This is a genomic window from Saccharothrix stipae, assembly GCF_054781895.1.
Map to the genome: position 1 here is coordinate 401,821 of NZ_BAAGTN010000007.1, position 57,671 is coordinate 459,491.

49 protein-coding genes and 1 pseudogene (2 of these 50 only partly in view) are annotated in these 57,671 nt (G+C 72.2%); 34 read left to right on the forward strand and 16 right to left on the reverse strand.

The genetic code is table 11. The features are described from left to right. Together ACYVLT_RS14590 and ACYVLT_RS14595 are read left to right on the forward strand one after the other, a co-directional pair. Positions 1 to 102, forward strand: the 3' portion of a protein-coding gene (locus ACYVLT_RS14590) for a DUF397 domain-containing protein (RefSeq protein ID WP_461120708.1). It extends 81 nt beyond the left edge of the window; only the last 102 of its 183 coding nucleotides appear in the window; its start codon lies off the left edge, out of view; its stop codon occupies positions 100 to 102. A gap of 144 nt (positions 103 to 246) precedes the next feature. Further along, on the forward strand, positions 247 to 2,547 hold the full coding sequence (locus ACYVLT_RS14595; protein WP_461120709.1) for a RelA/SpoT family protein: 2,301 nt from the start codon (positions 247 to 249) through the stop codon (positions 2,545 to 2,547). Positions 2,548 to 2,838: 291 nt separating this feature from the next. Here the strand turns inward: ACYVLT_RS14595 and ACYVLT_RS14600 are convergent, their stop codons facing one another. Continuing rightward, complete coding sequence (locus tag ACYVLT_RS14600; protein WP_461120710.1) at positions 2,839 to 3,702, reverse strand: peptidylprolyl isomerase; 864 nt, start codon at positions 3,700 to 3,702, stop codon at positions 2,839 to 2,841. Positions 3,703 to 3,847: 145 nt separating this feature from the next. Here ACYVLT_RS14600 and ACYVLT_RS14605 point away from each other — a divergent pair, with 145 nt between their 5' ends. Genes ACYVLT_RS14605 through ACYVLT_RS14615 form a run of 3 tightly spaced genes read left to right on the forward strand, consistent with a single transcriptional unit; the run spans position 3,848 to position 6,448 of the window. Then, entirely contained in the window at positions 3,848 to 4,552 is a 705-nt protein-coding gene (locus ACYVLT_RS14605) for an MBL fold metallo-hydrolase (protein WP_461120711.1), read from the forward strand. A 4-nt stretch (positions 4,553 to 4,556) separates the two neighbouring features. Further along, positions 4,557 to 5,822: a histidine--tRNA ligase gene (hisS, locus tag ACYVLT_RS14610; RefSeq protein ID WP_461120712.1), complete on the forward strand. Its 1,266-nt coding sequence runs from the start codon at positions 4,557 to 4,559 to the stop codon at positions 5,820 to 5,822. Next, complete coding sequence (locus tag ACYVLT_RS14615; protein WP_461120713.1) at positions 5,819 to 6,448, forward strand: hypothetical protein; 630 nt, start codon at positions 5,819 to 5,821, stop codon at positions 6,446 to 6,448. The genes hisS and ACYVLT_RS14615 overlap by 4 nt, the downstream gene beginning before the upstream one ends. 427 nt (positions 6,449 to 6,875) lie before the next feature. Here the strand turns inward: ACYVLT_RS14615 and ACYVLT_RS14620 are convergent, their stop codons facing one another. Continuing rightward, a complete protein-coding gene (locus ACYVLT_RS14620) occupies positions 6,876 to 7,739 on the reverse strand; it encodes a spermidine synthase (RefSeq protein WP_461120714.1) in 864 nt (287 codons plus the stop codon). An 80-nt stretch (positions 7,740 to 7,819) separates the two neighbouring features. Here ACYVLT_RS14620 and ACYVLT_RS14625 point away from each other — a divergent pair, with 80 nt between their 5' ends. Further along, the gene (locus tag ACYVLT_RS14625; protein ID WP_053717467.1) at positions 7,820 to 8,182 is read left to right on the forward strand and encodes a DUF1304 domain-containing protein; all 363 of its coding nucleotides are present in this window, start codon (positions 7,820 to 7,822) and stop codon (positions 8,180 to 8,182) included. Here the strand turns inward: ACYVLT_RS14625 and ACYVLT_RS14630 are convergent. Then, positions 8,109 to 9,536, reverse strand: coding sequence for a YibE/F family protein (locus ACYVLT_RS14630; RefSeq protein WP_461120715.1), 1,428 nt, complete (start codon positions 9,534 to 9,536; stop codon positions 8,109 to 8,111). The genes ACYVLT_RS14625 and ACYVLT_RS14630 overlap by 74 nt on opposite strands. A gap of 136 nt (positions 9,537 to 9,672) precedes the next feature. Here ACYVLT_RS14630 and ACYVLT_RS14635 point away from each other — a divergent pair, with 136 nt between their 5' ends. Further along, positions 9,673 to 10,299 (forward strand): nitroreductase family protein, encoded by a 627-nt coding sequence (locus tag ACYVLT_RS14635; RefSeq protein ID WP_461121122.1) that lies wholly within the window; start codon positions 9,673 to 9,675, stop codon positions 10,297 to 10,299. Here the strand turns inward: ACYVLT_RS14635 and ACYVLT_RS14640 are convergent. Both ACYVLT_RS14640 and pnuC read right to left on the reverse strand, forming a co-directional pair. Then, on the reverse strand, positions 10,278 to 11,363 hold the full coding sequence (locus ACYVLT_RS14640; RefSeq protein WP_461120716.1) for an AAA family ATPase: 1,086 nt from the start codon (positions 11,361 to 11,363) through the stop codon (positions 10,278 to 10,280). The two genes, ACYVLT_RS14635 and ACYVLT_RS14640, sit on opposite strands and share 22 nt — an antisense overlap. Further along, positions 11,360 to 12,001 carry a nicotinamide riboside transporter PnuC gene (gene pnuC / locus ACYVLT_RS14645; protein ID WP_461120717.1) on the reverse strand — a complete coding sequence of 214 codons (642 nt, stop codon included), beginning with the start codon at positions 11,999 to 12,001 and terminating at the stop codon, positions 11,360 to 11,362. The genes ACYVLT_RS14640 and pnuC overlap by 4 nt, the downstream gene beginning before the upstream one ends. A gap of 46 nt (positions 12,002 to 12,047) precedes the next feature. Between pnuC and ACYVLT_RS14650 the strand changes: the two genes are divergently transcribed. Further along, entirely contained in the window at positions 12,048 to 13,952 is a 1,905-nt protein-coding gene (locus ACYVLT_RS14650) for an intein-containing Rv2578c family radical SAM protein (RefSeq protein WP_461120718.1), read from the forward strand. A gap of 4 nt (positions 13,953 to 13,956) precedes the next feature. On the opposite strand, the gene ACYVLT_RS14655 is transcribed toward ACYVLT_RS14650, so the two are convergent. After that, positions 13,957 to 15,363, reverse strand: a complete 1,407-nt coding sequence (locus ACYVLT_RS14655) for an FAD-dependent oxidoreductase (protein ID WP_461120719.1) — start codon at positions 15,361 to 15,363, stop codon at positions 13,957 to 13,959. 84 nt (positions 15,364 to 15,447) lie between these two features. On the opposite strand from ACYVLT_RS14655, the gene ACYVLT_RS14660 reads away from it, so the two are divergent. The 8 genes and pseudogenes from ACYVLT_RS14660 (at position 15,448) to ACYVLT_RS14695 (ending at position 24,693) form a co-directional block, all read left to right on the forward strand. Then, the gene (locus ACYVLT_RS14660; RefSeq protein ID WP_461120720.1) at positions 15,448 to 15,849 is read left to right on the forward strand and encodes a nuclear transport factor 2 family protein; all 402 of its coding nucleotides are present in this window, start codon (positions 15,448 to 15,450) and stop codon (positions 15,847 to 15,849) included. A 71-nt stretch (positions 15,850 to 15,920) separates the two neighbouring features. Next, the gene (locus ACYVLT_RS14665) at positions 15,921 to 16,550 is read left to right on the forward strand and encodes a TetR/AcrR family transcriptional regulator (protein ID WP_461120721.1); all 630 of its coding nucleotides are present in this window, start codon (positions 15,921 to 15,923) and stop codon (positions 16,548 to 16,550) included. Then, positions 16,547 to 17,296: a TIGR03084 family metal-binding protein gene (locus ACYVLT_RS14670; protein ID WP_461120722.1), complete on the forward strand. Its 750-nt coding sequence runs from the start codon at positions 16,547 to 16,549 to the stop codon at positions 17,294 to 17,296. Before ACYVLT_RS14665 ends, ACYVLT_RS14670 begins: the two co-directional genes overlap by 4 nt. A 56-nt stretch (positions 17,297 to 17,352) precedes the next feature. Next, a pseudogene (locus tag ACYVLT_RS14675) lies at positions 17,353 to 18,866 on the forward strand (acyclic terpene utilization AtuA family protein). Continuing rightward, positions 18,863 to 20,017 carry an acyl-CoA dehydrogenase family protein gene (locus ACYVLT_RS14680; RefSeq protein ID WP_461120723.1) on the forward strand — a complete coding sequence of 385 codons (1,155 nt, stop codon included), beginning with the start codon at positions 18,863 to 18,865 and terminating at the stop codon, positions 20,015 to 20,017. The pseudogene ACYVLT_RS14675 and the gene ACYVLT_RS14680 overlap by 4 nt, the downstream one beginning before the upstream one ends. Further along, entirely contained in the window at positions 20,014 to 21,609 is a 1,596-nt protein-coding gene (locus ACYVLT_RS14685; protein ID WP_461120724.1) for an acyl-CoA carboxylase subunit beta, read from the forward strand. The genes ACYVLT_RS14680 and ACYVLT_RS14685 overlap by 4 nt, the downstream gene beginning before the upstream one ends. Before the next feature lie 7 nt (positions 21,610 to 21,616). Further along, positions 21,617 to 23,533: an acetyl/propionyl/methylcrotonyl-CoA carboxylase subunit alpha gene (locus ACYVLT_RS14690; protein ID WP_461120725.1), complete on the forward strand. Its 1,917-nt coding sequence runs from the start codon at positions 21,617 to 21,619 to the stop codon at positions 23,531 to 23,533. Positions 23,534 to 23,535: 2 nt separating this feature from the next. Beyond that, entirely contained in the window at positions 23,536 to 24,693 is a 1,158-nt protein-coding gene (locus ACYVLT_RS14695; protein ID WP_461121123.1) for an acyl-CoA dehydrogenase family protein, read from the forward strand. 1 nt (position 24,694) lies between these two features. Here the strand turns inward: ACYVLT_RS14695 and ACYVLT_RS14700 are convergent, their stop codons facing one another. Next, complete coding sequence (locus tag ACYVLT_RS14700) at positions 24,695 to 25,657, reverse strand: hypothetical protein (RefSeq protein WP_461120726.1); 963 nt, start codon at positions 25,655 to 25,657, stop codon at positions 24,695 to 24,697. Positions 25,658 to 26,425: 768 nt separating this feature from the next. On the opposite strand from ACYVLT_RS14700, the gene ACYVLT_RS14705 reads away from it, so the two are divergent. Continuing rightward, positions 26,426 to 27,553, forward strand: a complete 1,128-nt coding sequence (locus tag ACYVLT_RS14705; protein ID WP_461120727.1) for a S8 family peptidase — start codon at positions 26,426 to 26,428, stop codon at positions 27,551 to 27,553. 78 nt (positions 27,554 to 27,631) lie between these two features. Continuing rightward, entirely contained in the window at positions 27,632 to 28,756 is a 1,125-nt protein-coding gene (locus ACYVLT_RS14710; RefSeq protein WP_461120728.1) for a S8 family peptidase, read from the forward strand. 1 nt (position 28,757) lies between these two features. Here ACYVLT_RS14710 and ACYVLT_RS14715 read toward each other — a convergent pair whose 3' ends face one another. After that, positions 28,758 to 29,213, reverse strand: a complete 456-nt coding sequence (locus ACYVLT_RS14715; RefSeq protein WP_461120729.1) for a GNAT family N-acetyltransferase — start codon at positions 29,211 to 29,213, stop codon at positions 28,758 to 28,760. A gap of 233 nt (positions 29,214 to 29,446) precedes the next feature. Between ACYVLT_RS14715 and ACYVLT_RS14720 the strand changes: the two genes are divergently transcribed. From ACYVLT_RS14720 to ACYVLT_RS14740, 5 genes are all read left to right on the forward strand, one after another. Further along, positions 29,447 to 30,634: a S8 family peptidase gene (locus ACYVLT_RS14720; protein WP_461120730.1), complete on the forward strand. Its 1,188-nt coding sequence runs from the start codon at positions 29,447 to 29,449 to the stop codon at positions 30,632 to 30,634. Positions 30,635 to 30,839: 205 nt separating this feature from the next. After that, positions 30,840 to 32,705 carry an aspartate--tRNA ligase gene (gene aspS, locus ACYVLT_RS14725; RefSeq protein ID WP_461120731.1) on the forward strand — a complete coding sequence of 622 codons (1,866 nt, stop codon included), beginning with the start codon at positions 30,840 to 30,842 and terminating at the stop codon, positions 32,703 to 32,705. Positions 32,706 to 32,709: 4 nt separating this feature from the next. Next, positions 32,710 to 33,651, forward strand: coding sequence for a DUF389 domain-containing protein (locus ACYVLT_RS14730; protein WP_461120732.1), 942 nt, complete (start codon positions 32,710 to 32,712; stop codon positions 33,649 to 33,651). Between the two features lie 112 nt (positions 33,652 to 33,763). Then, positions 33,764 to 34,963, forward strand: coding sequence for a hypothetical protein (locus tag ACYVLT_RS14735; protein ID WP_461120733.1), 1,200 nt, complete (start codon positions 33,764 to 33,766; stop codon positions 34,961 to 34,963). A gap of 52 nt (positions 34,964 to 35,015) precedes the next feature. Continuing rightward, positions 35,016 to 35,846, forward strand: a complete 831-nt coding sequence (locus ACYVLT_RS14740; RefSeq protein WP_461120734.1) for an SGNH/GDSL hydrolase family protein — start codon at positions 35,016 to 35,018, stop codon at positions 35,844 to 35,846. Positions 35,847 to 35,848: 2 nt separating this feature from the next. Here ACYVLT_RS14740 and ACYVLT_RS14745 read toward each other — a convergent pair whose 3' ends face one another. The 5 genes from ACYVLT_RS14745 to ACYVLT_RS14765 all read right to left on the reverse strand — a co-directional run bounded on the left by ACYVLT_RS14745 (position 35,849) and on the right by ACYVLT_RS14765 (position 42,997). After that, on the reverse strand, positions 35,849 to 37,645 hold the full coding sequence (locus ACYVLT_RS14745) for an ArnT family glycosyltransferase (RefSeq protein WP_461120735.1): 1,797 nt from the start codon (positions 37,643 to 37,645) through the stop codon (positions 35,849 to 35,851). Positions 37,646 to 37,680: 35 nt separating this feature from the next. Further along, on the reverse strand, positions 37,681 to 38,934 hold the full coding sequence (locus ACYVLT_RS14750) for a bifunctional glycosyltransferase family 2/GtrA family protein (protein ID WP_461120736.1): 1,254 nt from the start codon (positions 38,932 to 38,934) through the stop codon (positions 37,681 to 37,683). Further along, entirely contained in the window at positions 38,931 to 40,718 is a 1,788-nt protein-coding gene (locus tag ACYVLT_RS14755; protein ID WP_461120737.1) for an ArnT family glycosyltransferase, read from the reverse strand. The genes ACYVLT_RS14750 and ACYVLT_RS14755 overlap by 4 nt, the downstream gene beginning before the upstream one ends. 100 nt (positions 40,719 to 40,818) lie before the next feature. Continuing rightward, on the reverse strand, positions 40,819 to 42,279 hold the full coding sequence (locus tag ACYVLT_RS14760; protein WP_461120738.1) for a sensor histidine kinase: 1,461 nt from the start codon (positions 42,277 to 42,279) through the stop codon (positions 40,819 to 40,821). Further along, a complete protein-coding gene (locus ACYVLT_RS14765; RefSeq protein WP_461120739.1) occupies positions 42,257 to 42,997 on the reverse strand; it encodes a response regulator transcription factor in 741 nt (246 codons plus the stop codon). Before ACYVLT_RS14765 ends, ACYVLT_RS14760 begins: the two co-directional genes overlap by 23 nt. A 148-nt stretch (positions 42,998 to 43,145) precedes the next feature. On the opposite strand from ACYVLT_RS14765, the gene ACYVLT_RS14770 reads away from it, so the two are divergent. Further along, the gene (locus tag ACYVLT_RS14770) at positions 43,146 to 43,715 is read left to right on the forward strand and encodes a hypothetical protein (protein ID WP_461120740.1); all 570 of its coding nucleotides are present in this window, start codon (positions 43,146 to 43,148) and stop codon (positions 43,713 to 43,715) included. A gap of 11 nt (positions 43,716 to 43,726) precedes the next feature. After that, complete coding sequence (locus ACYVLT_RS14775; protein WP_461120741.1) at positions 43,727 to 44,395, forward strand: copper resistance CopC family protein; 669 nt, start codon at positions 43,727 to 43,729, stop codon at positions 44,393 to 44,395. A 49-nt stretch (positions 44,396 to 44,444) separates the two neighbouring features. On the opposite strand, the gene ACYVLT_RS14780 is transcribed toward ACYVLT_RS14775, so the two are convergent. Then, the gene (locus ACYVLT_RS14780; protein WP_461120742.1) at positions 44,445 to 45,188 is read right to left on the reverse strand and encodes a carbonic anhydrase family protein; all 744 of its coding nucleotides are present in this window, start codon (positions 45,186 to 45,188) and stop codon (positions 44,445 to 44,447) included. A 307-nt stretch (positions 45,189 to 45,495) separates the two neighbouring features. Here ACYVLT_RS14780 and ACYVLT_RS14785 point away from each other — a divergent pair, with 307 nt between their 5' ends. After that, positions 45,496 to 47,292, forward strand: a complete 1,797-nt coding sequence (locus ACYVLT_RS14785; protein WP_461120743.1) for a bifunctional metallophosphatase/5'-nucleotidase — start codon at positions 45,496 to 45,498, stop codon at positions 47,290 to 47,292. Continuing rightward, positions 47,289 to 47,798 (forward strand): G/U mismatch-specific DNA glycosylase, encoded by a 510-nt coding sequence (gene mug, locus ACYVLT_RS14790; protein WP_461120744.1) that lies wholly within the window; start codon positions 47,289 to 47,291, stop codon positions 47,796 to 47,798. Before ACYVLT_RS14785 ends, mug begins: the two co-directional genes overlap by 4 nt. A 23-nt stretch (positions 47,799 to 47,821) precedes the next feature. Here mug and ACYVLT_RS14795 read toward each other — a convergent pair whose 3' ends face one another. After that, positions 47,822 to 48,535 carry a DUF742 domain-containing protein gene (locus ACYVLT_RS14795; RefSeq protein WP_461120745.1) on the reverse strand — a complete coding sequence of 238 codons (714 nt, stop codon included), beginning with the start codon at positions 48,533 to 48,535 and terminating at the stop codon, positions 47,822 to 47,824. 120 nt (positions 48,536 to 48,655) lie between these two features. On the opposite strand from ACYVLT_RS14795, the gene ACYVLT_RS14800 reads away from it, so the two are divergent. Next, entirely contained in the window at positions 48,656 to 48,877 is a 222-nt protein-coding gene (locus ACYVLT_RS14800) for an RNA-binding S4 domain-containing protein (RefSeq protein ID WP_461120746.1), read from the forward strand. Between the two features lie 78 nt (positions 48,878 to 48,955). Continuing rightward, positions 48,956 to 50,767: a tetratricopeptide repeat protein gene (locus tag ACYVLT_RS14805; protein WP_461121124.1), complete on the forward strand. Its 1,812-nt coding sequence runs from the start codon at positions 48,956 to 48,958 to the stop codon at positions 50,765 to 50,767. Between the two features lie 21 nt (positions 50,768 to 50,788). On the opposite strand, the gene ACYVLT_RS14810 is transcribed toward ACYVLT_RS14805, so the two are convergent. Continuing rightward, a complete protein-coding gene (locus ACYVLT_RS14810; protein ID WP_461120747.1) occupies positions 50,789 to 51,316 on the reverse strand; it encodes a hypothetical protein in 528 nt (175 codons plus the stop codon). Between the two features lie 571 nt (positions 51,317 to 51,887). On the opposite strand from ACYVLT_RS14810, the gene ACYVLT_RS14815 reads away from it, so the two are divergent. The 5 genes from ACYVLT_RS14815 to ACYVLT_RS14835 form a co-directional block, all read left to right on the forward strand. Beyond that, positions 51,888 to 53,369, forward strand: a complete 1,482-nt coding sequence (locus ACYVLT_RS14815; protein ID WP_461120748.1) for a sugar transferase — start codon at positions 51,888 to 51,890, stop codon at positions 53,367 to 53,369. A 52-nt stretch (positions 53,370 to 53,421) separates the two neighbouring features. Next, positions 53,422 to 54,489, forward strand: a complete 1,068-nt coding sequence (locus ACYVLT_RS14820) for a Gfo/Idh/MocA family protein (protein ID WP_461120749.1) — start codon at positions 53,422 to 53,424, stop codon at positions 54,487 to 54,489. A gap of 50 nt (positions 54,490 to 54,539) precedes the next feature. Continuing rightward, positions 54,540 to 55,544 (forward strand): NAD-dependent epimerase/dehydratase family protein, encoded by a 1,005-nt coding sequence (locus ACYVLT_RS14825; protein ID WP_461120750.1) that lies wholly within the window; start codon positions 54,540 to 54,542, stop codon positions 55,542 to 55,544. Beyond that, positions 55,541 to 56,692: a DegT/DnrJ/EryC1/StrS family aminotransferase gene (locus ACYVLT_RS14830; RefSeq protein ID WP_461120751.1), complete on the forward strand. Its 1,152-nt coding sequence runs from the start codon at positions 55,541 to 55,543 to the stop codon at positions 56,690 to 56,692. The genes ACYVLT_RS14825 and ACYVLT_RS14830 overlap by 4 nt, the downstream gene beginning before the upstream one ends. A 177-nt stretch (positions 56,693 to 56,869) precedes the next feature. Then, positions 56,870 to 57,671, forward strand: partial view of a DUF4082 domain-containing protein gene (locus ACYVLT_RS14835; protein WP_461120752.1) — the beginning only. The gene runs 4,040 nt beyond the window's last position; the window shows 802 of its 4,842 coding nt (coding positions 1-802); its start codon is at positions 56,870 to 56,872; its stop codon lies off the right edge, out of view.

Consider the following 57,671-nt stretch of genomic DNA (forward strand, 5'->3'; position numbering starts at 1 on the left):
GAGGCGACCGCCGTGCGGGACAGCAAGCAGCCGGAGGCGGGCGAGTTGAGCTTCCCGAGGAAGAGTTTCACCGCGTTCCTGGCGGCCCTCAAGAGCCACTAGACGCACGTTCAGCCTGGTGAAAGCCGATTGGTCGGGCTGAACCACAGGTGCTGCTCGTCGTGTGAACCGCACCGCTCATCGGCACGGCGCCGAGGTCGGCACCGCAACGGAGTTATCCTCGGTTCCTAGACCCGAGGAGCGTGGTTGAGCCAGGACACCGAACCCGCGCAGACGACGCAGCCCGTGCCCGCACGGCCGCCGTCCGCGACGAGGCGCGTGCGCGCACGGCTGGCACGCCGCATCACCGCCCAGCGCGCCGCGCCGGTCAAGCAGGTGCTCGAACCGCTGGCCGCCGTCCACCGCGACCTGCACCCCAAGGCGGACCTGGCGCTGCTCCAGCACGCCTACGACGTGGCGGAGGAGAAGCACCGGCCGCAGCGGCGCAAGTCCGGCGACCCGTACATCACGCACCCGCTCGCGGTGGCGACGATCCTCGCCGAGCTGGGCATGGACACGACCACGCTGGTCGCCGCCCTGCTGCACGACACGGTGGAGGACACCGACTACTCGCTGGACCAGCTGCGCGTCGACTTCGGCAACGAGGTCGCGCTCCTGGTCGACGGCGTGACCAAGCTCGACAAGGTCAAGCTGGGCGCGGCGGCGGAGGCCGAGACCATCCGCAAGATGGTCATCGCCATGGCCAAGGACCCCCGGGTGCTGGTCATCAAGCTCGCCGACCGGCTGCACAACATGCGCACCATGCGGTTCCTGCCGCCGGAGAAGCAGGCCCGCAAGGCCCGCGAGACGCTGGAGGTGCTGGCCCCGCTGGCGCACCGGCTGGGCATGGCGACGGTGAAGTGGGAGCTGGAGGACCTGGCGTTCGCGATCCTCCAGCCCAAGAAGTACGACGAGATCGTGCGCCTGGTCGCCAACCGCGCGCCGTCCCGCGACACCTACCTCGGCGGCGTCATCACGGAGCTGTCCCAGCAGATGTCGGGCGCCCAGATCACGGCCAAGGTCGAGGGCAGGCCCAAGCACTACTACTCGATCCACCAGAAGATGATCGTGCGCGGCCGGGACTTCGACGACATCCACGACCTGGTCGGCGTGCGCATCCAGGTGGACGAGGTCCGCGACTGCTACGCCGCCATGGGCGTGGTGCACGCGCTGTGGCAGCCCATGCCCGGCCGGTTCAAGGACTACATCGCCCAGCCCCGGTTCGGCGTCTACCAGTCGTTGCACACGACGGTCATCGGACCGGACGGCAAGCCGTTGGAAGTGCAGATCCGCACCTACGACATGCACCGGACCGCCGAGTACGGCATCGCGGCGCACTGGCGGTACAAGGAGACGCGCGGCACGCACAGCGGCAAGGGCGTCGACGTCGACGAGATGGCCTGGATGCGGCAGCTGCTGGACTGGCAGAAGGAGGCCGCCGACCCGGGGGAGTTCCTGGAGTCGCTCCGGTTCGACCTGGCCGCGCGGGAGATCTTCGTCTTCACCCCCAAGGGCGAGGTGATCACGCTGCCCACGGGCTCCACGCCGGTGGACTTCGCCTACGCCGTGCACACCGAGGTGGGGCACCGGTGCATCGGCGCCAGGGTGAACGGTCGGCTCGTCGCGCTGGAGCGCAAGCTCGAGAACGGCGAAGTGATCGAGATCTTCACGTCCAAGGCCGAGGGCGCGGGCCCGTCCCGCGACTGGCTGAGCTTCGCGGCCTCGCCGCGCGCCAAGGCGAAGATCAAGCAGTGGTTCGCCAAGGAGCGCAAGGAAGAGGCCATCGAGGTCGGCAAGGACGCCATCACCAAGGAGGTCCGCCGCGTCGGGCTGCCGTTGCAGCGGTTGGTCTCCGCCGACTCGATGGGCGCGCTGTCGAAGGAACTGCACTACCCGGACGTGTCGGCGCTGTACGCGGCCGTGGGGGAGGGGCACACCTCCGCCCGGCACGTGGTGCAGCGGTTGGTCGCGCAGCTCGGCGGCGTGGAGCACGCCGAGGAGGAGCTGGCGGAGCGGTCCACGCCGTCCACCGTGGCACGGCGACGGGTCACCGGTGACGCCGGTGTCGTCGTCAAGGACGCGGCCGACGTGTGGGTCAAGCTGGCGCGCTGCTGCACGCCCGTGCCCGGCGACGACATCCTCGGCTTCGTGACCCGCGGTGGTGGGGTGTCGGTGCACCGGACCGACTGCACCAACGCGGACGAGCTGCTCAGGACGCCCGAGCGGTTGCTGGACGTCGAGTGGGCGCCGTCGTCGTCATCGGTGTTCCTGGTGGCGATCCAGGTGGAGGCGCTCGACCGGCACCGGTTGCTGTCCGACGTCACGAAGGTGCTGGCCGACGAGAAGGTCAACATCCTGTCGGCGTCGGTGACCACGTCGCGCGACCGGGTGGCGGTGAGCCGGTTCTCGTTCGAGATGGGCGACCCGAAGCACCTGGGTCACGTGCTGAAGGCCGTTCGCAGCGTGGAGGGCGTGTACGACGTGTACCGGGTGACCTCGGCGTCGTGATCGGCCGGCTGTGATCGGCTGACCGGTGCTGCTTGGGCCCGCTCTGCCGGGCGGCCCTCACCGAACGCACGGCGTGCACGATCGTCGACCAGCTATCTTGTGTATCGACTGCCGGTTGGCATCTATCGAATTTCAACAAGTGCGAGCACGTTGCCGGCGTGTACGCGTCAGCGAAACGTCATCGCGTGATGCGACCATCCGACATGTCGGCCCTCGTCGGTCGACGGGGAAGACGCAGGGGCCCGGCACTCCTCTCCCGAGTGCCGGGCCCCTGCGTGTTGTCCGATCGGGTCAGGCGACGCTGACCGACTCGAACTTCACTTCCTTGTTCGGCTTGCCGCCACCGGGCGACGGGTCGAACGAGCCGTCGTGGCCTGCCCGCGCCACCTCGTCGATCAGCTTCAGCCCGGCCTCGTCGAGGCTGCCGAAGACCGTGTAGTCGGGCGACAGCTGGGCCTCGCCGTAGACGATGAAGAACTGGCTGCCGTTGGTGCCCTTCTGGGTCTCCTGGTCCGCACCGGCGTTCGCCATCGCCAGGTAGCCGCGACCGTAGGTCAGTTCGGGCCAGGTCTCGTTGTCGAACGTGTAGCCGGGGCCGCCGGTGCCGGTGCCGGTCGGGTCACCGCACTGGAGCATCTGCAGGCCTTCGGTGCCGATGCGGTGGCACGTGCTGCCGTCGTAGTAGCCCTGCTTGACCAGGCTGACGAAGCTGTTCACCGCGCACGGCGCCAGCGCGCGGTCCAGGGTCAGCTTCAGCTCGCCGACGTTGGACTTGATGGTGGCGGTCGCGGTGCCGGTCGCCGGGGCGCTGCCCTCGGGGGCCTTCGTGCCCTCCTTGGACGCGGGCTCCTTCGACGGCCGGTATTCGCACGCGGCCGGGTCCGCGATCGGGGTCGGCCGCGTCGGCAGCGGCTTGACCTCGGTGGGGATCTCGATCGGGGCGGGCGCGCTCGAACTGGCGGCTGCGGCGTCGTCCCCGGTGTTGCTGAAGTCGGTCGTGGCGAGGAAGTACACACCGCCCGCGACCACGACGACGGTGACCGCGGTCGCGACCACGGCGATCACCCGGCGCCGCTTCGCGCGCTCCGCCCTGCGGACGAGCTGGCGTTCCAGCTTCCGCTTGGCCTGCTCGCGGCGCTGCACGTTGGTCGGCACCTGCAACCTCCCTGATCTCTGCGTCGACGGCGACGATCGGTCAGCAGTCTAGGGGGCAGGTATATGGCTGGTGTATGCCGGATAGGCTGGTTGCCGGGGTCCACAGCGATCCGTTGTCGATCCGTTGCCGTCGAGAGGTGATCCCGTGCTGGTGATCGGCTTCCCGTCCGGCGCCCTCCAGGCCAACTGCTTCGTGCTGGCCACCGGCGCCGGCGAGCCCTGCGTGGTGGTCGACCCCGGCCAGGACGCGGCCGAACCGATCGCCGAGGTGCTGCGCGAGCACCGGCTCTCCCCGGTCGCCGTGCTGCTGACGCACGGGCACTTCGACCACACCTTCTCCGTCGCGCCCGTCTGCGACGGCAACGACATCCCGGCGTGGATCCACCCGGCCGACCGCGAGCTGCTGTCCGACCCGCTCAAGGGCATCAGCACCGAGTCGCGGGCCTTCTTCGGCGGTGACCTCGAACTGCGGGAACCGCGCGAGGTGCGCGAACTCGCCGACGGCGCCGAGCTCGACCTGGCCGGCCTCCGGCTGACCGTCGACCACACACCGGGCCATACCGGCGGGTCGGTGATGTTCCGCGCCGGCACCGAGGAGGGCGGTCGGCTCGTGCTGGCCGGGGACACCCTCTTCGCCGGCTCCATCGGACGCACCGACCTGCCGGGCGGCAACCACCGCGAGATGCTGACGTCGCTGCGCACCAAGGTGCTGACGTTGGCCGACGACACGGTGGTGCTGCCCGGCCACGGGCCGACGACGACCATCGGCCGCGAGCGCGTGAGCAACCCGTTCCTGCTGGACCTGGGCTCACCCGACGACGTGCCGGCCGCACCGCACCGAGGACTGTAGAACAGTGACGACCCCTTTCACCGCCCCCAAGGGCGTACCCGACTACTTCCCGCCCACCTCGTCTTCGTTCGTGGCGGTGCGCGACACCCTCGTGGAGTCCGCGCGCCGCGCCGGCTACGGCTACATCGAGCTGCCGGTCTTCGAGGACACCGCGTTGTTCGCGCGCGGCGTCGGCGAGTCGACCGACGTGGTCAGCAAGGAGATGTACTCGTTCACCGATCGCGGTGGGCGGTCCATCACGTTGCGGCCGGAGGGCACGGCCGGCGTGATGCGCGCGGTCATCGAGCACGGCCTGGACCGCGGCCAACTGCCGGTGAAGCTCGCGTACGCCGGGCAGTTCTTCCGCGCCGAGCAGCCCCAGGCGGGCCGCTACCGGCAGTTCCACCAGGTCGGCATCGAGGCGATCGGGGTGGACGACCCCGCGTTGGACGCGGAGGTCATCGCGGTCGCCGACGCCGGATTCCGCGCGCTCGGCCTGACCGGCTTCCGGTTGGAGCTGACGTCGTTGGGCGACCACACGTGCCGCCCGCAGTACCGGGAGAAGCTCCAGGCGTTCCTGGCGGAGCTGCCGCTGGACGAGGAGACGCGACGGCGGGCTGAGCTCAACCCGTTGCGGGTGCTGGACGACAAGCGGCCCGAGGTGCGCGAGCTGGTCGCCGACGCGCCGCTGATGGTGGACAACCTGTCGGCCGAGTCGCTGGCGCACTACGAGCAGGTCAAGGGTTACCTGAACGAGCTGGGCGTGAAGTTCGTGGAGAACCCGCGGATGGTTCGCGGCCTGGACTACTACACGAAGACGACGTTCGAGTTCGTGCACGACGGGCTGGGCGCGCAGTCCGGCATCGGCGGCGGCGGGCGTTACGACGGGTTGATGGAGCAGCTGGGCGGGCAGCCGTTGTCCGGCGTCGGGTTCGGCCTCGGCGTGGACCGGGCGTTGCTGGCGTGCCAGGTCGAGGGCGTGTCGCCGGGTGACGTGACGCGGTGCGACGTGTACGGCGTGCCGTTGGGCGAGGCGGCGAAGTCGAGGCTGGTCGCGTTGTCCGCGCCGCTGCGGGCGGCCGGTGTGCGGTTCGACCTGTCCTATGGTGGTAGGGGTTTGAAGGGTGCGATGAAGGGCGCCGACCGGTCGGGTGCGCGGTTCGCGATCGTGCTGGGCGAGCGCGACATCGAGGCCGGTGTGGTGCAGCTGAAGGAGTTGGCGTCGGGCGACCAGCGCGAGGTGCCGCTGGCGGACGTGGTGATCTCGGTGCTGGAGGCGTTGGGCCGGTGAGCGAGCGGATTGCCCTTGACCTGCTTGACCCGAAGGCCGTGCGCAAGCGCGCCCGGACGGTCGCCATCGGCGCGTTGATCGTCGCCGCCGCGTTCGGCGGGTTGCTGGGGCTGCTCGCGGGGCGGACGGCGGGTCTGGTGACGGCGGCGGTGTTCGCCGTGCCGTTGTTGCTGTTGGCGTGGTCGGAGGCGCGGCGGCGGGTGTGGCTGGAGGGCCACGTGCTGTCCGTGCGCGCCTTCGGCACGCGTTCGGTGGACCTGCGGGCTGCCGACCAGTTGGACCTGCTGGTGACGGACATGCGCGGCACGCGGACGGTGGGGCTGTTCGTGCGCGGGGGCGGCAAGGCGATCAACCTGGCGTTGGCGATCTACGCGGGTACCGGTGGTCGGGAGCAGGGGGTGCTGCCGTTGCGCAAGCTGGCCGATGTGCTGGCGGGTCGGGGTGATGCGCCCGGGTTGGTGTTCTCCGAGCTGTTGGTCGCGCAGCTGCGTGCGGAGGCTCGCGGCCTGGCGGCCGCGGACCGTCCGCTCTACCAGCTCGGCTCGATGGCACCGGTGGGCCGCCTGGCCCAGAAACTGACCCCGGAAGCCATCTCCCGCTTCGTCTCCACCCTCGACCAATCCTGACCACCGCGCGTGTCCTACCTCCAGAACGCGCGTGTCCTACGTTCGGAACGCGCGTGTCCTACGTTCGGAACGCGTGAGTCCTACGTTCAGAACGCGTGAGTCCTACGTTCGCGTTGTGAGAGTCCTACGTTCAGGGCCCGTGAGTTCAACGTTCAGGGCAAGATCAAAAGATTAAGAGCGTCCTCGCCGGACGGGCAGATCAGCAGGATGACGGGGATGGCACCGTCGGTGCGGCTGCGTCGTGGGTCGGGTTCCGTGTCATCCCGCCGACCTCCACAAGGGCAACCACACGTGTCAAGGGGGCCGTACCAGCCTCAAGTGCGGTAGGGCCGGAAGCGCCCCCTTGACACGTGCGGTAGGGCTGCGCCAGGTCGGCGGGATGACACGAAACCCTTGTTTTTGGGGAAGCGGGTGAAGTGGCGGGTGGTCAGTCGTCCGGGAGGCCCCACGTGCCCTTTGGTGGTGGGGGTGACTGGGTGGCGGTGGCGTCCGTGGTGGGAGGGGTGCCGCCGATGAAGCGGGTCAGGGAGTCGTCGTGTTCGACGCGGCCGGGGAAGGGGTCGCCGGCGGTCAGTCTGGTCAAGGTGGCCACGGGTAGTTCGACGTGGGAGCCGACGAGTACGAAGTTGCCGAAGCGCCTGCCTCGGAAGACCCCGGGCTCGGCCAGTACGCAGACGTGCGGGAACACGGCGCGGACGGTGGCGGCTTGGGCCTTGGCGAACGACAGCTTGCCGCCGTCGCCGATGTTGGCCGCGTAGACCCCGCCGGGGCGCAGGGTGCGGGACGCCAGCGCCACGAACTCGACCGACGTCAGGTGCGCGGGCGTCCGGGCACCGGCGAACACGTCGGTCACGACCAGGTCGAACGAATCTTCCGGTGCCTTCGCCAGGACGGCCCGCGCGTCACCGTTGCGGATCCGCAGCCGCCAGTTCCGGTCCAGTGGCAGGACACCGCGCACCAGGTCGATCAACGCCGCGTCGATCTCCACCACCTGCTGGCTGGAACGCGGGCGCGTGGTGGCGATGTAGCGCGGCAGGGTGAACGCGCCGCCGCCCAGGTGCAGCGCCCGGATCGGCTCACTGCCCGGTGCGACCAGGTCGGCCACGTGACCCAGCCTGCGCAGGTACTCGAACTCCAGGTGGGTCGGGTCGTCCAGGTCGACGTGCGACTGCGGCGTGCCGTTCAGGCGCAGCGTCCACGCCCGCGACACGTCCGGGTCGGGGGTAAGTTCCGCGATGCCCGAGTCGACCTCACGGCTGATGGTCTCGTCGGCTCTCCGGATCCGTCCCACCCGACGATTATCCCGGTAGCGCTCGCCCGCACCGCAACGGCACGAGCGGGGTCCGCAGTGTGCCGGTACGGTACCCATCCGTGCAGCTCGCCGCAGACGTACTCACCGCGCTCGTCGCGGCCATCCACCTCTACATCGTCGTGCTGGAGATGTTCCTCTGGAACACGCCGCGCGGCCGCGCAACGTTCGGCACCACGCCGGAGTTCGCCGCCGAGTCGAAGGTGCTGGCCGCCAACCAGGGCCTCTACAACGGCTTCCTGGCCGCCGGTCTGATCTTCGCCCTGATCGCACGTGGCACGACGGGGTTCGCGTTCGCCGTGTTCTTCCTGATCTGCGTGATCGTGGCCGGCCTGTACGGCGCGGCGACGGTCAGTCGTCGGATCCTGGTCGTGCAGTCCGTGCCCGCCGCGATCGCGTTGTTGCTGGTCCTGCTGGCGCGGTAGCCGGGCGGCGCCACGGACCCTTGGTGGGGTCGTAGCCGGTGCGCAGGTCGCCGGTGACGCGGGTGCGCCGCCGCGGGTCACCGGTGGCCGGCTCGGGTGAGGGCTCAAGAGGCGTGGGAACGGGCTCGCGGCCGGCGACGAAGGCCGCCAGCGCGGTGGTGATCGGCACGGCGGCGACCAGGCCGATGCTGCCCACCAGGGTCCGCACGACCTCCTGAGCCACCTCCTGCGCGGTGAGGATCTCGCCCAGGGTTCGCCCGGACAGGGAGAACGCCAGCAGCAACGGCAGCGCGGCGCCCGCGTAGGCCATGACCAGCGTGTTCACCACGGACGACAGGTGGTCGCGGCCGATCCGCGACCCCGCCGCGTACAGCTCGCGGAACCCCAGCGCGGGATTGGCCCGGCGCAGTTCCCACACCGCGCTGGTCTGCGTCACGGTCACGTCGTCGAGCACGCCGAGCGCGCCGATGAGCGTGCCTGCCAGGAGCAGCCCCCTGGTGTCGATGCCGTGCCCGAGCAGCGACACCAGGTTCGCCGTGTCCTGGTCCAGTCCGGTCAGCTTGCCGAACGCGGAGAACACCGCGCCGAGCAGCCCGATCAGCGCCAGGCTCACCAACGTGCCCAGCACCGCCGTGGACGTCCGCGCGGACAGCCCGTGCGTCACGTACAGCACGACGAACATGATCAGCCCCGCCCCGACCACGGCCACGACCAGCGGGTTCTCCCCGGCCAGGATCGCGGGCAGCACGAACAGCGCCAGCACCACGAAGCTCAACGCCAGCGCACCCAGCGCCGCCAACCCCTGCCAACGGCCCAACAGCAGCACGGCCGCCGCGAACAGCACCGCGAGCAGCAGCAGCGGCACGCCGCGCTGGAAGTCGGCCAGCTGGTAGGACGTGCTGTCGTTCGGGTCGCCCCCGCCGTAGGACAGCACGACGGCGTCGCCCACGGTGAACGTCGGCGTGCCCGGCTGGTCCGGCACGGGGACCTGGATGTCCCGACCGGCCGCCGCGCCGTCGCTCATCCGCACGGTCACCAGCACGCACCCCGTGGCGCCGGGCTCGGCCGACTCCGGACCGCACCCGCCCCGGGCCACGGCCGTGACGTCGCCGCGCACGGGCACCTGCGCCAACCCCGCCTCGGCGCCGGTGCGCTGCTCGTGCCCGAACGGGTACAGCAGCAGCGTGCCGACCACGGTCGCCAGCACGAACGGCAGCAGCAGGACCAGCAGCAGCCGCCGAACCGGTGTGGACGAGGGTTCGGCGGGGCCGTGCCCGTGGCCGTGTCCATGGGCGGCGATCAGGTCCTTGGCGCGCACGCGCACATACTGCCCGCCCACCCCGAACGTCCGCATGTCGGACGGTTCGGTGCGAAGTTCGGGGTGACCCCTTAACGCCGGCACCGGGCGGTGCCAGGCTCGCCGCGTGACCACGAACTGGACACCCATCCACGGCCGGGACTTCGCGCCCGTGCCCTACCGACCGGCCCGGATGCCGGTCGACGAATCCCTGCGCACGGCCGCCGAGCTGCGCGCCCGCATGCAGGAGCGCCGCACGGTGCGCATGTTCTCCGGCGAGCCCGTGCCCGAACAGGTGGTGCTCGACGCCATCGCGGTCGCGTCCACCGCGCCCAGTGGCGCCCACCAGCAGCCCTGGACGTTCGTGCTCGTGCAGGACCCCGCGGTGCGCCGCCGCATCCGGGAGGCCGCCGAGCAGGAGGAACGGGTCTCGTACGCGGGCCGGTTGGGCGACGAGTGGCTGGCCGCCCTGCGCCCGCTCGGCACCGACGACGTCAAGCCGCACCTGACCGACGCGCCCGAGCTGCTGGTCGTGTTCCAGCAGCGGTACTACGTGGAGCCCGACGGCACCCGCCGCAAGCACTACTACGTGGACGAGTCGGTGGGCATCGCGGTCGGCATGCTGCTGACCGCGCTGCACCTGGCCGGGCTCGCCGCCCTGACCCACACGCCGTCGCCGATGAGGTTCCTCGGCGAGGTGCTGGGCCGCCCGCGCAACGAGAAGGCGTTCGCGGTGATCCCGATCGGCTACCCGGCCGACCGCTGCGTGGTGCCCGACCTGGTCCGCAAGTCACTGGATCAGGTGCTGGTGACGGTCTGAGCCCCGAACCGGAAGTGCGCGGCCACCGCCTCGTCGCAGGCCGCCAAGGCCTGTCGCAGCCGTTGGTCCGGCGATCCCGTGACCAGCCGCCACGGCACGCCCCGCGTGGCCAGACCCGCCTGGAACGCCTCGGTCATCCACGCGCGCAGGTGCTCGCCGTCCCGCCACCCGTCCTGCTCGAACGGCACGCCGACGTGATCGGTCAGCAGGTACAGGGCGGGGCGGTGGGCGTCCGGCGCGATGTCCGGGTGCGGCGCGCCGAGGTAGCGGTGGCCCCACACGGTCGCCGCCCACGAGTCGTTGTCGCACACCAGGACGGGGCCTTTGACCGCGGCGTCGGCCAGCTGCTGTTGCCTGCGGGCCACGTCCTGGAAGTCGCCGACCGTCCACACGAGATCGTCGACGGTCGCGCCGGGGTCGAACGCGCGGGCGGCGGCCAGCTTCAGCTCGGTGTGCTCCCGGCCGTACTCGGGCACCCAGGGTGCGTCCAGCGCCTGCGCGAGGGCACGCGACAACGTCGTGGTGCCGGTGCTCTCCGCCCCGAGCACCACGATCCGCGCGCACAGCCCGATGCGGGTCGCGGGCGCGAGGTCCGCCCACCGGCCGCGTGGATCGGCCCGGACCGCCGTGCCAGACACCGGGAAGGCGGCGCGGTCCAGGTCGACCAGCACGTGCCGGGCACCGAGCCGCTTGGCCATCTCGTCGCCGTAGTGCTCGCTGGAGAACACCGCGTCGACCGCCGCCGACGCCGGATCGCCGTCCAGGATGGCCCGTCGCGCGAGCACCGCCCGGGCCACGCCCATGTGCAGTTCCCACACGGCGTCGCTGTCGAAGTCCATCTCGTGGTCGTCCACGTCGCCGAGCACGACCAGCCCGGGTGTGCCGGCGTGCTCGGCGCGCAGCCACGACACCCGGTCGGCGACCGGGATGGACTCCGCGCTGGACGCCAGCACGGTCACGGTGGTGCGCCTGCTGCGCGCGGCGGCGGTGCGGATGAGGTGGTGGTGACCGGCGTGCGGGGGGTAGAACTTGCCGAGCACCAACGCGTGGTCGAAGTCGGTCACGCGGCTACCAACTCGTCCTCGCGCAACGCCTTGGTCCAGTTGCGCAGACCGAGCACGCACAGAGCCATGAACCCGATGTACAGGATCGCGGTCAGCCACAGGCCCTTGTAGGCGTACAACGGGACGTAGATCACGTCCGCGGCGATCCACAGCCACCAGCACTCGACCTTCTTGCGGGTCTGGCCCCACGTGGCCAGCAGCGAGAGGACGGTGGTCACGGAATCCGCCCAAAGCACGGTCGAGTTGCTGAACGTGGTCAGCACCCACACCAGCAGCAGGGTGCCCGCCACACCGGCCGCGAGCAGCCACCACCACTGCGCGCGGGTGGTGCGGCTGACGGGCAGCGGGGTGTGCTCGGCGCCGCCACGCAGCCACGCCCACCAGCCGTACAGCGCGAGTGCCACGTAGACGACCTGGAGGCCCGAGTCCGCGTACAGGCCGCTGGTCGCGAACAGGACGAGGAAGGCGAGGTTGTTGAGGATGCCGATCGGCCAGGTCCACGGGTTCTGCCGGGCCACCAGCCACACGCACAGCGCGCCGGTGACGAAACCGATCACCTCGCCCCAACTCGTGGCGACGCCGGCGAACGTGAACGCGGTGGTGTTGAAGGGCCAGAGGATGACGTCCAGCACTGACACAGGTACTCCGTTTGACCGTGGTTCGAACACGTGTTCGAATGTGGACATGCGATGGGACGGGCAGAAGGACGGGGCGGACCGGCAGCAGGCCCTGCCGGGTTTGCCGGGGCTGCTGCGCAGCGTACGAACTCCCGACTTCGCCGACGTCGTGTTCCACGAGGTGAACGCCAAGTCGGTGCTGAACAAGGTGCCCGGCGGCGGTCTCCCGTTCGGCTGGACCGTCAACCCCTACCGCGGCTGCACGCACGGCTGCACGTACTGCCTGACCGGGGACACGCCCGTGCTGCTGGCCGACGGCCGCACCAAGCCCATCGCCGAGCTGTCGGTGGGCGAGGAGGTGTTCGGCACCGCCCACGGCCGGTTCGTGGTCACCCGCGTGCGGGCGCACTGGAAGACCTCCAAGCCCGCCTACCGGCTGACGTTGAGCGACGGCACGCAGGTCGTGGCGGGCGGCGACCACCGGTTCCTCACCGACGAGGGCTGGAAGCACGTCACCCCCGGCCGGTGCGACGACTTCGAGGAGCGGCCGTTCCTGGTCAAGGGCGCGCAGCTGGTCGGCACGGGCCGGTTCGCCACGCCGCCCGCGCAGGTCGAGGAGTACCGCGCGGGCTACCTGTGGGGCGCGGTGCGCGGCGGCCTGCCCAGCCTGCCCGACGTGCTGGCGCGGGTGCGCGCGTTCGCGGGCGGGCGGGTGCCGCGGGAGGACGAGCTGGTCGAGTGGCCGACCACGCCGGGGGAGGAGTGGTCGAAGGGGTTCCTGGCCGGGTTGTTCGACGCGCGCGGCAGCTCCACCGGCGGTGAGCTGGTGATGTCCAGTTCGGACAGCGCGGTGTTCGAGGCGGCGGTGCTGGCGTTGACGCGGCTGCGCGTGTCGCACGTGGTCGAGGTGCGCGGGGTGCGCATCGTCGGCGGCCTGGCCGAGCGGCTGCGGTTCCTGCACCTGGTGGCTCCGGCGACACCGCGCGGCAACGCGATCGAGGGCATGGCGGTGCCCGTCACGTCCCGGCTGGCGGTGGTGTCGGTGGAGTCGCTCGGTGTGACGCGGACGTTGTACGACATCACCACCGGCACGGGCGACTTCGTGGCCAACGGTCTGGTCAGCCACAACTGCTTCGCCCGCAACACGCACACCTACCTCGACCTGGACGCCGGGCGCGACTTCGACACCCAGGTGGTGGTGAAGGTCAACGCGGTGGAGGTGTTGCGGGCCCAGCTGCGGTCCAAGCGCTGGCGGCGCGAGCACGTGGCGATGGGCACCAACACCGACCCGTACCAGCGGGCCGAGGGCCGGTACGCGTTGATGCCCGGCATCATCGGGGCGCTGGCCGACTCGGGCACGCCGTTCTCGATCCTCACCAAGGGCACCGTGCTGTCGCGGGACGTCCCGCTGCTGGCGCGGGCCGCGTCGTCGGTGCCGGTGGGCATCGGCGTGTCGCTGGCGTTGCTGGACCGGGAGTTGCAGGCCGGTCTGGAACCGGGCACGCCGAGTCCGCGGGCGAGGTTGGAGCTGGTGCGCCGGGTGCGTGACGCGGGGTTGCCGTGCGGGGTGTTCGTCGCGCCGGTGCTGCCGAAGCTGACCGACTCGGAGGAGCAGCTGGACGCGCTGCTGGCCTCGATCGCGTCGGCCGGGGCGACGGGCGTGACGGTCCTGCCGCTGCACCTCAGACCGGGCGCGCGGGAGTGGTTCGGCCGGTGGTTGGTGCGGACCCGGCCGGACCTGGTCGACGACTACCGGAGGCTGTACGCACGAGGGTCCTATGTGGACGCGCGGTACCGCCGGTGGCTCGACGCGCGCATCCGACCGCTGTTGCGGCGGCACGGCCTGGACGCGCGCGGCAAGCCGGACGCGGTCGGCGTGCCCGGCGACGACGAGGGCCTGTGGCCGGAGGGCAGCCTGCCCGCCTCGGTCCCGGCGGCGCCGGTCGTCCAGGAGCAGTTGACCCTGCTCTGACCCGTCAACGCACCGCCTGCGGGAACCTCAGCACGCGGTCCGGGTCGTAGCGGCGGGCCACGGCGCGCAGCCGGCGCAGGTTGTGCCGGTACGACGTGGCCGCCCAGTCCTCCTGCTCGGGGTCCAGGTAGTTGATGTAGGTGCCGGTGCCGATCAGGCCCGCCAACGCCGACTGCGCGTCGTCCACCTCGCGCGTCACCCGCTCGGGCGGCAGGTCGCCGACGGTGCCGAAGACCTCGACGGACGTCGGCGCGCCGCGGTGCGGGTAGGCCGTGCCGGTCGGGCTCGGCCGGTCGATCGCACCGCCGAGCGCGCCGACGATGAGCAGCGCGCTGCCCTTGTCCCGCACCGTGTCCGCCACCGCCGCCGGGTCGCCCCACAGGCCGTCGGACACGCGTGACGACGCGCGGAAGGCGTTGCGGGACGGGTGGCCGGCGGTCATGATCGCCGTCGCGGTCGGGTAGTCGACCTCGGCGTGCTCCAGCGGGGCGTCGAGGCCCAGGCGGGCCAACTCGGCGAGCAGCGGGGCTTGCGGGCCGATCGAGCAGCCGACGAGGTCGGTCGAACCGTCGGGCAACACCACGCAGGTGCTGGACAGGTGCTCGGGCGCCGAGGCGCTCCAGGGCTGCCAGGCGCCGAGCACGTCCGCCGCCGACCCGGCCGGGAACCGCAGCCGGAACACCGTCAGCACCTCCGGCCGGGGCGCGGTGGCGAACTCGAACGACGTGACCACGCCGAAGTTGCCGCCGCCACCGCCGCGCAGCGCCCAGAACAGGTCGGGTTCGCGGTCCTCCGACGCGGTGACGACGCGGCTGTCCACGGTGACCACGCGAGCGGCGCGCAACCAGTCGCACGTGAGGCCGTAGGTGCGTTGCACCCAGCCCAGGCCGCCGCCCATGGTCAGGCCGGCGATGCCGACGGACGGGCAGTTGCCCAGCGGCAGGCACCGGCCGGCGGCGGCGAGTGCCGCGTACACGTCACCGAGGCGGGCGCCCGCGCCGATCACGGCGGTGCCGTCCGGCCGCACCTCGACGCCGTTCATCGGCCCCAGGTCGACCACCAGGCCGTCGTGCGGGGTGGAGTAGGCGGCGTAGCTGTGCCCGCCGCCGCGCGCGGCCACCCGGATGCCGGACCGGCGGGCCTCCTCCAGGCACCGCTGCACGTCCTCGGCGCGCACGCAGCGGGCGATCGCGGCCGGCCGGTGGTGGTCGAACAGCGAGTTGAACGGCAGCCGCGCGGCGTCGTAGCCGTCGTCGCCGGGCAGCAGCAGGTCACCGGACAGGTGCGCGCGCAACCGCGCCCAGCGCACCGGCCGCGTCTGCGCCGCCATCCCGCCGGCGGCCACCGCCACGCCCGCCCACCGCATCAAGTCACGCCGCGAAACCGCCACACCGACCTCCCGGCCTCTCATCCAACAAGGCTCCGGATCGGGGGAGAACCGCTGTTCGGACGCGCTCCGCCTCGGTGTCGTACGGCGTACGGTACGCTGTACGACATGAGTGCCGTGGCGGGTAGTGGAGCGGGGTTCGTGCCGACCGACGACGACGTGGCGGGCGTGCTCGCGTGGTTCGAGCAGTGGGACGCCTTGGCGACGGCCAAGGACGTCGAGGCGATGGCCGACATGGCGTTGTTCCCGGTCAACGCGGTGACCGACGGGTCGGCGCAGTCGTGGGACCGGGCGCGGTTCCTCGACGACATGGCGGCGTCCCTGGGTGAGGGTGACGTGCGGATGGAGTCGGTGCGCACGCCCGTCTTCGTCAACGCGAACCTGGTCTTCGTGATCACCGACGCGACCATCACCGCCGGTGACTTCTCGCAGGTCGTGCGGTACGGCGACCTGCTGGTCAAGACCGACGGCAGGTGGCTGTTCCAGACGATGGTCCAGGGCGGGTGGTAGCCGGGTGGCGGTCCGCGCTGATTAACAATCAGTCTTGACTGTTTGTTGGTCGGCGCGGAACACTCGGCGGCATGTCCACCGACACCGGCCAACGGGAGACCAGGCGCCAGGCCGACCGCAGTCGCGAGACCAGGCGCAAGCTCATGGAGGCGACCGTCGAGTGCCTGGTCGAGCGGGGCTGGTCGGGCACGACGACAACGGTGGTGGCCGAGCGCGCGGGTGTGTCCCGCGGCGCTCAGCTGCACCACTTCCGCACTCGCGGCGAGCTGGTCGCGGCGGCGGTCGAACACCTGGGCGCGGAGAGCGTCCTCGACCTGAAAGAGCGCGCTCGGCAGGTCGACGCCGGCTCACCGGAAGATCGGATCGCCGCGGTGGTCGAGCTGATCGCCGACTTCTACGCCAGCGACCTGTTCACCGCCGCGCTCGAACTGTGGGTCGCCGCACGCACCGACCCCGAGCTCAAGACCGTGGTGGTGCCGCTGGAGGTCCGCCTGGGCCGGGAGACGCACCGCCTCGCCGTCGAGCTGCTCGACGCCGACGAGAGCAAGCCGGGCGTCCGCGAGAGCGTGCAGCTCACCCTGGACCTGGTGCGCGGCCTCGCGCTGGCCAACCAGCTCACCGACGACGGCAAGCGGCGGCGTCGGGTCATCCGGCACTGGGCGCACCTGCTGGAGGAGTCCCTCGGAAGGCGGGCACGGTGATCACCGAACTCCTGGACGACCTGCGCGCGGAGAGCCAGGTGCTGGACGACCTGGTCGCGCCGCTGTCCGACTGGACCGTCCCGACGCCCGCCGAGGGCTGGACGATCGCCAACCAGATCAGCCACCTGTGCTGGACCGACCGCGCGGCCGTGCTCGCCGCGCGCGACCCCGCCGCGTTCACCGAGGCCCTGAAGCAGGCCAGGCCGGACATGGTCGACGAGGGCGCGCGGGAGCCGATCACGTTGGCGCGGTGGCGGGCGGGTCGGGCCGAGCTGGCCGAGGCACTCGTGGCGGTGCCGCCGGGCGTGAAGGTGCCGTGGTTCGGGCCGCCGATGAGCCCGACGTCCATGGCCACCGCGCGGCTGATGGAGACGTGGGCGCACGGTCAGGACGTCGCCGACGCGCTCGGCGTGACCCGCGCGCCCACGCACCGGCTCAAGCACGTCGCGCACATCGCGGTCCGCACGTTCGGCTGGTCGTTCCTGGTCCACGGGCAGCCCGCGCCGCAGGTGCCGGTCCGGGTCGAGCTGGTCGGGCCGAACGGCGAGCAGTGGGTGTGGGGCCCGCCGGACGCGGCGGACCGGATCACCGGACCCGCGTTGGACTTCTGCCTGCTGGCCACCCAGCGGCGGCACCGCGACGACCTGGCCGTGACCGCCGTCGGCGACGCGGCCAACGCCTGGCTGCCCGTCGCGCAGGCGTTCGCCGGCGCCCCCGGCAGGGGCCGCGACAAGGGGCGGCCGTGATCCGCATCGGCAACGCCTCCGGCTTCTACGGCGACCGGTTCTCCGCCGTCCGCGAGATGCTGACCGGCGGTGACCTCGACGTCCTCACCGGCGACTACCTGGCCGAGCTGACCATGCTCATCCTGGGCCGGGACCGGGCGAAGGACGCGAGCCTCGGCTACGCCCGCACGTTCCTGCGCCAGCTGGAGGAGAACCTGGCCGACGCGCTCGCCCGCGGCGTCAAGATCGTCTCCAACGCGGGCGGGCTGAACCCGGAGGGCCTGGCCGAGGCGATCGACCGGCTCGGGCTCGGCGCGAAGGTCGCCCACGTGACCGGCGACGACGTGCGCGACCGGTTCCCGGAGGCGTTGACCGCCAACGCCTACCTGGGCGCCTGGGGCATCGCCGAGTGCCTGAACGCCGGGGCGGACGTCGTGGTCACCGGCCGCGTCACCGACGCGTCGCTGGTCGTCGGACCGGCCGCCGCGCACTTCGGCTGGGGCAGGCGGGACTGGGACGCGCTGGCGGGCGCCACGGTCGCCGGCCACGTGCTGGAGTGCGGCGCGCAGGCCACCGGCGGCAACTACTCGTTCTTCACCTCGATCGACGCGACCAGGCCCGGCTTCCCCATCGCGGAGGTCGAGGCGGACGGCTCGTCGGTCATCACCAAGCACGACGGCACGGGCGGCGCGGTCACCGTCGACACCGTCACCGCGCAGCTGCTCTACGAGATCGGCCCGCCCGCCTACCCCGGCCCGGACGTGGTCAGCCACTTCGACACCATCCGGCTCGACCCGCACGACCGCGGTGTGCGGATCTCCGGCGTGCGCGGCTCGCCGCCGCCGGACACGCTCAAGGTCTGCCTCAACACCCTGGGCGGGTTCCGCAACTCCACCACGTTCGTGCTCACCGGGCTGGACGTCGCGGCGAAGGCGAACCTGGTCCGCCACCAGCTCGAACGGGCCGTCGGCGCGGACGGCCTCACGTGGACGCTGGCCCGCACCGACCGCGCCGACGCGGACACCGAGGAGACGGCGAGCGCGTTGTTGCACGTCACCGTCAAGACGGCGGACCCGAAGCGGGCCAAGGCGTTCGCGCGCGCGGGCGTCGAGCTGGCGCTGGCGTCCTACCCGGGCTTCCACGTCACCGCGCCGCCCGGCGACGGCACGCCGTTCGGCGTCTACCGGGCCGCGTACGTGCCGCGGGCGTCGGTGCGGCACCGGGCCGTGCTGCCCGGCGGGAAGGTGGTCGACGTATGAGCGCGCCGGTGCGCCGGGTCCCGTTGGGCACGATCGCGGGTGCGCGGTCCGGTGACAAGGGCGGTGACGCCAACCTCGGCGTGTGGGTGCGCACCGACGCGCAGTACGAGTGGTTGCGCGCGGAGCTCACGGTCGAGCGCGTGAAGGAGCTGTTGCCCGAGGCGGGCGAGGTGGACCGGTACGAGCTGCCGAACCTCAGGGCGCTGAACTTCGTGCTGCACGGCCTGCTCGGCGACGGCGTCGCCTCGTCCACCCGCTTCGACCCGCAGGCCAAGGCGTTGGGGGAGTGGCTGCGCTCCCGGCACGTCGACATCCCGGAGGCGTTGCTGTGACACCCACGTCCGAGCTGTTCGAGACGCCCGAGCGCCGCGACCTCCGCGCCACCGTGCGCAGGTTCACCGAGCGGGAGGTCGTGCCGCACCTGCCCGACTGGGAACGCGACGGCGAGCTGCCCCGCGAGCTGCACCGCAAGGCGGCGGCGATCGGGTTGCTCGGCCTGGGCTTCCCCGAGGACGTCGGCGGCGCGGGCGACCTGCTGGACACCGTGGTGGCGACCGAGGAGCTGATCCAGGCCGGCGGCTCGTCGGGGCTGGTCGCCGGGCTGCTCACGCACGGCATCGCGTTGCCGCACATCGTGGACTCCGGTGATCGAGGGCTGATCGACCGGTTCGTCCGGCCCACCGTGGCGGGCGAGCTGATCGGGTCGCTCGCGATCACCGAACCGGGTGGTGGTTCGGACGTGGCGGCCCTGCGCACCACGGCCCGCCGTGACGGTGACTGCTACGTGGTGAACGGGACCAAGACGTTCATCACCTCGGGTGATCGCGCGGATTTCGTCACCACGGCCGTGCGGACGGGCGGTCCCGGCTACCCGGGCGTGAGCCTGCTGGTGGTCGAGAAGGGCACGCCCGGGTTCGGGGTGGACCGCAGGCTGGAGAAGATGGGCTGGCACTGCTCGGACACCGCCGAACTGTCCTTCGTGGACGCACGGGTGCCGGTGGCGAACCTGGTCGGCGCGGAGAACGCCGGGTTCGCGCTGATCATGCGCCAGTTCCAGGTGGAGCGGATCTCGTTGGCCGTGCAGGCCTACGCGACCGCCCAGCGCTGCCTCGACCTGACGCTGGCGCACACGCGGCAGCGGGAGACGTTCGGCAAGCCGCTCATCGCGCGCCAGGTGGTCAGCCACCGGTTGGTGGAGATGGCGCAACGCATCGACCTCGTGCGCACCTACACCCGTGAGGTGGCGGTGAAGGTGTTGCGGGGTGAGGAAGTGGTGGCGCAGGTGTGCTTCGCGAAGAACGCGGCGGTGGAGGCGTGTTCCTTCGTCGTGGACGCGGCGGTCCAACTACACGGTGGTGCGGGTTATCTCCGCGATACAGAGGTCGAGCGACACTACCGGGACGCGCGCATCCTCGGCATCGGGGGCGGCGCGACCGAGGTGATGACGGAGCTGGCGGCACGGCGATTGGGGTACACGGCATGACTGCGTTGCGCACGGCGGTGGACGGCCGGTCGCCCGGGTACGCCGCGAACCGGGAGGCGATGCTGGCCCGGCTCGCCGAGCTGGACGCCGAGCAGGCCAAGGCGCTCGCCGGCGGCGGCCCGAAGTACACCGAGCGGCACCACCGGCGCGGCAAGCTGCTCGCGCGTGAGCGGATCGAGCTGCTGGTCGACCCGGACAGCCCGTTCCTGGAGCTGTCGCCGCTGGCCGCCTGGGGCACCGACTACCCGGTGGGCGCGAGCGTGGTCACCGGCATCGGGGTGGTCGAGGGCGTCGAGTGCGTGATCGTGGCCAACGACCCGACCGTGCGCGGCGGCGCGAGCAACCCGTGGACGTTGCGCAAGACGTTGCGGGCCGACGACATCGCGTTGCGGAACCGGCTGCCGCTCATCGGGCTGGTCGAGTCCGGCGGCGCGGACCTGCCGAGCCAGAGCGAGATCTTCATCCCCGGCGGGCAGGCGTTCCGCGACCTGACCCGGCTGTCGGCGGCGGGTGTGCCGACGATCAGCACGGTCTTCGGCAACGCCACCGCCGGCGGGGCGTACGTGCCGGGGATGTCGGACTACGTGGTGATGATCGAGGAGCGGTCGAAGGTGTTCCTCGGCGGGCCGCCGCTGGTGAAGATGGCCACCGGCGAGGAGTCCGACGACGAGTCGCTCGGCGGCGCGCGGATGCACGGCGCCACGTCCGGGCTGGCCGATTTCGTGGCGGCGGACGAGGTGGACGCGATCCGGCTCACCCGGCGCGTGGTCGCCCGGCTCAACCGGCGCAAGCTCGGCCCCGCGCCGAAGGCCGTCGAGCCGCCGTTGCACGACGGGGAAGACCTGCTCGGGCTGGTGCCGACGGACCTGCGGGTGCCGTTCGACCCGCGCGAGGTGATCGCCCGGATCGTGGACGGGTCGCGGTTCGACGAGTTCAAGCCCGACTACGGCACCAGCCTGGTGACGGGGTGGGCCGACCTGCACGGCTACCCGGTCGGTGTGCTGGCCAACGCGCGCGGCGTGCTGTTCAGCGAGGAAGCGCAGAAGGCGACCCAGTTCATCCAGCTGGCGAACGCGAGCGACACGCCGCTGCTGTTCCTGCAGAACACCACCGGGTACATGGTCGGCGCGCGGTACGAGCAGGGCGGCATCATCAAGCACGGCGCGATGATGATCAACGCGGTGTCCAACAGCCGGGTGCCGCACCTGACCGTGGTCATGGGCGCGTCCTACGGCGCGGGCAACTACGGCATGTGCGGGCGGGCCTACGACCCGCGGTTCCTGTTCACCTGGCCCAACGCCAAGTCGGCCGTGATGGGGCCCAAGCAGCTCGCGGGCGTGCTGTCGATCGTGGCCCGGCAGGCCGCCGCCGCGAAGGGGCAGCACTACGACGACGAGCAGGACGCGGCCATGCGGCAGGTGGTGGAGGAGCAGATCGAGCAGCAGTCGACGGCCGCCTTCCTGTCCGGCCGGCTCTACGACGACGGTGTGATCGACCCGCGCGACACCCGCACGGTGCTCGGCCTGTGCCTGTCGGCGATCCACAGTGGACCGATCAAGGGCGCCGAGGGCTACGGCGTCTTCCGGATGTGAGGACGCCATGATCCGCAAGCTGTTGATCGCCAACCGCGGCGAGATCGCGCGGCGGGTGATCCGGACGTGCCGCGAGGTCGGCGTGTCGCCGGTCGCCGTGTTCTCCGACCCCGACGAGGACTCGCCGCACGTGCGGGAGGCCGACGTCGCCGTGCGGCTGCCCGGCGCCACCCCCGGTGAGACCTACCTGCGTGGCGACGCGCTGGTCGCCGCCGCGCTCGCGGCCGGCGCGGACGCCGTGCACCCCGGGTACGGGTTCCTGTCCGAGAACGCCTCCTTCGCGCGTGCCGTGCTGGCCGCCGGCTTGACGTGGGTCGGCCCGGACCCCGAGGTCATCGACGCGATGGGCTCGAAGGTCGCGGCGAAGAAGAGGATGGCCGCGGCGGGCGTGCCCGTGCTGCCGGAGCTCGACCCGGACTCGGCCACCGCGTTCCCGGTGCTGGTCAAGGCATCCGCCGGGGGCGGCGGTCGCGGGATGCGGGTAGTGCGGTCGGCCGCCGAGCTGGCCGGTCAGGTCGCCGCCGCGCGCCGCGAGGCCGAGTCGGCGTTCGGCGACGGCACGGTGTTCTGCGAGCCGCTGCTGGAGCACGTCCGCCACGTCGAGGTCCAGGTCCTCGCCGATGCCCACGGCACGGTGTGGGCGCTGGGCGAGCGGGAGTGCTCCATCCAGCGCCGGCACCAGAAGATCATCGAGGAGACGCCGAGCCCGGCCGTCACGCCGCAGGCCCGTGAGCGCCTGTTCGACGCCGCCACCAAGGCCGCCGAGGCCATCGGGTACGTCGGCGCGGGCACGGTGGAGTTCCTGTACACCGACGACGGTTCGTTCCACTTCCTGGAGGTCAACACCCGGCTCCAGGTGGAGCACCCGGTGACCGAGGAGGTGTTCGGCCTCGACCTGGTCGCCTGGCAGCTCGCCATCGCCGAGGGCGCCCGGCTCCCGGCCGAACCGCCCGCGCCGAACGGCCACGCCGTCGAGGCCCGACTGTACGCCGAGGACCCGGCGCACGACTGGCGGCCCGCGAGCGGCACCCTGCACCGGTTCGCCGTGCCGGACGGCGTGCGGGTGGACAGCGGTGTGGAGGACGGCAGCGTGGTGGGCGTGCACTACGACCCGATGCTGGCCAAGGTGATCGCGTGGGCGCCGACCCGGCCCGCGGCGATCCGCAGGCTGGCCGCCGCCCTCGCCCGCGCCGAGGTGCACGGCCTGGTCACCAACCGCGACCTGCTGGTGCGCACCCTGCGGCACCCGGAGTTCGTCGCGGGCAACACCCACACCGCCTTCCTGGACCGGTACGACCTCACCACCCCGGAACCGGTCGACGTGCGGCCCGCGGCGCTCGCCGCCGCCCTCGCGCTGGCCGAACGGCGGCGCACCTCCCTGCCGCTGGGCTGGCGCAACCTGCCGTCCCAGCCCCGGCGCGTCGCCTTCGAGCACGGCGACGACACGGTCGAGGTCGACTACCTGCACACCCGCGCGGGCGTGCGGACGAGCCTGGGCCTGACGGTCGTCAAGGCCTCGCCGCACGAGGTGACCTTCGAGCGGGACGGGGTGCGCACGACGTACCCGGTCGCCGTGTACGGGGACCGGGTGGAGGTCGGTCCGGTCGAGTCGGGCCCGGTGGAGGGTGGCCCGGTGGGGTCGGGCGCGGTGTCGTTGAGGCTGCGGCCCCGGTTCCCCGAGCCGGGGGCCAAGGTCGCCGAGGGCGCCACCGTCGCGCCGATGCCCGGCACGGTGGTCCGGGTCGCGGTCGAGCCGGGGCAACGCGTGGCGGCCGGCGCGGAGCTGCTGGTGCTGGAGGCGATGAAGATGGAGCACCGGGTGCTGGCCGCCACCGGCGGCGAGGTCGCGGAAGTGCTCGTGGAAGCAGGTCGGCAGGTCGATGCGGGCGACGTGCTCGCGGTAGTAGTGGAGGACGGGTCGTGACGATCAACTTCACCGAGAGCGAAGAGCGGCAGGCGTTGCGCAAGGCCGTCGCGGCGTTGGCCGGCAAGTACGGCCACGAGTACTACACCGCCAAGGCGCGGGCGGGGGAGAAGACCGACGAGCTGTGGTCGGACGTGGGCCGGCTCGGCTACCTCGGGGTGGCCGTGCCCGAGGAGTACGGCGGCGGTGGCGGCGGCATCGGCGACCTGGCCGCGGTGTGCGAGGAACTGGCCGCGGCCGGCTGCCCGCTGCTGCTGACCGTCGTCTCGCCCGCGATCTGCGCCACGATCATCGCCCGGTTCGGCACCGAGGAGCAGAAGCGGTGGTGGCTGCCCGGGTTCGCCGACGGCACCACCAAGATGGCGTTCGCGATCACCGAGCCGGACGCGGGCTCCAACTCGCACAAGCTCACCACCGCCATCCACCGCGACGGCGACGAGTGGGTCCTCGACGGCGGCAAGTACTACATCTCCGGGGTGGACGAGGTCGAGGCGGTCATGGTGGTGGCGCGCCACGTCGACGCCACCGGCCAACGGCTGCTCCCCTCGCTGGTGATCGTGCCCACGGACGCGCCCGGCTTCACCTACCGGCACATCCCGATGGACGTGCTGTCGCCCGAGAAGCAGTTCACCTGCTTCTTCGACGACGTGCGCCTGCCCCTGGACGCGTTGGTCGGCTCGGCGGACGCCGGCCTGGCCCAGCTGTTCGCCGGGCTGAACCCCGAGCGGATCATGGCGGCGTCGCTCGCCACCGGCACGGCCCGCCGCGCACTCGACCAGGCGAGCGAGTACGCCCGCACCAGGACCGTCTGGGACACGCCGATCGGCGCGCACCAGGGCATCGCGCACCCGTTGGCGCAGTGCGCGATCCAGGTCGAGCTGGCGAGGCTGATGACCCAGAAAGCCGCGGCTCTCTACGACGCTGGGGAGGACCGGGCTGCTGGTGAGGCGGCCAACATGGCCAAGTACGCGGCGGGGGAAGCGGTGGCGGGGGCGGTGGACCAGGCCATCCAGGTCCACGGCGGCAACGGGCTGGCGTCCGAGTACGGACTGGGCGCCATGCTGGCCGCGTCCCGGTTGTCCCGCATCGCCCCGGTCAGCCGGGAGATGATCCTGAACTTCGTGGCGCAGCACACGTTGAGGTTGCCGCGCTCCTACTGAGTCAGGCCCATTCCCAGCGCAAGCCGACCACGCCGGGACCGAAGTCGAGCGCGACCGCGTACGCGTAGCCCCACGTGTCCACCGGGGTCTCGCGCACGTCGGTGGGGTCGCCACCGGTCAAACCGGTCGTGAACTGCTCACAGCGCGCGGGCCGGCACCGTGAGTCGTACCGGACCTCCAGGACGTACTCGCGGACGGGGTGGCGGAACCGCCGCGAGTGGGTGTTGTCGAACGTCGGGTGGTGGGGTGCCACGTGGATCAGCTCGTACTCGACGGCGGTCCGCTCGCCTCGGCGCAGCGGGCGGTCGAGCAGGAGTTCGGCGACCATCAGACCGTTGCGCGGGTCGGCGGAAACCCGCCCCAGTCTGCACGAGCGCAGCGTGCCGATGACCGGCAGCGGATCGCCCGGCAGCCGGGTGTCGTAGCCCAGCAGCACGCGGTCGACGCCGGAGCGCTCGGCCCGCAGCACCTGGCGCGAGCGCACCCGGCGGGTGCTGCCGTCCATCGCGAGCTCCACCTGGTCGCGCAGGCTGAGCCGGGTGAGGTCCTGGTCGGTGCTGGTGTCGACATCGGCCAGCAGCTCCGCGATGGACGCGTAGTCGCTCTCGCCGACCCAGCCCTCGGGCCCGGACACCCGCGTCCGGGGTCGTGCCTTGCCTCGTGGCCGGGGTGGTCCGAGCAGCGAGCTCAACCCGCCCGGGCCCACGTCCAGGATCTCCTCCAGGTGGCTGACGGCGGTGAGCGAGTCCGGTCGCTCCGGCCGCCTGCGGCCCGACTGCCAGTAGCTCAGCGCGGCGATGCTGACCGCGACGCCCCGTGCCCGCAGCTTGTGCTGGATGCGCTCCAGGCTGAGCCCTTTGGCGCGGATCGCCGCACGCAATGCGTCCGCGAAGGGGTCGGCCCCCGTGTCGATCCGTCGGGGATCGCGTGTCCGCGATTCCGGTCCGACGACTGGCGTAGGCATCTTCGCTCCGTTCTCCCAAGGACAAGGCGAGCGACGTTATCGTGCGAAATCACCGGCGCGGTACAGCCGATCGGGTTTCCCGCCGCGAATTTAACCAATCGGCGGGCAGAATCCGGGCGGCTGTGGAATGTTTGAATTCTCATTAACAGTAGGGGTTGTGAAGATCCCGGCACGTGCGATCGCCGCACCGCGCTCGGGCGTCCGGCCCCTTCCCGGTACGCGAATCGGCCCACCGTCGCACCTGCTCGGGTGACGTGCGGCACAGTCGTGCGGTGGTGGCCTTCGGACGAGTTGGCGATCGGTATCGACAATCGTTCCCCGGGAAGAACGGAAACCCCTATGTGCAAGCTCACGTTGACGGGCGCGGGTGATACCTTGGCGAGAGGTGTTCGCGCTGGTGGCGGCACCGTTAGGGGTGGTGCGGGTGTCATGCGCCCCGCTGGGGCCGCGGCGGGGCGCCCAACAGATGCATAGTTGCCCTGGAGAACTTCTCCGCAACCGCGCGGAGACGCCCGCTTGTAGTTTCGGCGACACCGTCGACGATATTTTCTCCACAGCGTTGAATGGCTTCTCAATCACGCTGTCGGGCACCGCCGGCAAGAGCCGGAGCCCGTCGGTGCGGACTGCGCCGGGTGGACCAGCGGAACCGGCACCGCCGCGGCGAACCGACTCTTTCGCCGGGTACCCACCGCCCGAGCGCAGTCGGCACACTGGCAGACCCGCGCGTGATCCGCGCCGGGGTTCCCTCACCCTGCAGAGGAAAGCCGTATGCGCAAGCTCTTACCGGGCCTCGTGGTGGCCGCGTCGACCGTCACCCTGCTCGCCGCGCCCGCCCACGCCGAGGGCGCCGTCCTGCACGCGGGCTCGCCCACCGCCGTGCCGGGCCACTACATCGTCAAGCTCAAGGACCTCGCCGCGGCCGGCGCCGTGGAGCACGGCCTGTCCGGGCAGGTGACCAGGAGGTTCGCCGCGTTCGGCGGCTTCGCCGCGTCGCTCACCCCGGGTCAGGCCCGCCGGCTCGCCGCCGACCCGGCGGTCGCCTACGTCGAGCAGGACCAGGTCGTGCACGCCAACGCGACGCAGACCGACGCGCCGTGGGGCCTGGACCGGATCGACCAGCGCACCCCGGTGCTGAGCACCACCTACAGCTACACCTCCACCGGCGCGGGCGTCACCGCGTACGTGATCGACACGGGCATCCGGGTCACCCACGTGGAGTTCGCCGGTCGGGCCGTGCACGGCTACGACGCGGTCGACAACGACTTCGTCGCCCAGGACGACAACGGGCACGGCACGCACGTCGCGGGCATCATCGCCGGCGGCACGTACGGCGTGGCCAAGGGCGTGCGGGTGGCCGGCGTGCGCGTGCTCAACGCCCAGGGCAGCGGCACGATCGCCGGTGTCATCGCGGGCGTGGACTGGGTGCGGCTCAACGCGAGCCGTCCCGCCGTGGCGAACTTCAGCCTCGGCGGCTCGGCGTCGGTCGCGCTGGACGACGCGGTGCGGCGGCTGGTCGCCTCGGGCGTCACCGCGTCGGTGACCGCCGGCAGCAGCAACGGCAGCGTCGCCAACACCTCGCCCGCCCGGGTGGTCGAGGCGCTCACCTCCGGCGCCACCACCCAGACCGACGCCAGGGCGTCGTACTCCAACTACGGCCCCGGCGTGGACCTGTACGCGCCGGGCATGAACATCAAGTCGGCGTGGCACACGAGCGACACCGCCACCAACACGATCAGCGGCACGTCCATGGCGACCGGGTTCGTCAGCGGTGTCGCCGTCCGGCTCCTCCAGTTCACCCCCGCGGCCACCCCGGCGCAGGTGCACGCCGAGATCGTGAGCGAGGCGACGCCGCTGCCGTGGGGCGGTCGGCTCCTGTACTGGTCGCCCACCAGGTAGCACGCGGCAGCACCAGCCGGCCACCCACCGCCCGGCGCGTGATCGGCGCCGGGCGCCTCCCTGCGAAGGAACCCAGCCATGCGAACACTGCTGTCCGGCCTGGGCGTCGCCGCCCTCGCCGCCCTCACCCTCACCACCCCGGCCCACGCCGAGGGCGCGGTGCTGCACGCGGGCTCGGCCACCGCCGTGCCCGGCAGTTACGTCGTCAAGCTCAAGGACCTCGCGGCCGCCGACGCGGTCGTCGCCCGGCTCGACGGGCAGGTCACCCGGACGTTCCCGTCGTGGCACGGCTTCTCGGCCACGATGACCGCGAAGCAGGCCCGCCGGCTCGCCGCCGACCCGGCGGTGGCCTACGTCGAGCAGGACCAGGTCGTGCGGGCGCACACCACCCAGTTGAACGCGCCGTTCGGCCTCGACCGGATCGACCAGCGCGCGATGCCCACCGACGGCAGGTACACCTACACCTCGACCGGATTGCGCACCCGTGCGTACGTGATCGACACGGGCATCCGGACCACGCACACCGAGTTCGCGGGCCGCACGTGCGCCGGGTACGACACGGTCGACAACGACACCACGCCCCAGGACGACAATGGCCACGGCACGGCCATCGCGTCCCTCATCGCGGGCCGCGTGAACGGCGTCGCGAAGCAGGCCCTGGTGTGCGGCGTCCGGGTGCTCAACGGCTCGGGCAGCGGCACGACCGCGGGCGTGATCGCGGGCATCGACTGGGTGGCGCGCAACCACGTCAAGCCCGCCTCGGCCAACCTCAGCCTCGGCGGCGGCGCGTCGACCGCGATCGACGACGCGGTGCGGCGGCTGATCGCGGCCGGCGTCACGGCGTCGGTCACGGCGGGCGGCAGCAACGCCGACGCGGTCAACTTCTCACCGGCCCGCGTGCGCGAGGCGCTCACGTCGGGCGCCTCCACCAGGACCGACACCCGGGCCACGTTCTCCAACTACGGCGCGGTGGTCGACGTCTACGCCTACGGCATGAACATCACCGTGGCGTGGCACACCGGCGACACCGCCACGAACACGCTCAGCGGCACGTCGTTGTCCACGGCGTACGTCACCGGCGTGACCTTGCGGTTCCTCCAGCTCAACCCGGCGGCAACGCCCGCGCAGGTGCACTCGGCGGTCGTCACCGAGGCCACGCCGCTGTCGTGGGGTCGACTGCTGTACTGGTCGCCGACCCGCTGACCTACTGGTCGGCGAGGTGGGCCGACGGGGCGAGCACGTGGCGCATCACGTGCTCGCCGCCGTCCACCTCGCCGGTGTCGGTGAAGCCGAACGCCGCGTACAGGCCGCGGGCGACCGCGTTGCCCGGCACGACGCTCAGCTCCAGCTCGGTGCGGCCCTCGGCGCGCGCCACGTCCGCGATCGCGGCCAGGCCCTTGCGGCCGAGCCCGCGGCCCTGGGCCCGCCGGTCGATCATGAACCGGACGATGTGCAGCACCGCCGGCCGGTCCCGTTCGAGCAGGGTGAAGCCGACCAGCTCCTCTCCGCTGAACAGCGCAAGCGGCTGCATCTTCGGGCGGTAGATCCAGGCGTCCGCGATCGACTTGAGGTTCGTCGCGACGAACGCCCGCTGCTCCTCGTGGACCTCCAGGCCGATGACGGCCCGGTAGTTGTCCTCGGTGACCGGTTCCAAACGCATGCCCGGACGGTAGCGCCGTCGTCACGCACGTGCTCCCGAATTATGGGAAGCACCAGGTCAGGCGGTTTCTTGACGCTGGAGGTTTAACTGGCAATTGTTCACACTTCCGAGTTAACGCCCTGGTTGCCTACGTTGGTGACTGTCAGCGAGGGCAAGGTGGCCCAATGTCACCCCCGAGCCCTGCAAAGCTCCTCGGGGTGGGTTGGGGTCACCGTTCGAAGAACGGAATCCGCATGCGACAGTCACGACAGGTCCGGTTCCTGGCCGGGGTCGGGGCGACGGCGCTCGCCGTCACCGCGTCCTCCCTGTTGGCCGCCCCGGCGCAGGCCGCCGAGGGCGAGATCCGCGCCGCCGACGCCGCGAACAAGGTGCAGAACCACTTCATCGTCAAGTTGAAGGACGGCTCGGCCGCGTCCGCCGAGAGCCTGGCGAACCAGTACGGCGGCCAGGTCGACACCGTGTACCGCAGCGCCCTGAACGGCTTCGCCGTGTCGCTGCCGGAGAAGGCGGCCAAGCGGCTCGCGGCCAACCCGGCCGTGGAGTACGTCGAGCAGGACCAGATCTTCACCATCCAGGCCACGCAGACCAACCCGCCGTCGTGGGGCATCAACCGGATCGACCAGCGCAACCTGCCGCTGGACACGTCCTACAGCTACACCTCCACCGGCTCGGGCGTGAACGTCTACGTCATCGACACCGGTCTGCGGGTCAGCCACAGCACGTTCGGCGGCCGTGCGCGCAACGGCCGTGACGCGGTCGACAACGACAACGTCGCGCAGGACGGCAACGGCCACGGCACGCACGTCGCCGGCACCATCGCGGGCAGCCAGTACGGCGTCGCCAAGAGCGCCACGGTCTACGGCGTGCGCGTGCTGAACAACGCCGGCAGCGGCACCCTCGCCGACGTGATCGAGGGCATCGACTGGGTGACCGCGAACCACGTCAAGCCGGCCGTGGCGAACATGAGCCTCGGTGGCGGCGTGTCCACCACGATCGACGCGGCCGTGCGCCGCTCGGTCGCGGCGGGCGTGACCTACGCCGTCGCGGCGGGCAACAGCAACGCCAACGCGGCGAACTACTCCCCGGCCCGCGTGGCCGAGGCCATCACGGTGGGCGCGACCACCAACACCGACGCCCGCGCCAGCTACTCGAACTACGGTTCGATCCTGGACATCTTCGCGCCGGGCTCCTCGATCACCTCGGCCTGGCACACCAGTGACACGGCCACCAACACCATCAGCGGCACCTCGATGGCGACCCCGCACGTCGCCGGCGCCGCGGCCCGCTACCTCCAGGGCAGCCGCGCGGCGACCCCGGCCCAGGTGGCCAGCTACCTGATCGGCCAGTCGACCCCGAGCAAGGTGACCAACCCGGGCTCCGGCTCGCCGAACCGCCTGCTCTACCTGGCGCCCAGCGCCTGATCCGCACCGCACGTCGACTGGGGCCGTCCTCCGGGGCGGCCCCAGTCGCGTGTCCGGACGAGCGGGTGCCGGGGCGCCCGGTGGTCCCGGGACGCGCATCGGGAAACCTGGTGGCACCGCCCACCAGGTCGTTGGCTAGCCTTGACGCCCAGTCGTCAGTTGAGCTACCCCGTCAGTCGAGCTACCCCCGAGGAGAGCAGTTCCCGTGATGCGCACGCACGAGGCCGGGAAGCTCCGCGCCGAGCACGCCGGGCAGTCCGTCACCCTGACCGGGTGGGTGGCCCGCCGGCGCGATCACGGTGGCGTGATCTTCATCGACCTCCGGGACGCCTCCGGCGTGGCGCAGGTCGTGTTCCGCGAGGGCGAGATGGCCGAGCGCGCGCACCGGCTGCGCTCGGAGTTCGTGGTCAAGGTCGTCGGTGAGGTCACCCGCCGGCCCGAGGGCAGCGAGAACCCGGACCTGCCCACCGGTGACGTCGAGGTCTACGTCGGCGAGCTGGAGGTCCTCAACGAGGCCGCGCCGCTGCCGTTCCAGCTCGACGAGCACCTGGAGGTCGGCGAGGAGGCGCGGTTGCGCCACCGCTACCTCGACCTGCGCCGCAGCGGCCCGGCCAAGGCCATGCGGCTGCGCAGCGAGGCCAACCGGATCGCCCGCGAGGTGCTCCACGCGGAGGACTTCGTCGAGGTGGAGACCCCGACGCTGACCCGGTCCACGCCGGAGGGCGCGCGCGACTTCCTGGTGCCCGCGCGGCTGCGCCCCGGTTCCTGGTACGCGCTGCCGCAGTCGCCGCAGCTGTTCAAGCAGCTGCTGATGGTCGGCGGGCTGGAGCGGTACTACCAGATCGCCCGCTGCTACCGCGACGAGGACTTCCGCGCCGACCGGCAGCCCGAGTTCACCCAGCTCGACATCGAGATGAGCTTCGTCGAGCAGGACGACGTGATCGCGCTCGGCGAGAAGGTCGTCGCCGCGCTGTGGCAGGGCCTGGCCGACCACGAGATCGCGCGGCCGTTCCGCCGCATCTCCTACGCCGAGGCGATGGCCAAGTACGGCACCGACAAGCCGGACCTGCGCTTCGACCTCGAGCTGACCGAGCTGACCGAGTACTTCAAGGACACGCCGTTCCGGGTGTTCCAGGCGGCGTACGTGGGCGCGGTCGTGATGCCGGGCGGCGCGTCGCAGCCCCGCCGCACGCTCGACGCGTGGCAGGACTGGGCCAAGCAGCGCGGCGCCCGCGGTCTGGCGTACGTGCTGGTCAACGAGGACGGCACGCTCGGCGGCCCGGTCGCCAAGAACCTCTCCGACGCCGAGCGCGACGGCCTGGCCAAGGCCGTGGGCGCCAACCCCGGCGACTGCGTGTTCTTCGGCGCGGGCGACCCGGACGGCGCGCGGGCGCTGCTCGGCGCGGCCCGGGTGGAGATCGCGCACCGGGTCGGCCTGATCGACGAGAACGCCTGGTCGTTCGTGTGGGTCGTGGACTTCCCGATGTTCGAGGCGGTCGACAAGATCGGCGACGACGTCGCGGTCGGCAGCGGCAAGTGGACCGCGCTGCACCACGCGTTCACCTCGCCGACGCCGGAGTGGATCGACCGGTTCGAGGAGGACCCGGGCAACGCCCTGGCCTACGCCTACGACATCGTCTGCAACGGCAACGAGATCGGTGGCGGGTCGATCCGTATCCACCGCGCCGACGTGCAGCAGCGGGCGTTCCAGGTCATGGGCATCTCGCCCGAGGAGGCGCAGGAGAAGTTCGGCTTCCTGCTCGACGCGTTCTCCTACGGCGCGCCGCCGCACGGCGGCATCGCGTTCGGCTGGGACCGCATCGCCATGCTGCTCGGCGGGTACGACTCGATCCGCGAGGTCATCGCGTTCCCGAAGAGCGGCGGCGGCTACGACCCGCTGACCGCCGCGCCCGCGCCGATCACCGCGCAGCAGCGCAAGGAGGCGGGCGTGGACTTCAAGCCCGCGCCGGGGAAGACCGGCCCGGAGAAGTCCGGCACCGAGAAGTCCGGCCCGGAGAAGGTCAGCACCGCCGGCGCCGGGCGGTCCGGCCCGGACGAGCAAGCCCAGTAGCACCGTGCTGCACCTGCGGGCCATCTGCCCGGTCGAGCGCACCGACGACGTGCTGGCCGCGCTCACGCAGCACCCCGGCGTCACGCACGTCGTGCTGCTGCGCGGCGCGGCCGTCGCCCCGGCGGGCGACGTGGTGGAAGCCGACGTCGCCCGGGAGGCCACCGACGCGGTGGTGGCCTCCCTGTGCGAACTGGGCGTCGACCGGGACGGCGGCGTCACGCTGGAGCAGATCGACACCGCCCTGTCCGACGCGGCCGACCGCGCCGAGGAGGCCGCGCCCGGTGACGGCGCGGACGCCGTGGTCTGGGAGGAGCTGCTGGCCCGCACCGGCGAGGAGTCGCGGCTCAACGTCACGTTCCTGTCGTTCCTGGCCATCGCCTGCCTGCTGACCGCGGTCGCCGTGGTCACCGACTCGCCCGTGACGCTGGTCGGCGCGATGGTCGTCGGACCGGAGTTCGGACCGCTGGCCGCCATCTCCGTCGGCCTGGTGCTGCGGCGCTGGGACCTGGTGCGGCGGGCCGGCCTCGCGCTGGCCGTCGGTTTCCCGATCGCGATGGTGATCACCGCGATCGGCACGTGGCTCGGTTCGCGCACGGGCCTGTTCGAGCCCGGCCTCGCGCTGGCCGGGCACGAGCTCGACTTCGTCTTCGAGGTCGGGCCGTTCTCGTTGATCGTGGCGCTGCTCGCGGGCGCGGCCGGGATGCTGTCGATGACGTCGGCCAAGTCCGCGGCGCTCGTCGGGGTGTTCATTTCGGTCACCACCGTGCCCGCCGCGGGCTACGCCGCGGTCGCGGCCGTTCTCGCCCAGTGGGACATATGCCTCCAGTCGATTGCCCAACTCGCGGTGAACCTCGTCGGCGTCGTGATGGCGGCGGCGCTGGTCCTGGCGTTGCGCAACCGCCGCGGCCAAGCCCGTGACCTGGGACGACCGCTCGCCAACGGTTGACCGGGCGGCGATTTCGACAAAGGGTGGTACCCGGCGGCACGTGAGCACTACCGTCACGGTGCCCGGACGGGTTCTGTCAGGTCGGTGGCCACCGGGAGTAGGGTCGGAGGGGATGAGCGTGGAGATCACCGCCGGCCCGCAGGACATCGACGACGCTGCCCCTTCCGAGCTGGACGACGCGGTGGCAGCGGCCGAGTCGGTGTTGAGCAGCAGGTTCGGCGCACCGGTTCGGCTGGCCGACCCCGAGGACCTCGGGGGTGCGGGCCGGTCCGTGGTCGCGCGCGTCCGGGTGGCCCACACCCCGTTCTCGCTGCCCCGCACGCTGGTGGTCAAGCGCTACCCGTCGCGGGTGGCCGACCGCGACCCGTTCGCGCACGAGGTGGTGAGCCACAAGCTGCTCACCGCGCTGCCGTCCGAGGAGCGCCTCACCCCCGAGTTGGTGGCGCAGGACAACGCCAAGCGGCTGGTCGTGCTGGAAGACCTCGGCAAGGCGCCGCGGCTGGCGGAGAAGCTGCTGGGTTCCGACGCGCGGGCCGCCGAACGCGGGCTGCTGTCGTGGGCGCACGCCATGGGGCGGCTGCACGCGACGACCGCCGGGCGGGACGCGGACTTCGACGCGCTGATGCGCCGCCAGGGCTCGCAGTGCTGCGCCGACCCCATCGTGGTGGACGTGCACACGGCGCTGGCCGGGCTGCCGGAGCTGTTGGTTGAATCGTTGGAAGTCGACACGCCCGAGTCCGTGCGGTCGTTCGCCGAGCAGGCCGTGCGGGGGTTCGTCACGTCCCGCCGGCGTGCCTTCAGCCCGTCCACGTCGTGCCCGGACAACCACCTCGTGACCAGCAAGGGCGTCCGGTTCCTCGACTTCGAGGGCGGGTGCGTGCGCGACATCGTGTTCGACGCGGCGTGCCTGCGGGTGCCGTTCCCGTCGTGCTGGTGCGCCTACGGGCTGCCCGCCGGGATGTCGGAGGCGATGGTCGCGGCGTGGCGGGCCGAGGTGTCGTCGGTGTGGCCGGACCTGGACGACGACGCGGTGTTCCTGCCCCGGCTGCTGGAGGCGCAGCTGCTGTGGGTGTGGCTGGGCACGTGGCGCGGCCTGCCGGGCCTCGGCTCGGCGCTGCCGTCCGGGCACCGGCCGCTGGACTCGCCGCCGCGCCTGGTGGTGCTGACGGCGCGGTGGGCGCGGCTGCGGTCGGAGGCGTTGGCGTTGGGCGCGAAGCACGTCGCCGCGCACGCCGAGGACGTCCTCTCGGCGCTGGTGTCGCGGTACGGGGCGAAGGCCGCGGAACTGCCGCTGTACCCGGCATTCCGGTAGCGTTCCGCTGTTCGTTCTCGGCGCGTCACGTCGTTGCGCCATGGTCTGCGGTGTGGCCAAGACGGTGCGCAGCCTGGTGGTCCTGGGCGACTCGACGACGGTGGGCGTGGGCGACCCCGTGCCCGGTGGGTGGCGGGGCGTCGGTCCGCTGCTCGCGGCGGCGATGCCGCACGCGCGGTACCTCAACGTCTCGTTCACCGGCGCGCGGGTGACGTCGGTGCGGCACGAGCAGTTGCCGAGGGCCCTGCGCGCGCGGCCGGACGCGGCCGTGCTGCTGGTGGGGATGAACGACACCCTGCGGTCCGATTTCGACGCACGGCGGCTGCACACCGACCTGGACGCGATCGTGGGTGCGTTGGTGTCGGCCGGTTCCGCCGTGGTCACGGTGCGGTTCCACGACCACAGCCGGGTGTTCCGGCTGCCGGGCGCGTTGCGGCGGGCGTTGCGGGCGCGGATCGCGGAGCTGAACGACGTCATCGACGCGGTGGTGCGCCGGCACGGGATCGAGTGCGTCGACCTCGACCTGATGGACGGCGCCTACTCCCTGGAGACGTGGGCAGTGGACCGGCTGCACCCGTCCGAGGCGGGGCACCGGAAGCTCGCGGCCTCGTTCGCGGCGCGGTTGGCGCGGGCGGGCTGCGAGGTGCCGGGCCGGGTGTCGCCGGTCTGCACGGGTGGCCTCAAGGTGACGCCCCTGCACCACGTGGGCTGGCTGGTGGTGAAGGGCGTCCCGTGGCTCTGGCGCCGGGGCCGCGACCTGCTCCCGTACGCCGCCGCGATCATGTACCGCTCGTGGACGGGCTACCCGGAACCGCCGCGGCACGTCGTCGACCACTCCGGCGGCGAGGCGGTGGTCACCCCGACCACCGCCTCCACCGGCTGACGTCAGCCGAGCTCGTACACGGTCGACCCGCCGATCTCCACGGCCTCGTAGTTCGCCTCGACCCACTCGCTGATCTCGTTGCCGCCGCCCATCCCGCCCATGCCGCCGCCGGAGACGAAGTAGCCGATCCGCCCGTCGGCCACGTACTGCTTGAACTCCGCCAGGGTGGGCGCCGGGTCGCCGCCGCTCCAGCCGCCGATCCCGATCACGGCCTTGCCCGAGTCCAGCGCCAGGTCGGCCGCGCTCTGCGCGCTCAACGTCGCCGCCGCCCACGTGCCGGTGGTGCCCTTGAGCAGGTCGATCAGCTCGTCGGAGCTCGCGCTCATCGGGCCGCCGCCCATGTCGGCCGTGTAGGACGCGGGACCGGACATCGGGATGGAACCGGCGTGCGGAGTGGCGGCGGTGGCCACGCCGAAGGCCGCGGTGGCGAGCACCGACGTGATCAACGCCGGCACGGCCACCCGGCGCACGCCCATCACGATCGCCGTGGCCACCAGCACGGTCAGCGCCGCCACGACCCAGCGCAGCGCGGGCATCCACTCGCCGAACCGCTGGAGCAGCGCGAAGCCCCAGAACCCGGCCGCGGCGACCATCGTGGCCAGCGCCACCCGCACCGGCAGGTGCCGGCGGCCGCGCCACATCTCCCGCCCGGCGATGGCGACGAGCGCGGCCACGCCCGGCGCGACGGCCACGGTGTAGTAAGGGTGCGTGATGCCGGTCATGAAGCTGAACACGATCCCGTTGCCCAGCACCCACAGGCCCCACAGCACCAGGGCGGCGCGGGTCCGGTCGGTGCGCGGCAGGCGGCGGGTGAACCACAGCCCGGCCAGCAGCCCGATGAGCGCGGCGGGCAGCAACCACGAGATCTCACCGCCCATGCTCGCCCCGAACAACCTGCCGATGCCGGTCTCGCCGCCGAAGCCGATGTTGGCGTTGCCGCCGCCCGCGACGATGCCGCCGCCACCGCGGCCGCTGAAGATCCGGCCCAGGCCGTTGTAGCCCATGGCCAGCTCCCACAGGGAGTCGTTGGCCGACCCGCCGATGTACGGGCGGGCCTCGGTGGGCCACAGCTCGACCAGCGCGATGAACCAGCCGGCCGACACGACGACGGCGAGCCCCGCGCCGAGCAGGTGCAGCAAGCGCTTGGGCAGCGTGGTGGGCGCGGCCAGCAGGTAGGCGGCGGCGAGCGCGGGCAGCACCAGGAACGCCTGCCCCATCTTGGCCAGGAACGCGAACCCGATCGCCACGCCCGCCAGCGCGAGCCACCGACCGGAGCCCCGCTCCAACGCCCGCACCGTGCAGTAGGCCCCGGCGACCATCAGCAGCACCAGCAACGCGTCGGGCAGGTTGAACCGGAACATCAGCACGGCGACCGGCGTCACCGCGAGCGCCGCGCCCGCCACCAACCCGGCGACCGCGCCGGACGTGCGCTTCACCGTGGCGTACAACAACCACACGGCCAGCACGCCCTCGACGGCCTGCGGCGCCAGCACGGTCCAGCTGGAGAACCCGAAGACCCGCGCGAACACCCCGCTCACCCACAGCGCGGCGGGCGGTTTGTCGACCGTGATCACGCCACCGGCGTCGAGCCCGCCGAACAGCCACGCGGTCCAGCTCTGCGCGCCGGCCTGGGTGGCGGCGGCGTAGTAGCCGTTGCCCCAGCCGGACGCGGTGATGTTCCACAGGTACAGGACCGCGGTGCCGGCCAGCAGCACGACCAGCGCGGGCGTGGTCCAGTTCCGGCCCGGCGGTGGTGCGGCGGAGGTGGGTGCGGGCGCCGTCAGGGTTGCGGTGGTCATGGCAGTGGTCCCCGTGGTCGGAGTGGGTGTGGTCATCAGGTGGCCTCCGCGGTGCGGCGCGACCGGAAGACCCAGTTGCGCAGCAGCAGGAAGCGCAGCACGGTGGCGAGGAGGTTGGCCCCGACGACCGCGACCAGCTCGGCCGGGCCGCCGGGCGCGGCGAACAGGTGCAGCAGGGCCAGCGAACCGCTGGTCAGCGCCAGGCCGAGGCCGAAGACGAGCAGGCCCTCGAACTGGTGGCGGCCCGCGCCGCGCCGACCGCGCACCCCGAAGGTGAACCGGCGGTTGGCCGCGGTGTTGGCGATCGCGGTGACCAGCAGCGCCACCAGGTTCGCGCCCTGCGCGCCCAGGCCGGCGCGCAGCGACACGAACAGCAGCAGGTAGGCCAGCGTGCTGAGCACGCCGACCGCGGCGAACCGGACCAGCTGCCTGAACAACCCGGCCGGCACGCCCGGCGTCCGCGGCTCCAACGGTTCCCTCCCCAGCTGGGCGCGCAGTTCGCCGATCGGGATCCGCCCGGTCACCAGGCCGCGCGCCACCCGGGCGACGCCCTTCAGGTCGGCCACGGCGGTCGACACGAGGTCGACCCGGCTGTCCGGGTCGTCCACCCAGTCCACCGGCACCTCGTGGATCCGCGCGCCCGCGCGTTCGGCGAGGACGAGCAGCTCGGTGTCGAAGAACCACCCGGTGTCCTCGACGTGCGGCAGCAGCCGCCGGGCGACGTCGGCCCGGATCGCCTTGAACCCGCACTGCGCGTCGGTGAACCGGGTCGCCAGCGTGCCGCGCAGGATCAGGTTGTAGCAGCGGGAGATGAGCTCGCGCTTCGGTCCGCGCACCACCCGTGCGCCGCGGGCCAACCGGCTGCCGATGGCCAGGTCGGAGTGCCCGGAGATCAACGACGCGACCAGCGGCGCGAGGGCGGCCAGGTCGGTGGACAGGTCGACGTCCATGTACGCCAGCACGGCGGCGTCGGACTCGGTCCACACCGCCTTCAGCGCCCGGCCGCGCCCCTTCTCCGCCAGGTGCACCGCGGCCACGGCGGGCAGCTCGCGGGCCAGCTCGTCGGCGACGGCACGCGTGCCGTCCGTGCTCGCGTTGTTCGCGATGGTGATCCGGAACGGGTAGGGGAAGGTCTGCGCGAGGTCGGCGTGCAGCTTGCGCACGCAGGGCGCGAGGTCGCGTTCCTCGTTGTACACCGGCACCACCACGTCGAGCACGGTGGTCGTCGTAGCCGTGGTGAAGGTCATGAGCCCACCGTCGGGCGCTTGGCTGGGCGGCTCGTGTGTCATGGCTGTGCGCCGGCTGTGAGGTCGTAGACGTCCACGCCGTCCACGGTCGTCGCGGTGAACGTCTCGGCCACCCAGTCGGCGATCCGCTGCGACGCGTCGCTGCCGGTCTCCGCGGGCATCCCGGCGCCGCCCAGGAAGTAGTGGATCAGTCCACTTCGGACCATCGCCTGGAACTCCTGGAGCGTGGGCGCGGGATCGGTGCCGTTGAAGCCGCCGACGGCCATGACCGGCTCGCCGCTGCCGAGCTGGTACCCGGCCGCGTTGTTCGACCCCACGGCCGCCGCCGCCCAGGTGAAGCCCTCGCTGTCGCGCAGCAACGCCACCAGTTCGTCGCCCGGCGTGGGCGCGTGCAGCAGACCGCCCATACCGCCACCGGTGGTGGTCGTGTTCCCGCCCGGACCTATCAGGAACATCCCACCGGGCCGGTCGGTCCGGGCGGGCCCGGCGCTGGGGATCGCGCCGGAGTGCGGTGTCGCGGCGGTGGCCACGGAGTAGGCGCCCGGCCCGAGCAGCGCGGCGACGACGGCGACCGGCACGACCACCGCGGCGGGCGCGGCCGCGGCGAGGAACAGGCCCACCGCGCCGATCAGGCCGAGGACGAGCACGACCGCGGCGAACCCGGTGGACCAGTCCAACAGCAGCAGGTAGCACTGGAGCGCGGTCACGGCCAACGCGCCGGACAGCGCCGCCGCCGCGCCGGCCTCCTGCCGCCTGCGCCACAGCGCGACCGCGCCGATCCCGATCAACGCGCCGATCGCCGGGGCCAGCGCCACCGTGTAGTAGGCGTGGATGATGCCGTTCATGTAGCTGAACACCACGGCGGTGATCACCAGCCAGCCGCCCCACAGCGCGAGCCCGACCCGTTCGGCGGTCCGACCGGCCCACCAGCCCGCGATCAGCAGCACCAGCGCGGTCGGCAGCAACCAGGCGATCTGGCCGCCCATCTCGTCGCCGAGCAGCCTGCTCCACCCGGCCGAGCCCCAACCGCCGCCGCCCCCGACGCTGCCGACCTCCTCGCCGGTCAGCCGGCCGAGCCCGTTGTAGCCCAGGGCCAGCTCCAGCACGCTGTTCTCCTGCGACCCGCCGATGTAGGGCCGCGCGTCGGCGGGCACGAGCTCCACCGCCAGCACCCACCAGCCGCCGGCCACGACCACGGCGCCCAGTGCCGCGCCCAGGTGCCACAACCGGCGCGCTAGCGGGGCAGGTGCGAACGCCAGGTACACCAACCCGAACGCGGGCAGCACCAGGAACGCCTGGAGCATCTTCGCCAGGAACGCGAACCCCACGGCCGCGCCGGCGAGCACGAGCCACCCCACCGAGGCCTTCTCGGTGGCGCGGACCGTGGCGTACGCGCCCGCCACGAGCAGCAGCACCAGCAACGCGTCCGGGTTGTTGAACCGGAACATCAGCACCGCGACCGGCGTCAACGCCAGCACCGCGCCCGCGATCAGCCCGGCGGCCTCACCGGCGGTCCGGCGCACCGCCGCGTGGAGCAGCCACACGCTCGCCACGCCCATGAGCGCCTGGGGCACCAGGATGCTCCAGGCGTTGACGCCGAACAGCCGGGCGGACAAACCCATGACCCAGGTCGCCGCGGGTGTCTTGTCCACGGTGATGGCGCCCGAGGAGTCGGTCGCGCCGAAGAACCACGCGTGCCAGCTCTCGGCGCCGGCCTGGGCGGCGGCGGAGTAGTAGGCGTTGGCCCAGCCGGAGTCGCCCAACCGCCACAGGTACAACACCGCCGTCCCGGCCAACAGCAGCAACAGGGGGAGTCTCGCTCGCATGGGGTCGAGCCTGTCGGCGAACCCTGGGCGGCCCTTGTGCACCGCCTGTGAGCCGGCTGTGCGCGCGACCGAGCCCCGGCCGGGTGCGGTGCCGGTCGGGTCAGCGCGGCAGGTGGACGGTGAACGTGGTCCGGCCGGGCCCGCTCGCCAGCCGCACGGAACCGTTGTGCGAGGCCACGACGGCGGCCACGATCGACAGGCCGAGCCCGGTGCTCCCGGCCGCGCGGGACCGCGAGACCTCGCCCCGGCTGAACCGCTCGAACACCTCGCCCTGCTGCCCGGCGGGGATGCCGGGACCGTCGTCGCTCACCGCCACGCGCACCCCGCCCTCCACGGTGGACAGGGACGTGGTGACCGTCGTGCCCGGCGGCGTGTGCGTGCGCGCGTTGGACAGCAGGTTCGCCAGCACCTGGTGCAGCTTGTCCGCGTCACCGGTCACCTGGACGGCGTCGGGCGGCAGCTCCAGCCGCCACTCGTGGTCCGGTCCGGCGATCCGGGCGTCGCTGACCGTGTCGACCACCAGCCGCGACAGCTCGACCGGCGCACGCGCCAGCGGACGCCCGGCGTCCAGCCGGGCCAGCAGCAGCAGGTCCTCCACCAGCGACGTCATCCGCACCGCCTCGGACTCCACCCGCCGCATCGCGTGCGCGATCTGCGGCGGCACCTCGTCGGACGAGCGGCGGGTCAGCTCGGCGTAGCCGCGGATCGCGGCCAGGGGGGTGCGCAGCTCGTGGCTCGCGTCGGCGACGAACTGCCGGACCCGCGTCTCGCTGGCGTGCCGGGCCGCCAACGCGCTGCCGACGTGGCCGATCATCCGGTTCAGCGCGAGGCCGACCTGGCCGACCTCGGTGTCGGGGTCGGCGTACTCCTCGGGCACCCGTTCGGCCAGCGCCACCTCGCCCTGGTGCAACGGCAGCTCGGCCACCCGGCTCGCGGTCGCGGCGACCCGTTCCAGCGGGCGCAGGGTGCGTCGCACGATCAGCGCGCCGGCCAGGCTCACCCCGACCAGCCCGGCCAGCGCCACGCCGCCGAGGATCCACCCCATCCGCCACACCGTGCTGTCGACGTCGGCCATCGGCAGCCCGGTGATCACCTTCAGGCCGGTCGGCGTGGTGGTCGCGATGATGCGGTGGTCGCCCAGCTCGTCGCCCAGCCACACCGTGCGCGGCTTGCCGTCCGCGGCCGCCGCCTCGGCCAGCGCCGCCACGTCGGTCGACAGCCCGGCCCGGTCACCGCCGTCCGGCGTGATCCGCTCGGCGTTGGTGCCGCCGTTGGGGTGCTTGATCAGCACCAGCGTGCCCGGCCCGAACCCGGGTCCGTCCAGCGGGTTGTCGAACCGGCCCGGGAACGGCGGCGGGACCTCGCGCCCGACCCTGGCCGCGGTCTCGACCAGCTGGTCGTCCAACCGGGCGATCAGGGTGTCCCGCAGCGCGAACCCGGTCGCCACGCCGATGATCGCGCACACGACCGCCAGCAGGACCACCTGGGCCACCACCAGCTTGGTCCGCAGCGGCCAGCTCCCGGTCGGCGAGGGGTGCTCAGGACGAGGGCTTGAGGACATAGCCCGCGCCCCGCATCGTGTGGATCATCGGCGTCCGGCCGACGTCGATCTTCTTGCGCAGGTAGGAGATGTACAGCTCGACGATGTTGGCCTGGCCGCCGAAGTCGTAGCTCCACACCCGGTCCAGGATCTGCGCCTTCGACAGCACCCGCTTGGGGTTGCGCATCAGGAACCGCAGCAGTTCGAACTCGGTCGCGGTGAGGTCGATCGCGGTGTCGCCGCGGCGCACCTCGCGCGTCTCCTCGTCCAGCACCAGGTCGCCCACCACCAGCTCGGTGCCCGCGCCCGCCTCGGTGACGCCGGTGCGGCGCAGCAGGCCGCGCAGCCGCAGCACGACCTCCTCCAGGCTGAACGGCTTGGTCACGTAGTCGTCGCCGCCCGCGGTGAGCCCCGCGATCCGGTCCTCCACCGCGTCCTTGGCGGTGAGGAACAGCACCGGCAGGCCGGGCAGGTCCGCCCGCATCCGGCGCAGCACCTCCAGCCCGTCGAAGTCGGGCAGCATCACGTCCAGCACCACCACGTCCGGTCGGAACTCGCGCGCGGTCCGCACGGCCGACGTGCCGTCCAGCGCGGTGCGGACCTCCCAGCGCTCCATCCGCAACGCCATGGACATCAGTTCGGCCAACGTGGACTCGTCGTCCACCACGAGGACGCGCACCGGACTGCCGTCCGGGCGGCGCAGTTCAGGGGAGGACCCCGAAGCGGACACTGGGCGCATGCTCCGATCCTGGACCCGGCCCTTGAGCCGGACCTGTGCCGGTCCTGTGTACCACCTGTGAACCGGACCGGCCGGGCGCGGCACACGCACAGCCACCGCCCAAGGGGCGCACAGCCCGTTCACAGGCTCGCCCGAGACGGTGGTCGCCATGACTACCGACACCGAGCAGCACCCGACCTGGGGTGAAGAGCCGCCGCCGGCCGCCGCTCCCGGAACCGGCTGGAACGGCCGCAAGACCATCGCCGCGGTCGCGATCGCGGTCGGCATCGCCGCCGTCGGCGGCGGTGTCATCTACGCCGCGAGCACCTCCGACGCCGCCCAGGGCATGGGCGGCCCCGGCGGCTACCGCCGGGGCAACGGCGGCCTGGTGATCATGGGCGGGCCGTTCGGCGACACCCAGCACGGCGAGTTCCAGAACGGTCAGGTCACCGAGGTCAGCGAGTCCTCCATCACGGTGCGGAGCACCGACGGGTTCAGCGGCACCTACAGGCTCGACGGCGACACGCAGGTCAACGGCGGGCAGGGCGACCTGGACGACATCGCCGAGGGCGACGTCGTGACGATCATCGCGGGCCGGGAGGACGGCGCCGGCGAGGCGACCGTCGACAGCATCATCGAAGGGGACGTGCGGCGCGGCCCGCAGCAGAAGCAGGGCAACGGCCAGCCGCCCGCGAAACCTGACTCGACCGATGGGCAGGACGCACCCCCGACCCGGTAGAACTAGTCGCCATGACCCGACTGGCGCTCTCGGCACTCCTGGCAACGCTGATCCTGTTCGGGGTGGCGCCCCAGGCGCTCGCCCACACCGACCTGGTGTCCAGCGACCCGGCGAACGGCGCGTCGGTGCCGCAGCGCCCCACCCGGCTCACGCTGACGTTCACCGAGCCGGTGCCGGCCGAGAGCGCCACGGTCACCGTCACCGGCCCGGACGGCAGCACGTGGCCGTTGGGCGAGGTGGTGGCGGACGGGGCGACGTTGACCATCGCGGTGCGCGAGTCCGGGTCGCCCGCCGGGCCGCACACGGTGGCCTGGATGGTCGAGTCGCTGGACGGCGACTTCGTCGACGGCACGTTCGCCTTCACGCTGACCGCGCCGCCCGCCGCACCGGCCCCGACCACCACGCCCGCGATCACCGCGCCCGCCGTGACCTCCACGAACGGCGCCGACGTCACGAGCACCGAGCCGGCCGGCACGACCACCCTGGACGCCGCCGCGCCGACCCCGACGTCGTCCACCTCGACCGCCACGGTGAAGGTGGACGACGACGGCCCGTCGCCGTGGGTGTGGATCCTGATCGCGGCGGTGCTCGCCGCGCTCGGCATCGCGGTCGGCGTGGTCCTGCGCCGGCGCAGGGCCGGTTCCGGGACCACCAAGGGCACCGACGAGCCGGCCGAGTAGCCGATCCTTCGCGCGTCGGTGGGGCGGATCTCCCCGCCCCACCGACCCGTCAGATGTGCGGCAGCTCCACTCGGACGGTGCGGCCGTTCAGCGGCTGCACCGGGCGCGCGTTGCCCTCGTAGAACAGGGCCTGGAAGCGGGAGACGGTGGCCTGGGTGACCGTCTTCTCGCCCATCAGGAACCACTGCACGCCCTCGGTGAACGGCGCGGTGGTGAGCGAGCCGGTGTAGCGGGCGGTGGCGCGGTTCACCGGCAGCAGGGTGTTCAGGTCGATGTCGCCGAGGTGCACCTCCTCGCCGCACTCCGGTGCGAGGTGCGCCAGCACCTTGTCCACCGTGGACGGTGCGCCGACCCGCAGCGGCACGCCGACCACCAGCAGGGAACCCGCGGCGCTGCGGTGCACCAGGTGCATCTCCAGCGGGTCGGCGCGGCCCGCGAACCGGTGCTCCGACGGGGTGTGGAAGTGGAACTGCACTAGGTCGTACCGGACGCCGGAGAGCGTCACGTGCCCGGCGCCGGGCTCGACCTCGAACTCCTCGGTCTCCTCGTGGTTGCGCACGCTGCAGCCGTCGGCCGCGGCGGTGTCCTTGCGGACGTAGTGGAGGTCGCCGGAGGCGTGGTGGGCGTAGGAGATCTCCAGCTGGGGCAGGTGCGGGTCGAAGCGGATCGCCGAGGGTGTGATGTCGATCGGGCTCTGCAGCGGCACCTGCGATTGGGCCGGGGCGACGCCGGCGGTCAGCAACGCGCTGAGGACGACGGGGACGGCTACGGCGACGATGTTCTTCCTTGCCACGTGGTGCGGCCCTTCTGCGAACCTGGGCCCGGACGAGGATCGACCCGCCGGGCGGGACGACGTCATCCTTCACCCGTTCGAGTGGCGGTCAGAAGGTCCAGAAATCACCCGAAAGCACCAGAAGCGGCATAGCAAGCTGTGCAATCCGTCACAGAGAGATCACCGAAGGGTGATGAATTCGGTACCTAACGCACTAATGGGCAGAAACCGCCCGTGCTTCGCGTGACGCCAGGTGAATGATCTCCGCGGGTCCGCGCGCACCGGCGAACCCGCCCGGTGGTCAACGGTCAATGGCTACGGTCGCCCCATGACCGGATCTCCCTTGCACCGCCGTGCCCTGCTCGCCGGCGGCGCGGCGGCCGTGCTCGCCGCCGCCGGGTTCCGCACCACGGCCCGCGCGGCCGACCGGACCGGGGGACGGCGGTTCACGCTCACCGTCCTCGGCACCACGGACCTGCACGGCAACGTCTTCAACTGGGACTACTTCGCCGACCGGGAGTTCGACGACGCCGCGCACAACGACGTCGGCCTGGCGAAGCTGTCCACCCTGGTCAAGGCGGTCCGCCAGGAACGCGGCGCGCACCGCACCCTGCTCGTCGACGCGGGCGACACCATCCAGGGCACGCCGCTGGCCTACTACTACGCCAAGGTTGAGCCCATCGGCCGCCGTCAGGTGCACCCGATGGCCGCCGCGATGAACGAACTCGGCTACGACGCCGCCGCGCTCGGCAACCACGAGTTCAACTACGGCATCCCCCTGCTGCGGGCGTTCGAGCAGCAGCTGGACTTTCCGTTGCTCGCGGCGAACGCGGTGGACTCGGCCACCGGCGAACCCGCGTTCCGCCCGTACGTGATCAAGACCGTGTGGCGCACCGGCGCCGCGCCGCTGCGGGTCGGCATCCTCGGCCTGACCAACCCGGGCATCGCGATCTGGGACAAGGCGCACGTCGAAGGCCGGATGACGTTCCCCGGCGTGCTGGAGCAGGCCCGCGAGTGGGTGCCGCGGGTGCGCCGGGCCGGCGCGGACCTCGTGGTGGTCGCGGCGCACTCCGGCGCGGACCTGTCGTCGTCGCTGGGCGACCTGCTGCCGTTCCCGGAGAACTGCTCCGCGCTGGTCGCCGAGGAGGTGCCGGGCATCGACGCGATCCTGGTCGGGCACGCGCACACCGAGATCGCGCAGCGGTTCGTCACCAACAAGGCCACCGGCAAGCAGGTGCTGCTGACCGAGCCGCTGTTCTGGGGCAAGCGGCTGAGCCTGATGGAGTTCGACCTGGCGTGGACGCCGGGGCGGGGCTGGCGCGCCGAGGCGTCCCGCGCCCAGGTGCTCGACACCAACACCGTGCCCGAGGACCCGGTGATCGTGCGCAGGCTGCGCGACGACCACGACAAGGTCGTGGCCTACGTCAACGCCAGGATCGGCACGTCGAAGTCCGCCATGTCGGCCGCCACCGCGCGTTACGAGGACACCGCCGCCCTCGACCTCGTCAACGTGGTGCAGGGCGAGGCGTTGAGGGCGGACCTGACCGAGGCGCTGCCCGTGCTGTCGCTGGCCTCGCCGTTCAACAAGGCCGCCGGGATCCCGGCGGGCGACGTGTCGTTGCGCGACGTGGCCGGGCTCTACCCCTTCGACAACACCCTGGTCGGCGTGCGGCTCACCGGCGCGCAGCTCAAGGACTACCTGGAGCGGTCCGCGGGTTACTTCAAGGCCGTCGGCACGCCCGGGCCGCACCACCCGGACGCGCTGACCAACGCGGGCGGCACGCCGGACTACCTCTACGACGTGGCCGCCGGTGTCGACGCGCCGCTGACCTACGACATCGACCTGGCGCGGCCGGTGGGGCAGCGGATCACCGGCCTGGCCCACGACGGCGTGGCGGTGCGCGCGGAGCAGGTGTTCGCGGTGGCGGTCAACAACTACCGGCAGGCGGGTGGCGGCAACTTCCCGCACATCGCCACCGCGCCGGTGCTGCACAACCGGCAGTGGGAGATCCGGCAGCTGATCCTCGACCGGGTGCGGGAGCGCGGCGAGATCGACCCCGCCGCGTTCCACCGCGTCGACTGGCGACTGGTGGTCGACGGCGCGCCGGTGGTGGTGGTCGGGTGAGCTTGCCGGACATCGTCGAGCCAGGGCTGGACGTGCTGTTCTGCGGCATCAACCCCGGCCTGCTGTCGGCCGCCAAGGGGCAGCACTTCGCCCGGCCGGGCAACCGGTTCTGGCCGGCGCTGCACCTGTCCGGCTTCACGCCGCGCCGGCTGACCCCCGCCGAGCAGGGCGAGCTGCCGCGCTACGGGCTCGGCATCACCAACCTGGTCGCCCGGCCGACCGCGCGGGCCGACGAGCTGACGCCCGAGGAGCTGCGCGCGGGCGGGGCGAGGTTGACCGCGCTGGCCGAGCGGTACCGGCCGCGGGTGGTGGCGGTCGTCGGCGTGACGGCCTACCGGGCGGCGTTCGGTCGCAAGGCGGCGAAGATCGGCCCGCAGGACGAGTCGATCGCCTCCTCCCGGCTGTGGGTGCTGCCCAACCCCAGCGGCCTGAACGCCCACTACCAGCTGCCCGCCCTGGCCGAGGTCTTCGGCCAACTGCGCTCAGCGCTCACCCAGCCCGACTAGGACGCCAACGACCGACTTCCCCGTCACAGGTTCCGCAGGCCCACCAGCACCCGTTCCAGCAGCGTGAAATCGGCTCCTTCGGGCGCGGCGGCGTTGTCGTGCACCGCGACCACGCCCATCCCGATGAGGTCGCTGAGCAGCACCCGCACCACGCCCAGCGGCACGGCCAGCAGCGCGGAGACCTCGGCGACCGAACGGGGGTTGGCGCACATCTCCACGATCGACCGCTGTTCGGCGGTGGTGTCGCGCATGGCGATCGCGATGCCGTTCTCCTCCAGCGAGACCAGGGTCTCCAGCCTCAGGTCGTAGTGGGCGGCCGTGCGGCCGCCCGTCCACGCGTAGGGGCGGACCAGGGGACCGGAGAACTCCTCGACGTCCGGGTCGGGCTCGCGTTCCGACCACGGTTCCGGCTCGCGCCCGATCGGCACGGACGGTGGGTCGACGTAGTCGTAGGGCGCCTCGAACGGCGCGGTGTCCTCCAGCCGGTCCTCCGGCTCCTCGTCCAGGCTCCGGCGCAGCGCGGCCGAGCCGAACCTGGCGCCGGTGGCGCCGACCTCGCCCCGAAGGGACCTCCGCCTTCGCGGCGGTTTGGGGCTATCCGTAGGCTCTTCTTCGAGACTGCGACGCAGCGAGGGGGAGCCGAACCGGGCGCCGGTCGTGCCGACTTCCCCGCGCAGGGACCGGCGGCGTCTGCGCTCGCCGCCGGTCGGCTCCGGGTCAGAGCTGCCTGTGCTCACATTCCGGGAACCGTAGACCGAACCGCGTGCGGATGATGTCGTGCGTGTTTCGAGTCCGTGCAATCCTCGTTAACCGGCGGCACGTGCGGGCGCACGTGCACGTTGGAGGATGATGGGACGATGCGCATCCGCGAGGTCGGGATCTCCGACGACATGATCAGGTTGGGCCAGTTCCTCAAGCTGGCGGGCTTGGCGGACAACGGTGCGCACGCCCGTGAGCTGGTCGAATCCGACGAGGTGACGGTGAACGGCCGGCTGGAGACGCGGCGCGGGGCCCAGCTGCACGAGGGCGACGTGGTCGCCGTCGGCGAGGAGAAGGTCCGCTTGGTTACCGGACGTTAGCCCGCTCGCCCGGCTGCTGTCCGCAGTTCTGCGTTGTGCCGGGGGTGCGCACCGACTGGGGTGGTTGGCTTGGGCGACGTGAGCGCGGTGAGCCAGACCGGTGAGGCGTCCGGCGGTGCGACCTTCTACCAGGCTGGCCGGGACGTCACGGTGCGGGCCGCGCCGGCGGTGCCGGTGATGGAGGAGCTGCCGGCAGGGTCGTGGGTCGGGCGCGTGCCGGTGGTGCCGGGGTCGTTCGTCGGTCGGACCGCCGAGCTGGCGCGGTTGGCCACGGCCGTCGCCCGGTCCGGTGGCCGTGCCGTGGTGGTGGCCGTGCACGGGTTGGGCGGGGTCGGCAAGAGCACCCTGGCGGCCCGGTTCGCCGAGTCGGGCGCCGAGCGCTACGCGCCCGTGTGGTGGATCACCGCCGACGCACCCGCCGCCTTGGACACCGGTCTCGCGGACCTGGCGGTCGCCCTCGCGCCCCAGACCGCGGACCTGACCCTGGAGCAGCGGGTCGAGCTGGCCGTGCGGTGGCTGGCCTCCCACGAGGGCTGGCTGCTCGTGCTCGACAACCTCACGGGCCCGGCCGACGCGGCGGGTTTGTTGGAGCGGGTGCGCACCGGCACGGTCGTGATCACCTCCCGCCAGGCGGGAGGTTGGCGCGGGACGACGGTGGCGGTGGACGTCCTGCCGCCGGCCGAGGCGGTGGAGCTGCTGACCCGGATCGTGGGGGAGCAGTGGCCCGGGGCCGACCTGGCCGACGCCGCGCGGTTGTGCGAGGAGCTGGGCCGGCTGCCGCTGGCGATCGAGCAGGCCGGCGCCTACCTCGCCCAGACCCGCATCACCCCGACCGCCTACCTCGACCTGCTGCGCCGGTACCCGGACCGGATGTTCACCGCTACCGCCGAGGGCGGCGACGCCCAGCGCACCGCGGCCCGCGTCTGGCGCGTCACCCTGGACCGGCTCGCCGACACCCCGCTGGCGGGCGAGTTGCTCCGTCGGCTGGCCTGGTACGCGCCGGACGACATCCCCCGCACCCTGATCGCGGGTGACGAGCCGGAGCCCGACGTGGTGCACGCACTGGGCAGGCTGGCCGCCTACAGCATGATCACCCTCACCGCCGACGCCGTGAGCGTGCACCGGCTGGTCCAAGCCGTCACCCGCACCCCCGACGCCGACGACCCCCACCGCCAACCCGACGACATCACCCGCGCCTGCGACACCACCGTCTCCCTCCTCGTGCGGGCTGTTGCCGGAGCCGATCCGGGCCTGCCCGCGGACTGGCCTGCCTTCCAGTCGGTGCTACCTCACGGACAGGCGCTGCTGGACCACACCAACCGCGATACCGACGATCTCGGCGTGCTCGCCAACGAACTCAGCCCATACCTGCTCGGCCAGGGCGATGCGGCCACCGCGATCGCACTGTTCACCCGCGCCATGCACGGCTACGGACGTCTCCACGGCCCTGACCACCCGTATACCCTGGCCGCACAGCACAATCTCGGCTACGCCTACAGGTTGGCGGGTGATCTGGAGCGGTCGGTCGCGCTGAACGAGGCGACGTTGGCCGATCGGGAGCGGGTGTCGGGTCACGATCACCCGGAGACGCTGCGCTCGCGGAACAACCTCGCCCACGCCTACCAGTCGCTGGGTGATCTGGAACGAGCGGTTGCGATGTTCGAGGCGACGTTGGCGGATCGGGAGCGAGTGTTCGGTCCCGATCACCCTGGCACGCTGACGTCGCGGAACAACCTCGCCCACGCCTACAAGGCGACCGGTGACCTGAGGCGGGCGATTCCGCTGTACGAGGCGGCACTCGCCGATGCCGAGCGGGTGATGGGGTCCGACCACCCCGTGACGAGGACGATCCGTGCCAACCTCAAGCTCGCCACGGACGACGGCTCCTGACCCGTACCCGGCGCGGGCGGCTCATCGTGGTGGTGAGCCCTGGCGGCGGTAGGCCCACTCCTCGTGCCAGCAGTGCGGGTAGACGCCGCGTTGGAAGTAGGCGCCCACGCCGTCGATCGGGGCCGCCGCACGGTCGTGGTAGAGCAGCCAGTACGGCAGCACGGTGGCCACGACCCAGTTCACCAGCACCAGCGGCAGGTAGAGCGGGCCGAACAGCCGTGCCTGGAGCACGTGCACGGCCTCGTGGTCGTCGACGCCCATCGCGATGCCGGCCTGCACCGGCCCGACCGTGGTGGCGAAGCCCTTGATCACCCCGTCGCGCAGCCCGAGCGTGCCCCGGTGCCTGCTGAACTCCGCATCCACCCGGTTGCCGCGCGCCAGCGCGCAGGCCAGGAACGCCGCGCCGGCGATCGTGTTCGGCAGGCTCCACGTGGCGTCCACCACTGCGAGCGCGACGCCGCGCGGACCGCGCGGGTACAGCCGGGTGCGCCACGCCCAAGCGCCGTGGAACGCGCCCAGCAGCCCGCCGATCACCCACACGACGACCACGTCACCATTGTGGTCCGAAGAGTGGCGGTCGTCACTCCCGATCGACCGACCGGGGGGAAATGGCACGGCCCGGAGCCCCGAAGTGCCCGTGCCGTTGCGCCGAATAGCTGCTACCGGTCTGTGAAAGGGTGATGGCCGACCGCCACGATGCGGTCGGCCAGGTTGGGTAGCAAGTCCTTTTAGGGGCATTTCCGGGTCAGATTCGACCGCCGTCGAAAACCCGCTGTAACGGAAGCCGTCCCAGATTCGATGGACGTGTCCACGTGCCTGCGCGAGCCCCACCGGACACTGTGGACGGCGGCGTCCCGGCGGGTGGCAAGCCCATTTCCGGGAACGTTGTCGGTAACCCGAAGTCACCCCACGACCCGTCTGGGTGCGCGCCGAGTGTCCCACCGAGGAATGGCCGTCGGCGGAAGCTCACTGTGTGTGTAACGCATCCCGTCGGCCCGACGAATGACCGATTGGCCGCCGGAGAAATCGCCGGCCCACATTCGCCGTACACCACGCGGGTCCGTCGGGGATGTCCTGCGCACGAGCACGTCCGAACCGGACCAACCCGGGGAGTCCCACGATGAGCGAGCAGGTCCAGCCCACACGACACAGACCGGTCGCGGGGGTCGCCACCACCAACCGCACCACCAGTCCCACCGTCGGCAGCTGGGAACCCGCCTACCGCTACGGCGTGATCGTCGCCGACGTCCTCTGCACGGTCGTGGTCGTCCTGCTCGCGGGACTCGTCCTGTCCTCCCGCCACGCCTCGGTCGGGCCGCTGCCCCTGGTCGCGCTGGAAGCGGTCACGGTCGCGGTGATCGTCGGCTCGCTGTTCCTGAGCCGGGTGTGGAACCCCATGGTGCTCGGCCAGGGCGCGGAGGAGTTCCGCCGCCTCGGCCGGGGCCTGTTCGCCTCCGTCATCGCGCTGGGCCTGGGCGCGCTGGCGGCCGACCTGCCCGGCGCCCGCCTGTGGGTCTTCGTGGTCGGCCCGGCCGTCGCGCTGGTCGCCTTCCCGGTCCGCTACCTGCTGCGCCGCCCGCTGCACCGCGCCCGCGGCGAGGGCCGCTGCCTGCTGCCGGTGCTCGCCGCGGGCAACACCGACACCGTCACCGACCTGATCAGCCGCACCCGCCGCGCGCCGCACCTGGGCTGGCGCGTGGACGCGGTCTGCACGGTGGACGGTCGCGCCGAGATCGGCGTCGAACTGGAGGGCGTGCCGGTCGTCGGCCGGTTCGGCGAACTCGCCGAGCAGGTCCGCCGCGGCGGCTACCGGATCGTCGCGGTCACCGCCGACGCCTACTGGACGCCGCGCAGGCTCCAGCAGCTGGCGTGGGACCTGGAGGGCACCGGCACCGAGATGGTCGTCGCGCCCGCCCTGATGGACTTCGCCGGACCTCGGCTGCACGTGACCGGCGTGTTGGGGATGCCGCTGCTGCGGGTCAGCGAGCCGTCGTTCACCGGCTTCCGCCGCGTGGTCAAGACGGCCGTGGACAAGATCGGCTCGACCGCGCTGGTGGCGCTGCTCAGCCCGGTGCTGCTGGCCGTCGCGGTGGCGATCATGGTCGACACCAGGGGCCCGGTGCTCTACCGGCAGCGCCGGGTGGGCAAGGACGGCACGCCGTTCACCATCCTGAAGTTCCGCACCATGGTCACCAACGCCGACGCGCTGCGCGCCAAGCTGCAAGCGGTGAACGAAGGCGCGGGCGTGCTGTTCAAGATGCGCCGCGACCCCCGCGTCACCTCCGTCGGCCGGTTCCTGCGGCGCTACTCGCTGGACGAGCTGCCGCAGCTGTTCAACGTCCTCACCGGCGCCATGTCGCTGGTCGGCCCACGGCCGCCGCTGCCGGAGGAGAGCGCCAAGTACGGCCCCGCCATGCGCCGCCGGTTGCTGGTCAAGCCGGGCCTCACGGGGTTGTGGCAGGTCTCCGGGCGCAGCGACCTGTCGTGGGAGGAGTCCGTGCGGCTCGACCTCCGGTACGTGGAGGAGTGGTCGCTCGCGCTCGACGCACTGATCTTGTGGAAGACCTTCCGCGCCGTCTTCGGCGGCCAGGGTGCCTACTGAGATGACCAGCCGACACGCGCCTCCCAGCGGAGGCGGAAATTGGGGGAGCGAGATGGACCAGCCGATCGGCATCGCCGTGATCGGCGCCGGCTACTGGGGGCCGAACCTGGTGCGCAACGCCCAGGCCACCCCGGGGCTGAAGCTGCGCTACCTGTGCGACCTGGACGTGGAGCGGGCCCGGCGGGTGCTGGGCGACTACTCCACCGTCCGGGTGTCCGGCTCGCTGGACGACGTGCTCGCCGACCCGGCGGTCGACGCGGTCGCCATCGCCACCCCGGCCGCCACGCACCTGCCGGTCGCCCTGGCGGCGTTGCGGGCGGGCAAGCACGTGCTGGTGGAGAAGCCGCTGGCGGCGAACTACGCGGACGGTCTGGAGCTGGTCCGCGAGGCCGACCAGCGCGGCCTCACGCTGATGCTCGACCACACCTTCGTCTACACGCCGACCGTGCAGCACCTGCGGCACCTCGTGCGCGACGGCGAGATCGGCACCGTGCAGTACCTGGACTCGGTGCGGGTCAACCTCGGACTGGTGCAGCCCGACGTCGACGTGTTCTGGGACCTCGCGCCGCACGACCTGTCGATCTTCGACGCGATCCTGCCCGACGACGTGCACGTGGCGCGGGTCGCCGCGCACGGCTCGGACCCGATCGGCGCGGGCCGCGCGTGCGTCGGCCACCTGACGCTGGAGCTGTCCGACGGCGTGCTGGCCCACGTGCACGTGAACTGGCTGTCGCCGACCAAGATCCGCACCATGATCGTCGGCGGCTCCCGTCGCACGGTCGTGTGGGACGACGTCAACGCCGTGCAGCGCCTGTCGGTGCACGACCGGGGCGCGGACCGCATCGAGGACGACGAGGACCGCCGCCAGGCGATCATCTCCTACCGCCGCGGCGACACCGTCGCACCCGCGCTGCCGGAGAAGGAGGCGTTGCGCGGGATGATGGCGGAGTTCGCCGCCGCCATCACCGAGAAGCGCGCGCCGCTGACCGACGGCTGGTCCGGCCTGCGGGTGCTGGCCACCCTGGAAGCCGCCTCCGCCAGCCTCGCCGCGGGCGGCGAGTTCGTCACCGTCACCCGGGTCGACCGGCCGGACCTCGTCCAGCTCGCCACCACCGCGTGACCCACCACGTGACCCACCACCAGCACGACCGCACGGAAGGAACCAGCACCATGTCGGACGCGGCTCAGCCGATCACCGGCCAACGGGCCCTCGTCACCGGAGGGGCGGGCACCATCGGCTCCGCGGTGGTGGACCAGTTGCTCGCCGCCGGCGCCGCCGAGGTGGTCGTGCTGGACAACTTCGTCCGCGGCCGCCGGGAGAACCTGGCCGACGCGGTCGCGGTGGCGGGCGACCGGCTCACCGTGGTCGAGGGCGACATCAACGACCGGGCGCTGCTGGCCGAGCTGAGCCGGGGCACCGACCTGGTGTTCCACCTCGCCGCCATCCGGATCACGCAGTGCGCCGAGGAACCGCGGCTCGCGCTGGAGTGCCTGGTCGACGGCACGTTCACGGTGGTCGAGGCCGCCGCGGCGGCAGGTGTGAAGAAGGTCGTCGCGTCGTCGTCGGCATCGGTCTACGGCCTGGCCGAGCAGTTCCCCACCACCGAGCGGCACCACCCGTACAACAACGACACGTTCTACGGCGCGGCCAAGGCGTTCAACGAGGGCATGCTGCGCAGCTTCCACGCCATGTACGGGCTGGACTACGTCGCGCTGCGCTACTTCAACGTCTACGGGCCGCGGATGGACGCGCACGGCAAGTACACCGAGGTGCTGATCCGCTGGATGGAGCGCATCGCCGACGGCAAGCCGCCGCTGATCTTCGGCGACGGCGCGCAGACCATGGACTTCGTGCACGTGCACGACATCGCCCGCGCCAACGTCCTCGCCGCGAAGTCGCCCGTCACCGACGACGTCTACAACATCGCCAGCGCCCGGGAGACCAGCCTCAAGGACCTGGCGCTGGCCCTGCTCGCCGCGATGGACTCCGACCTGCCGCTGGAGCACGGCCCGGAACGCGCGGTCAACGGCGTCACGCGCCGGCTGGCCGACATCTCCGCCGCCGCGCGCGACCTCGGCTGGAAGCCCGACATCGAGCTGGTGGACGGCCTGCGCGGCCTCGTGTCGTGGTGGCAGGCCGCCATGGCCGCCGCCGGGACCGGGGTGTCGCGGTGATCCCGGTGATGAAGCCGTGGCTCGGCGCGGAGGAGGCCGAGGCCGCGTCCGCCGCCGTGCTGTCCGGTTGGGTCGCGCAGGGGCCGAAGGTCGCCGCGTTCGAGGACGCCTTCGCGCGCCGCGTCGCCGCGGTGCACGCGGTGGCCATGTCGTCGTGCACGACCGCCCTGCACGTCGCGCTGCACCTGCTCGACGTGGGGCCGGGCGACGAGGTCGTGGTGCCGTCCCTGTCGTTCATCGCCACCGCCAACGCGGTCCGCTACTGCGGCGCAACGCCCGTGTTCGCCGACGTGGAGCCGGAGACGGGCAACCTGTCCGCGGCCACGATCGAACCGGTGCTCACCGGGCGCACCCGTGCGGTGATCCTGGTGCACCAGGCCGGTGTGCCCGCCGACGTCGACCCGATCCGCGCCCTGTGCGGGCCGCGCGGCGTCACCGTGGTGGAGGACGCCGCCTGCGCCGCCGGGTCGACCTACCGGGGTGTGCCGGTCGGCGCGGACGCCGAGATGTCGGCGTGGTCGTTCCACCCGCGCAAGCTCATCACCACGGGCGAGGGCGGGATGCTCACCACGAACCGCGAGGAGTGGGCGAGCCGGGCCAAGCGGCTGCGCGAGCACGGCATGAGCGTCAGCGCGGCCGAGCGGCACAGCGGTGGCGGCGCGGTCGTGGAGAGCTACCTGGAGACCGCGTTCAACTACCGGATGACCGACATCCAGGCCGCCGTCGGCCTGGTGCAGCTGTCCAAACTGGACGCGATCGTGCGACGCCGGCGCGAGCTGGCGGCCCGCTACCGGGAGTTGCTCGCCGACGACGCGGAGGTCCCGGGGCTGCGGGCGGTGCGCGACCCGGACCACGGCACGACGAACTACCAGTCGTTCTGGGTCATGCTGCCGGACGACACCGCGTTGTCGCGCAACGACGTCCTGGCCCGGCTGGCAGAGCGGGGCGTGTCCGCGCGCCGGGGGATCATGGCCGCGCACCTGGAACCGGCCTACGCCGGACACCCGCACGTCGACCTCCCGGTGACGGAGGCGTTCACCAAGAGGTCGTTGATCCTCCCGCTCTACCACGACCTCACGGCCGACGACCAGCACACCGTGGTCGAGGAGCTCAAGGCGGCACTGCGCCTCGCGATCCCCTCGCACTAGCCGGGGTGCGCGAAGCAGCACCGGGCACAGCCGGCGTTCGGCGGTACGGATCCTTCCGTTGTGGTGTAACGCGAAGCTCGGTTTCAGCGACGATCGGAGCAACAGGGCTCCGCTGGTCGACGCAGTGCACGCGCGATCACCACCCGTCACGACAGCTTGTGTTCGAAAGGTGAACCCATGACCGCCGACCGGAAGCGGCCCCGACCCGCCCTCGCGGTACTACTGCTGCGCCTGATGGTCGTGGCCGCTCTGGTCGCGTCGACGATCGCGGTCGTCGGTCTGCTGCGCGCGCCGGAGGCCACCGCGGCCCCGTGCGACGCACCCGTGGTCAACAAGGTGGCGTGCGAGAACACCAAGGCGGGCACGCCGAACTGGCAGGTGTCGTACCGGGACGACGGGATCCTCGGCTACACGGCCGACATCAGCGCCACCCCGGGCGGTCGGGTCGACTTCAAGATGCTCACCAGCGCGTCGTCCTACTACATCGACATCTACCGGCTCGGCTACTACGGCGGCGTCGGCGCGCGGTTCCAGGAGCGGATCACCCGCAACTCCTCGCAGAACCAGCCGCCGTGCCTGCGGGGCACCGACGGCAGCGCGTTGATCGACTGCGGCAACTGGGCGGTCTCGCTGAGCTGGAACGTGCCGCCCACCGCCGTGTCGGGCCTGTACTACGCGCGCACGCACCGCAACGACAACGGCGCGGAGAACGAGATCGTGTTCGTCGTCCGCGACGACGCGAGCACCTCGAAGATCCTGTTCCAGACCTCGGACTCGACCTGGGTGGCCTACAACCGCTACGGCGGCAACAGCCTCTACTTCGGCGACGGCCCCGGCCAGGGCGGGCAGGCCTACAAGGTCAGCTACAACCGCCCGTACACCGGCGGTGACGGCGACGACAACTTCATCTTCAACGCCGAGTACCCGATGCTGCGCTTCCTGGAGGCCAACGGGTACGACGTCAGCTACACCACCGACG

Excerpts from the sequence above, each read along its gene's own strand:
- ACYVLT_RS14685 (WP_461120724.1), top strand. The coding sequence starts at position 20,014 with ATGACTGCGTTGCGCACGGCGGTGGACGGCCGGTCGCCCGGGTACGCC.
- ACYVLT_RS14710 (WP_461120728.1), top strand. The coding sequence starts at position 27,632 with ATGCGAACACTGCTGTCCGGCCTGGGCGTCGCCGCCCTCGCCGCCCTC.
- ACYVLT_RS14735 (WP_461120733.1), top strand. The coding sequence starts at position 33,764 with ATGAGCGTGGAGATCACCGCCGGCCCGCAGGACATCGACGACGCTGCC.
- ACYVLT_RS14775 (WP_461120741.1), top strand. The coding sequence starts at position 43,727 with ATGACCCGACTGGCGCTCTCGGCACTCCTGGCAACGCTGATCCTGTTC.
- ACYVLT_RS14800 (WP_461120746.1), top strand. The coding sequence starts at position 48,656 with ATGCGCATCCGCGAGGTCGGGATCTCCGACGACATGATCAGGTTGGGC.
- ACYVLT_RS14635 (WP_461121122.1), top strand. The coding sequence starts at position 9,673 with ATGCCGGTCGACGAATCCCTGCGCACGGCCGCCGAGCTGCGCGCCCGC.
- ACYVLT_RS14705 (WP_461120727.1), top strand. The coding sequence starts at position 26,426 with ATGCGCAAGCTCTTACCGGGCCTCGTGGTGGCCGCGTCGACCGTCACC.
- ACYVLT_RS14630 (WP_461120715.1), bottom strand. The coding sequence starts at position 9,536 with ATGCGGACGTTCGGGGTGGGCGGGCAGTATGTGCGCGTGCGCGCCAAG.
- ACYVLT_RS14785 (WP_461120743.1), top strand. The coding sequence starts at position 45,496 with ATGACCGGATCTCCCTTGCACCGCCGTGCCCTGCTCGCCGGCGGCGCG.
- ACYVLT_RS14770 (WP_461120740.1), top strand. The coding sequence starts at position 43,146 with ATGACTACCGACACCGAGCAGCACCCGACCTGGGGTGAAGAGCCGCCG.
- ACYVLT_RS14750 (WP_461120736.1), bottom strand. The coding sequence starts at position 38,934 with ATGACACACGAGCCGCCCAGCCAAGCGCCCGACGGTGGGCTCATGACC.
- ACYVLT_RS14650 (WP_461120718.1), top strand. The coding sequence starts at position 12,048 with ATGCGATGGGACGGGCAGAAGGACGGGGCGGACCGGCAGCAGGCCCTG.
- ACYVLT_RS14820 (WP_461120749.1), top strand. The coding sequence starts at position 53,422 with ATGGACCAGCCGATCGGCATCGCCGTGATCGGCGCCGGCTACTGGGGG.
- ACYVLT_RS14760 (WP_461120738.1), bottom strand. The coding sequence starts at position 42,279 with ATGTCCTCAAGCCCTCGTCCTGAGCACCCCTCGCCGACCGGGAGCTGG.
- ACYVLT_RS14815 (WP_461120748.1), top strand. The coding sequence starts at position 51,888 with ATGAGCGAGCAGGTCCAGCCCACACGACACAGACCGGTCGCGGGGGTC.
- ACYVLT_RS14655 (WP_461120719.1), bottom strand. The coding sequence starts at position 15,363 with ATGAGAGGCCGGGAGGTCGGTGTGGCGGTTTCGCGGCGTGACTTGATG.
- ACYVLT_RS14665 (WP_461120721.1), top strand. The coding sequence starts at position 15,921 with ATGTCCACCGACACCGGCCAACGGGAGACCAGGCGCCAGGCCGACCGC.
- ACYVLT_RS14660 (WP_461120720.1), top strand. The coding sequence starts at position 15,448 with ATGAGTGCCGTGGCGGGTAGTGGAGCGGGGTTCGTGCCGACCGACGAC.
- ACYVLT_RS14715 (WP_461120729.1), bottom strand. The coding sequence starts at position 29,213 with ATGCGTTTGGAACCGGTCACCGAGGACAACTACCGGGCCGTCATCGGC.
- ACYVLT_RS14745 (WP_461120735.1), bottom strand. The coding sequence starts at position 37,645 with ATGACCACCGCAACCCTGACGGCGCCCGCACCCACCTCCGCCGCACCA.
- ACYVLT_RS14755 (WP_461120737.1), bottom strand. The coding sequence starts at position 40,718 with ATGCGAGCGAGACTCCCCCTGTTGCTGCTGTTGGCCGGGACGGCGGTG.
- ACYVLT_RS14720 (WP_461120730.1), top strand. The coding sequence starts at position 29,447 with ATGCGACAGTCACGACAGGTCCGGTTCCTGGCCGGGGTCGGGGCGACG.
- ACYVLT_RS14825 (WP_461120750.1), top strand. The coding sequence starts at position 54,540 with ATGTCGGACGCGGCTCAGCCGATCACCGGCCAACGGGCCCTCGTCACC.
- ACYVLT_RS14690 (WP_461120725.1), top strand. The coding sequence starts at position 21,617 with ATGATCCGCAAGCTGTTGATCGCCAACCGCGGCGAGATCGCGCGGCGG.
- ACYVLT_RS14700 (WP_461120726.1), bottom strand. The coding sequence starts at position 25,657 with ATGCCTACGCCAGTCGTCGGACCGGAATCGCGGACACGCGATCCCCGA.
- ACYVLT_RS14765 (WP_461120739.1), bottom strand. The coding sequence starts at position 42,997 with ATGCGCCCAGTGTCCGCTTCGGGGTCCTCCCCTGAACTGCGCCGCCCG.